The organism is Phormidium tenue FACHB-1050 (assembly GCF_014696925.1).
In the GTDB taxonomy this organism is placed as follows: Bacteria; Cyanobacteriota; Cyanobacteriia; order Pseudanabaenales; family Pseudanabaenaceae; genus Pseudanabaena.
On the sequence record NZ_JACJQY010000021.1, the window covers coordinates 1 to 57,671 of the forward strand.

Here is a 57,671-nt window from a genome sequence, read left to right on the forward strand (position 1 = left end):
TGTGTCGGGTTCGCTTCGCTTTCGCTCGTCTCTCCCTTCAGCGCTTTATTAAGTTAGCAAGCTTAATTAACTTTGTCAAGCGTTTTCTTGAATAAAGTTTTAATTTTTTGCTAGAAATCCTCTCAAAGCTATACGTAATAAGGCATTAAGAGAAGAAACTTTTTTATTATTTGGGCAAAGCAGCATCAATAGATTTGGTTACAAGAGCTTGAACTGCTTCTACACCTTCCCAGCCTCTGATTTCAGTGACTTTCTTTTCTAGGTTTTTATAGGAACGGAAAAACTCAGCAATTTCTTCAAGGCGATGGGGGGCAATATCAGCCAATGTTTTAACATCAGCATAGCGGGGATCTTTAGCGGGGACGCAGAGGATTTTTTCGTCGCGATCGCCGCCATCAATCATGATCAGCATCCCGATGGGGCGTGCAGGAATAACGCAACCAGGAAATGTGGGTTGATCCATGATCACCATGCCATCAAGAGGGTCTCCATCATCAGCAAGGGTGTTGGGGACAAAACCATAGTCATAGGGATATTGGACTGAGGAGTAAAGGACACGATCAAGGGCAAAAGCATTGAGGTCTTTGTCGAATTCGTATTTATTTTTGCTGCCTGCGGGGATTTCAATCAGGACGTTGAGGATGCCTGCTTTAGGTTGGGGGGGGATGCGCGATAAGTCCATTGGGTACTCCTTGATTTAGTTTTTGAGTTGTTATTTTTTTTATGCTATGACAGATGCTAGTCGCATAGGAGATCGTAGGCTGCCTAGAAAAAGTATAGCGATCGCAAGTACCGTTAAGACATAAAACCTAGAAAGAGATGACAGCATTTAACATCACCATCCTTGTTACAGCACTTTGCGCTGACTGAAAGCCCTGAGTAATTTCTGGAAGACTTGCAGAGCAAGTCTTCCAGAAATTACTCAGGGCTACTCAAAGCCTTAAAAGACTTTAAACTTAGATGGTGACAACAATAATTCACAAAGGTGTAAGGACACTTTTATGAATTGGCGCTCAAATCGAGTGAAGTTTTTAAAAGAAAAAGCATACTTTTTTTCTTTTGGTATAAGTGCGTAAGGAAAATGTATTTGAGGTTAATTAGTTACGCTGATATTCACGTTAAGAAAAGTATGCTTTACTGTGATGCATGTGAAGTGTGAGGATGTGCATGTTTTTGCAGCAAGAAGCTCGGTTCCCTATTGGTGTTTTTGATAGTGGGGTTGGGGGACTTACGGTTTTACAAGAAGTTCATCGCCAATTGCCTAATGAGTCTGTGGTTTATTTCGGTGATACAGCAAGATTGCCCTACGGGAAGCGATCGCCTGCTGAAATCATTGAGTATGTATATGAGATTTTGCACTGGATGCAGTCTGAGCAAGTCAAGATGGCAATCATGGCTTGTAATACCAGTTCGGCTTTAGCATTAGATATAGTGCGAAAAGATTTTGATCTGCCGATTTTAGGATTGATTTTGCCAGGAGCGAGAGCAGCTGTTGGTAAAGGCAAGAGAATTGGGGTAATTGCCACGACCGCAACTGTTAAAAGTGAAGCTTATGTAAGGGCTATTTGTGAAAGCGATCCTCAAGCACAGGTTTTTCAGGTAGATTGTCCTGAATTTGTACCTTTGATTGAGTCTGATCGGATTAACGATCCATACACATTGCAAGTAGCCAAGGATTATTTACAACCACTGGTTGAGGCAAATATTGATACTTTAGTTTTGGGTTGTACTCATTACCCACATTTATCAGGGGTTTTACGCCAAATTTTGCCGTCTCATGTGGCTCTAGTGAATCCTGCGTCTTATGTGGTGAGAGCAGCAAGTCAAGAGTTAGATTTGATGGGACTAAGATGCTTAGATAATCGTAGCGATCGCGCTGAGACTCGATTTTTTGTAAGCGGCGATCCAGATCGTTTTGCTCAAGTATCACGACGCTGGCTAGGAAAGTCGCCATTGGTGGAAAAAGTTTACCTATCTCCTGTAGAATTGCTGTCTTAAAGTTTTGATTGGCAAGCTCTAGTCAAATGGGAGTAATTTTTTTGAACCCATATTACCGACGATCGCTATGGCTAGTAATGTTAATGGCTGGGACATGCTTAGGTACACCAGCAGTTAATGCTCAAGTGCCTCTTAGCTTATCAGTACAGGACAATAATCTCCAAGCACAACTACCATCGTCAAGTCAGCAGTTACAGTTACGCAGCGTCCAAGTTAATGCGAATGGATTTGCCCTACAAATTAATGGCATTCCTCAAATGCGGGCATCACGAGTAGCTAACCCTGATCGCATTATTTTAGATTTACAAGCAACCGAAGTTTCACCCTATATCCATAACTCCATAGTACCGATCAATCGCTTCGGGGTAAGGCAAATTAGAGTGGCTCAGTTTCAAAAATCCCCTGCGATCGCTCGGTTAGTTTTTGATCTGGATAGTAGTAGCCCTGTCAATTGGCAGAGTTCTTTCGATCAAGCACGTGGTCTATTGGTACTACGCCCCATAGGGGCAGAAAACCTCAATACAAGTTTGCCAGTAACAACTTCGTCTATAGCGAACAAGGGTTTAGCTACGACAATTGAGGGTTTGTCTTTTAATGGTTATGGTCAGCTGGTAATTCAGGCTAGTCGAGCGATTTCCTACCGTAGCAGTGTAGATTTAGCTAGTAATACCTACAGTGTCACAATTCCTGCGACTCGGATTTCATCGCAGTTACGCCGACCAATCTTAGGAGCAAATAGTCCTATAGAGCAAATTCGCCTCAATCAGGTGGGTGATGCAGTAGTCGTTAGTGTGAAAACAGTCGCAGGTTGGCAGATTAACGAGACTAGCCGCACGAATCCGCTAGCGATCGCTTTACAGTTAACAAGTGTTGGACAAGTTACCGCAGGTCTTCCCCAAAATACGCGATCGCAAGTTCAGCCCAACTATGGCAATGTCACTTCTGGTCGCCAACTAGTTGTGATTGACCCAGGGCATGGGGGACCAGATGTAGGTGCTACCAGAAATGGAGTCTACGAAAAAGATATTGTGCTAGCAATGAGTAAACAGCTCGGCAGGATATTGCAGCAAATGGGATATTCTGTGATGTATACACGCACTGAGGATATAGACCTCGATCTAGAACCAAGAGTGCAGATGGCGGAGAATGCTAGAGCGAGTGCATTTGTCAGCGTTCATGTTAACTCCCTTGATGCAAGTTCATCACAGGTTAATGGGGTTGAAACTTATCATGCACCTAATGCGTCTTTGGGTAAGAATCTTGCAGAATTGGTACATCAGCAAATTATTGCGAGTACAGGTGCAAATGACCGTGGTGTGAGGTCAGCTAGATTTTATGTGATTACGAAAACTTCAATGCCTGCAATTTTGGTAGAAACTGGATTTATTACAAATCCATCAGAGGCTTCAAGGTTGCTTAATAATAACTATCAAGAGCGAATGGCCGCAGCGATCGCTCAAGGAATCGATCAATTCTTGAAATCTTACCGAAGATAGATAATCTGGGAATTGCTCCAGATTAAAAAATCTATTAAGAATCTAGCTGCTCGATCTTCTCAACTTTTAGATCTTTATGCCCACGGGAGAACTACTTTGCGATATCGACAACTAGCAGTTGGAATTTTGATGACTGTAGTTACTGACTATATCAGCCCTGTCTTAGGGCAGTTACAAGCACAGTCGATCAACAACACATCTAACTTATCTAGTAAAGTTCAAATAAACAGCATTCGAGCAACTAACAATGGCTTAATGCTGACTGTTAATGCTAATCCTCAAATTCGCATCCAAAGAGAGAATAATCCCGATCGCTTAATTGTCGATCTGCAAAACGCGAATTTGGCGCAACAATTACATCAATCAACTCTGCCAATGAACCGACTCGGCATTAAGCAAGTCAGAGTAGCTCAGTTTCAGAATAATCCTGCGATAGCCAGACTAGTTTTTGATCTCGATAGTAGTGATCCAAGCAGCAAATTTGCATGGCAAAGTCAGTACATCCCTGCCACTAGAACCCTACTACTAACTCAATCAAATCAAACTGCTCAAGAATTCCCAATTAATCCCTCAATCAATCCCAATCTAAGTCTCCCTAGACCAATTAATACTCCCAGCAGCCCCACATCTTCTACGCCTGCGGCGATCGAAAGATTGAGTTTTAGTAGTACTGGTCAACTCATTGTTTCAGCAAGCCAGCCCGTGAGCTATCGGATTGGTTTTGATGCTAACTCTGGTACTTATAACTTAACGGTTGCTAATGCAAAAATCTCACCAAATTTACAGCGTCCCAATCTTGCGGCAAACAGCCCTATTGAAAGAATTAGGCTCTCGCAAGTGGGAACCTCTGTGGAAATTGGGATCAAAACGATCGCTGGTTGGCAAGTACGTGAAACTCAACGTCTCAATAATCAACAAATTCAATTACAAGTTTCACTCAATAGTATTGTTCCAAACAACCAAACACCTTTACCTAATAACAATCCTGTTCCCCAATCTCCTCTAAATACAGGTGAGCGTCGCCGAGGAGTAATCCTAGTTGACGCAGGGCATGGCGGGCGTGACCCAGGTGCTATTGGTAACGGCATACAGGAAAAAGATGTTGTTTTAGACATCAGCATTAGCTTAGGAAAAGCCCTGCAAAATATGGGTTACACGGTTTATTACACTCGTACTAGTGATGTAGAAATTGATTTGGAGCCGCGTGTAGCTCTTGCCGAGAGAGTTAATGCTGATGTGTTTGTAAGTATTCATGCGAACTCTCTGGCTTCTCGCAACAATAGCGTTAATGGGGTAGAAACTTTTTTTGCCCGAGGCTCAACAATTGGGAGAACGCTAGCTAGCTACGTTCAGTCACAAATCATATCAGCGACTGGTGCAACTGATCGCAGTGCTAAAGCCGCAGGTTTTTACGTAATTGCTAGAACTTCGATGCCTGCTATTTTAGTGGAGACTGGTTTTGTGACAAACCCGACTGAAGCGAGAAATCTTAGCAATCCTAGCTATCAAAAACAGATGGCTGATGCGATCGCACGAGGTATCGATCAGTTCATGCGTGTTCGTGGTAGGTAAAAAACAGGGAACCGCTTCGCGATTCCCCTGTTTTTCTCAAGAAGGAGCATTAGAAAATTCTAATGGAGATTGAGATTGCTGTTGATGTCTAGCATCGGTAATTAACCAATCTAAAGCTGCTGCTTGCAAATCGATAGTTGCACCCGTTTTGTCAACACAATAACGACCAAACACCAATTTATCGACTAGCCGCACATCTGATAAGCGCGAATACTCAAAAATTACGCTGCGCTCAACCACAGCCCCACTGCAAACATGACAATTAGGGCCAATCATTGTTGGGCCAATGATGGTCGCACCATCCTCTATTTGAGTCATACCCCCAATATAGACAGGACCACGGATGTCTACCTTGTCCCAGTTCACCGAAACATTTAAACCTGTATAAACGCCTGGCTTAACTTCCTGCCCAGGAATATTAACGTTTTTAATTTTGTCTGAAAGGACATCTTGAATTGCTTGCCAATAATCGGGAACTTTACCAATATCGACCCATTGAAAATCCATAGAAATAGCATGGAAAGGAAGGTTATCTGATACCAACCTAGGAAACAAATCACTGCCAAGGTCAAATTCCATATCCGAAGGCACATAATCGAGGATTTCTGGCTCGAAAATATAGATACCTGTATTGATGGTATTGCTTAGAGCTGACTCAACACTTGGCTTTTCCTGAAACTGTTTGATTCGACCATCGGAGTCCGTAACTACAACTCCATAGCTCGACACCTGATCTCTAGGAACAGTTTTCGTAATAATCGTAGCTAGAGATTTTTTTTGACGATGCCAGTTAACGGCATAGGTGAGATCGAGATCGATCAATGCATCACCACAAAGAACAACAAAAGTATCGTCAAAAAAAGGAGAGAAATCTTGAATTTTTTTGAGCCCACCAGCCGATCCAAGCGCACTACCTTGGAGCTTGCCATCAATAATGGTTCCTTCAAAGGAATAAGCCATCTGCACGCCAAACTTTTGACCATCTCGAAAATAATTTTCGATCTCTTCTGACAAGTGGCTAACGTTAACCATAATCTGATCAAAGCCGTGCTGTCTGAGTAACTCAACTAGAAACTCCATTACAGGTTTTTGCATGATCGGGATCATGGGCTTAGGCATGATATTCGTGATCGGGCGGATTCTAGTACCTTTACCCGCAGCCAAAATCATGGCTTTCATAAATTACGTTCTCCTCTCACTACGATTAAATGGCACTTGCATATCTTAGTAATTTGGTTACTACGTTATGTTCAAGAACCCTAAAAACCCGTCTTATCATACCCTGTAAGCCGTCTAAAAAAACTTAGGAAAGACTAGCTAGTTAGCCTCTAACTTAGAGCGGCAATGCTTTAACATAGCCACTCGATTTTTTAAACATATTTAGAATATTTAGACATCAATACTACGACTGTTGTATAGACTCATTGCTTTTTCTAGTCCATCCGCTAAAATACTGGTAACTGTGGACTCAGCCAGATCAAGAATTTCAGGCAAGATTTTAGTTTCAGCGGACGAAAACCCGCCTAAAACATGGTTAGTGACGTTTTGATTAGCTTTAGAAGCGATCGCACTATTATCACCATCAACTTTACTGCCACGACCAATTCCAAGACGAAGCCGAGGAAAATTTTGCGTACCAAGATGCGAAATTATGGACTTCATGCCATTGTGTCCCCCTGCGGAGCCTGAAGGACGCAATCGCAATTTACCAAGGGGTAAATCCATATCGTCATAGATCACTAGAATATTGGCAGGATTCGCCTTAAACCAATCAGCACAGGCTCGTACCGATTGTCCTGAGACATTCATATAGGTAGTTGGTTTGAGCAAACGGATCTTACCGCTACTAGCTAATCGAGTCGATAATCGACCTTCGCCAAAAATGCCATAAAAGCGCTTTTCTTTACCAAGAGAGATACCCCAAGATGTCGCTAAGCGATCAATCGCCATAAAACCAATATTGTGACGGGTACGCTCATATTCGGTACCGGGGTTACCCAGTCCCACAATCAGAGAAATAGATTGAGTCTCAAGCATCCGAGGCAGTTGTTACTTCCTTAGTTTCTTCTGAAGATGTGGCAACAGCAGCAGCGACGGGTGTGGCCACATCAGGATTTGGTTGTGCCGTCGGTTTATCGACAATGGTTGCAGTTTGCTCAAGGCGATCGGCTTCGCGCTTAAACTCTGATTCAAATTCACGGGAGGCATCTTGAAACCCTTTAATCGCTTTGCCCATACTGCGCCCAATTTCTGGCAGTTTTTTTGGACCAAAGATCAAAAGTGCTACCAACATGATCAGAATCATTTCAGGCAAGCCAATACCAAAAATATTCATGGGGAGTGACCTTAAAATTTATATACAACGAAAACTATTGATACGTTAAAGGCACGCAGAGCGTGCCTTTAATCTTTGCTAAGGATAGCTAGAACCTAGCCGCCCCAGTTGAGGTTAACACCATCAAGGATCAAGGAAGAGTTGTACAACTGGAGAATAATTACCAGAAATACAAGAAACAACGCCATGAATACAGCCATGAGAGGGGTAGTTCCCCAGCCACGAGAGACCTTACCGTATTCTGCGTTCAAAGGTCTGAGGATATCGCCAAGGCGGGTACGTTGTGACATAACTTTGTCTTCTTAAAAGGATTGTTACAAAATAGTATAATTGTAATTAAGAATAACTCAAATCATTGGTTCAATTCATGGAAAACGCAACTTCGATCGCGGTGACTATTGCCGTATGTGTGATCGTTTTAACAGCTTATGCGATATACGTGGCGTTTGGTCCACCCAATAAAGAATTAGTCGATCAGTTTGAAGAACACGAAGATTAATTTAACTAAACCGTGCCTTGCGCGGTTTAGGCGAATAGTTTAGGCGAATAGATGATTAAAAACTTACGACTAACTCATGAAGTTTTGGATGTATCAGAGGTCTATACGATAGCTGATAATGCCCGTAATGGAGCCGTGGTGCTGATGAGCGGCATGGTACGCAATCAGACGGGGGGAAGAGCCGTTGATTATTTGGACTATCAAGCCTATGAATCGATGGCTTTACAAGTTTTTCAGGAAATTAGCGATCGCTGCCATCAGAAATTTCCAGACGTTACCGAAGTTGTCATTCATCATCGTCTAGGAAAGTTAAAAATTGGCGAAATTAGCGTTTTAGTCGCAGTGGGTTCTCCACACCGTGCTGAAGCTTTTGAAGCTTGTCGTTATGCGATCGACACTTTGAAAATTGATGCCCCGATCTGGAAAAAAGAATTTTGGCTGGACGGCATCAGCAGTTGGGTAAATTGTCCCATATAAGTAAAAAGACGCTTTGCGTCCTTTTATTTGGAGTTTTTGATGCTGCTAGAAAAATCTTTTTTTGCTCGACCTGCATACGAAGTTGCGCCAGATTTATTGGGATGTACTCTAGTTAGAAGGATTGACAAGATTGAATATCGGGGAATTATTGTCGAAACTGAAGCCTATGACGCAACTGATCCTGCCTGTCATGGCTATCGCCGCAAAACTCAGCGCAATGCCGCTATTTTTGGTGAACCCTGTACTGCCTATGTTTATTTAATTTATGGAATTTATCATTGCGTTAATATCGTCACCGATCGCGAAGATTTTTGCAGTGCAGTATTAATTCGGGCGATCGAATGCGATCGCTTACCAAGTTGGCACAATCCCAAAGAAAAGGCGCATCGAGCAGGGGCAGGACCTGGCAAACTTTGCCGCCTATTAAAAATTGATCGACAACTTGATGGGGTAACGCTGCATCCAGATACGGATCTATGGCTCGAAGTACGATCACCTGATTTCGCTGAGCCAATTTACCAAACCACAAGAATCGGAATTACGCAGGGAGTAGATATTCCTTGGCGTTGGTATTTAGGCGATCGCACCTCAGTATCTCGAAAAGTGACCTAAATAAGTACCCAGAATAAGTACTCAGCATTTAGTGGTGCAGCACGAAGTGCTGCACCACTAAATGCTGGGCTGGAAAACATTGTCAGATCTTTAGACGGCGCTCTCTCAATATTAATAACTTTAGAAATAACCTTTTCATAACTTTTGGGTAAATAAATATTGAATTTAGGAAGTAGGATGTTCCTATGAAATAGAAAAGTACAGTTGCATAGCCCAAAAGCCTTATCTAAATTAAATAATTGTTTAGATAGCTAAAGCAGTTCTTCAACTTCATATTTTCTAAAAGTTATCCAGACATTTGAATTAACAATTAAATAATTTATTAAATCACTTTAGATATTTTTAGTACCTCAAAACTGGGGAAAGGAGAAAAAACATGCATATTGAAGTAATGCAGCCAACGGGACATCTTAACGCCACTAGTACTAACTATTTTCGTCAACAAGCTAGTCATGTTTTAGATCGGAAACCTGATGTATTACTTATTGACCTAAAACATCTCAAACAGATGGATAGCTCAGGTTTGGGGGCTTTAATTTTTGCTTTGAGGAGCGCAAAGGCGATCGGCTGTAAGTTTGCACTCTGCTCAATTAGCGAATATATCGAATTTTTGTTAGAAGCAACATCAATGAAAAACTTATTTGATGTATTTGAAAATCGCAGCCAGTTTGAACATTCTTTGAAAAAAGTTTAACTATATCAATCTTGCTTAAGATATAAAACCTAAATAAAGGCGGTGCGAAGCGCCGCCTTTATTTATTTTCTAAAAGAGGCGTGGTGCTAAGACATCATGCCTCTTTTAAGTTTTTATATTTGCGATCGCTATTATTGTTAAAACTTAAAAATCTTATATAGCCGTCCTATATCATTTGTGGATTTTTTTAGTTTGTGGAAGGACACCCCGATGGGGAGTCCTTCCACAAACCATGTAGGATTGCTACAGCCATGCAAGAGTTAAATAAGACGAAATAAGACAAATTAAAACCCAAAATCCAAGTAGCGGCGCTACTTGGATTTATTGCGTTCCAGCGATCCCCTAACAAAGCGCTGCAAATTATTGTTAAAATTTCTCCATCCTACTGACTGGTCAATAAGATCAAACAAATTATGGAACCTAAAGAAAACACTGACGAATCGATCGCAGAAGATCCAGCCGAAACTTTAAAAGCTACTAGTCCAGACAAAAAGTCTCCAGAAGCACCAGAAATAACAAAGTCAGTAACATCCGTTTCTGTAGCAACATCTGAAGCCAAAACAGTTGCTACTCCACCCATAGACGACTCACTCAACGTGAGTTTCGATATTTTGAAGCAAATCAAGGAACTTTGGGAGGAGTACTTTGGTGAAGGCAAAAAAACCAATCGCACCCTAGCGATCGCCATAATTGCTACCATCCCTGTATTTATTGTCACATCAGAAATTTTAGGCTTTTTGAATAAATTACCAGTATTGCCTAGCTTCTTTGAATTAGTGGGCTTTGTCTATTCGGTATGGTTTATCTATCGATACCTATTACTTGCTAATACTCGCAAGGAGCTAATCGATGGGATCACAGCTTGGAAAAGCAAAGTTTTCGGCTAAATAACCAATCTCACGACAAGGGGAATCAGAACAGCTATTCTGATTATGAAACCGATTTTGGTGTTTCCAGCGCCTTCGGCGCTGGAAACACCAAAATTGGTTTTTTGAAAGCCTGCCAACGGCGGGCTTTCAAAAAATCGATTTTTATAATGAGAATTACTGGGCTTAGAAGCCCTTTGTCTATAAGCGTGATATTTAGAGATAGGATATTAGCAAAGTAAAGCAACATCAAAAATTGTTAAGCTGTTTAATAGACAGTCTTGGGAAGTGAAGAGGTATATACGTCAAGCATGGGCAAAATTGTAGGTATTGACTTGGGTACGACAAACTCTGTGGTAGCCGTTATGGAAGGTGGCAAACCCATAGTGATTGCAAACTCAGAAGGTAGCCGCACCACTCCCTCCGTTGTTAGCTTTACTAAAGATGGCGAACGTCTTGTCGGGCAAATGGCACGTCGGCAAGCAGTGCTAAATCCTGACAATACCTTTTATTCTGTCAAACGGTTTATCGGACGCAAGCATAGTGAACTCTCGGCGGAAACTAAGCGTGTCCCTTATACAGTACGTCGTGATGATCAGGGCAATATCAAGTTACGCAGCTCTAGACTTGAGAAAGATTTTGCACCTGAAGAAATTTCAGCAATGGTAATTCGTAAACTCGTCGATGAGGCGAGTCGGTATCTAGGCGAACCTGTAACAGGTGCAGTAATTACAGTTCCTGCTTATTTTAATGACTCGCAGAGACAGGCTACAAAAGATGCTGGTCGTATAGCGGGGATTGAAGTTAAGCGGATTTTAAATGAGCCAACGGCTGCCTCGCTAGCCTATGGATTAGATAAAAAATCCAACAAGAAAATTTTAGTATTTGACCTTGGTGGTGGCACATTTGATGTGTCTGTGCTAGAGGTGAGCGACGGTTTATTTGAAGTCAAGGCAACGACGGGCGATACCCAGTTAGGCGGTGATGATTTCGATCGCCAAATTGTGAATTACCTCGCTGAAGAATTTCTAAAATCCGATGGTGTGGATCTGCGTAAAGAGCGCCAAGCATTACAACGTTTGACCGAGGCAGCCGAAAAAGCCAAGATTGAGCTTTCGACGGTGGGCGTAACCGAAATTAATTTACCGTTCATCACAGCCACGGCTGAGGGACCTTTACATTTAGAAACTAGTTTAAAGCGATCGCAGTTTGAGCGTTTAAGTGCTGATTTATTAGAGCGTTTACAAATTCCCCTCGATCGCGTGTTACGTGATGCTCAAATTAGTCCGCGCCAAATCGATGAAGTGGTTTTAGTTGGTGGCTCGACAAGGATTCCTGCGGTACAGGAAATGGTGGGAAGAGCGATCGGTAAACCACCTAGCCAAAGCGTTAATCCCGATGAAGTGGTGGCGATCGGCGCGGTGATCCAAGCTGCGATTTTGTCGGGCGAAATTAAGGATGTGTTGCTGCTAGATGTCACACCTTTGTCTCTTGGTGTTGAAACTTCGGGCGGGGTAGTCAAACGTTTGATTCCTCGCAATACGACGATCCCCTGTCGCAAGATGGAATTATTTACGACTGCCGAAGATAACCAAACCTCTGTGGAAATCCATGTGATCCAAGGCGAACGAGATCTCGCTGAATATAACAAGTCTTTGGGGCGCTTTAAATTAAGTGGACTTGATCCCCAGCCTCGCGGCGTGGCTCAGGTGGATGTCACCTTTGATCTAAATACTGATGGGATTTTGGCGGTAACTGCTAGCGATCGCCGCACGGGTGTCGAACGCCGCGTCACAATTAAGGGTGCTTCGACTTTAGACGAGAAAGAAGTGCAGCGCATGGTCACTGAGGCTGAGCAATTTGCCGATCGCGATCGTGCTAAACGGGAACGCATCGAGAAACTTAATCGAGCCGATAACTTGGCAGTGGGAGCCGAGCGTCAACTCAAAGATTTGGCCCTTAATTACGGCTACAAACTCAGTTACGAACGCCGCAAACAAATTGAGGGATCGATTAAAAAGCTAAGAGATGCGATCGTCAAGGAGGATGATGCCCTAATTGATCGCGCTCAGTCCGAGTTGCAGGAAGCGCTCTATGCCCTATCAACGGAACTCTATGCCGAAGATGACGAGGATTACGATGATGAGGATGATGATTTATTTGGTGGCATCCTCGAAAGTATCGGTAGTTTTGCCAGCCGCAACAAACGGGGCAGGGACGAAGATGATCGCCGCCGTCCAAATACGCGAGTGTCTTACGATGACGACGATGATTGGATGTAGATAAAAAAGGCGGCGCAAAGCGCCGCCTTTTTTATCTTTTGGAGGTAAGCCAATAGGTTTGCATGAGTCCTTTGCCCTTGACTTCAATCGCACCCCGCTCGACCAAATCAAATTTAGGCTTGAGCAATTCATAGGTGGCGGCAGTCACCTGAATTTTGCCAACCTCACTGTGAGACTCCATCCGACTTGCCACATTCACCGTGTCACCCCAGAGATCGTAAATAAACTTTTGCGTGCCGATCACCCCTGCAATTACCGCACCCGTATGGATACCAACGCGAATTTGTAATGGTCTACCTGTCAAATCACGGAGTTCAGCCACTTTATCAACCATATCTAAAGCCATACAGGCGATCGCCTCTGCATGTTTTTCCGTAGGAATCGGAATACCACCTGCCACCATATAGGCATCACCAATGGTTTTAATTTTCTCTAAGCCATAGGTTTCACAAAGTGTATCGAACGTAGAAAAAATGAGATTGAGCAGATCCACCAAATCTTGGGGCGAAAGTTCGGAAGACATTCGCGTAAAGCTCACCAGATCGGCAAAGAGAACTGTAACCGACTCAAAACTATCCGCAATGACACCGTGAAACTGCTTAAGGCGATCGGCGATCGGCTTAGGCAGAATATTTAATAATAATCTCTCTGATTTCTCCTGCTCAGCATTGAGAGCTTCTTCAGCCATTTTTCTTTCAGTAATATCATCAAGTACACCCAAAATCCCGATCGTTTTGCCATCCGCATCAATAATTGGGAGCTTGCTAATATCCAGCCATATTGATTGTCCAGACTTATCTGGATTGAGTTTGCGCTGAATCACATGCATTTCAGGAATGTTAGATTCCATAATTTGCTGATCGTGAGTCCGAAACATAGTTGCCAATTCAGGATTATTAATTAGATCGTAGTCAGTCTTACCCACTACACTTTCTGGAGTCTCCAGTTGAGCATACATCGCCCAATTTTTATTACATCCTCTAAACACCAGATTTGTATCTTTCCAGAAAATTTGTTGGGGAATGCTATCAATAATTAATCGTAAATAGGTTTTTTGCTCTTCAAGAGCTTGCTCCGCTATCACCCGCGCCGTGATATCTTGAAAACTCCATACACGACCAATAATCTGATCGCTAAGCCTTTGGGGACGGGAATAGCGTTCCAAAACTCGACCATCAATCAGCTCTAACAAATCATAACTTTCACGTTCAGGATGGCTATAAAACTCCTGCGATCGCTGCATAAAGTCTTGAGGATCGAGCATCTTTTCCGATAGAAACTCTAATCTCAGGTCATAATCAGGTATAGATAAAACCTCCAAAGATAGCCCAAACATATCGATAAAACGCTGGTTGTAGCTATTGATATGCCCAACTCGATCAACGGCGACCACACCATCTGCGATCGACTCAAAGGTAGCTCTTTGTAAACTCACAAACTCTTCAAGGGTAGACTCAATTCTCTTTCGTTCCGTAATATCAACCCCAATTGAGAGAATTTCCACCAATTTTCCTGAATCATCTAAAATTGGGCGATTTGACCAAGATATCCACACCTGCTCTCCATCGCTACGGATATTTTGACTTTCTTGAAACATTGATATCTGATGAGAATTGTGGCGATCCTTCATCCAACTGAGTAAATCAGAAATAGTTGTGTCATCACTACCTTTGACAATCGTGCCACTAATATTTCTCCCCACCATTTCGTCTTCCTTACTAAACCCAAAAAAAGCTAGTCCATATTCATTAATAAATTTAATTGTGCCGACAGTATTGATACGTAAAATGATGCAGTTGGCAGCTTCCACAAGGGTGCGATATTTGATTTCACTGGTTTTTAAATCAGCAGTACGCTGTTCTACCCGAATTTCTAACTCCTCTTTACTTTGAGCAAGCGCCATAAAAGAAATCTGTAACTGTTGCGCCATTTGATTAAAGGAGTCAGCCAGAATTGATAGCTCTCGCACATTTGCAGTTTCGATGGGACGATAGGGTTGACCAGTAGCGAGATCGGCTGAAGCAGACAGATTTGCAAGCAAGTGAGAAGCATCAATAAGCTTCTCAACGGGTTTGGCAATCCATTTTGATGTATAAAAACCTGTCAAGCTAGCAAAAACTAGGGCTAAAACACATAAGACAATCGTGTTGCGTGTGTTGATATTAATGCGATCGCGAAAGTCTTCTTCAGATACTGCGACGATCATCAGCCAGTCTAATCCCTGAGCATTACGTAATCTCGTAATCTGAATATATTGGGTTGCACCCTCCCATTCCATCTGGATTTGCTGATGCTTGGGAATATCAGCAGAATTAAGATATTTTTGTTGAAGATTTTGAAAGACTAAGCGCAGTAGAGGATTTTGGCTTTTAAGGGCATGAATACGATGTTGTTTTTGATCTATGGAAATATAGGATGCTTCTGAAGTTGATGTAGCAACGATCTCCCCCGATGGTTCCAAAATAAAGGCTTGTCCTGTTTTAGCGATTTTTAGCTGTCTTAGAAAATCCCCTATTTGAGAGAGCGTTAAGTCGATCGCCATGACTCCCCGCAAGTTACCAGATTCGCTATAAATCGGCAAAGAAGCCGTAATCCCTAAAATCGGACGTGCTACAAATGGATAAATAGGACTCCAGACTGTTTGGCGAGCCTTAACTGCTGCCTTGTACCAAGGGCGATCTCGAGGATCGTAAATATTTACTTCAATTTGGTTAAGGACTTTACCAGTGTTATCTAAGCGAAAGATGGCTTTTTGCAGTGGTGCTACTAAATTTGGCGAAGAAGATCGATGCAACACCAAAGCATTACCTTCTCGCCTTTCCACACCAAGGAATTGACCTTGAGGATTTGCTGCGTAGAAAAAATATAAACTTTGAGCTTGGCGCATCTGCTGCCAAAATAATTTGTCTAAACCATTTAAATTCTCAAAATTTAGATAGCCTGCCTTTGCCAAGGATCCATGGGCTTGCAGAATCTCTAAAGGGGCTTCAAAGTAACCCCGCACATGCGCCTCAATCGTATTGGTTACTTCCTGTCCAATTTGAGGAGCTAGCTCCTGAGTTGCTTCCCGCCCATTTTGTACCGATAGCCATCCCGTAATTCCTACCGCCGCAATCACTTGAGTCACAAAAGGAACTATCAGCAATATCTTGAGAGAAAGCTGGCGATCGCGTTGAGATTTGGCATCTTTACTGGCGGGGGCAGTCATACAAAAAGCTAAAAATGCTAGACCATCCCCATAATAAAGTGATCCTCATGTAAAAGTACGAGTCTGCGCGTATTTGCTCACTTCTTGCCTGAGGTTTGCTCTAATAAGTAAGTAGACAAAACCTAAAACCTCTAGCCCACGCTGCGCGTGGGCTAGAGGTTTTAGATCTGGATTTTTATTACCATCAAAGTTATGTCTGAAGTTACTTCTGAAGCGATCGCCCAAAAGATCGGCGATCGCCTAAATCACATTCGGGTCAATATTCCACCGCAGGTAAAACTAGTTGCTGTCAGCAAATACACGACGACAGAGGCAATCCGCGCGGCTTACTATGCAGGTGTGCGTGACTTTGCCGAATCGCGTGTACAGGAGGCAAAAATCAAGCAAACAGAGTTAGCAGATTTAACTGATATCACATGGCACATGATCGGCTCTCTGCAAAGTAACAAAGCAAAACAAGCCCTCAGCCAATTTGATTGGATACATTCTATTGATCGCCTGAGTCTTGCCGAACAATGCGATCGCCTTATATCTGAACTTGGGAAATCACCGAAGCTGTTATTGCAGGTCAATCTAGCCGAAGACCCCAACAAGTCAGGCTGGTCAGAATCAGAACTATTAGCAGATTTACCAAAACTAGCAAAATTACAAAATCTCAATATCGTTGGTCTAATGACAATTCTGCCCCTTGGTCTAGATGAAGCTAAAGCCTATGCCGTTTTTAGCCACGCTACTGAACTAGCCGCAAAAATGAGATCTCTCGGTTGGGCAAATATTCAAGAACTATCAATGGGCATGTCCGCCGACTATGCGATCGCCATCAAAGCAGGCGCTACGATCATTCGGATTGGTAGCCAGATTTTTGCTCTGTAATATATTTGGAATGAGGCGCTTCACACAGCAATTCCCAGTATGAAAACGATTTTGGTGTTTCCAGCACCTTCGGTGCTGGAAACACCAAAATCGTTTTTTTGCAAGCTCTCCATTGGCGGGCTTGCAAAAAAACGATTTTTATAATTAGAATTGCAGCGCTACCGCCTTACAAACATTAATTTTTTTTTTGCTTGCCAGACATGCCCAAACCTGTTATAAGTTTAGCGTTCTAAAGCAAATAGTTTTTCTCAGTTAAGTTGAGAATCTAGCTAATCCTCATGGTGAGAGTTTGAAATTACTGCTAGCAATACAATAAATTAATACATTTTTTGTATTCTAGAATACTTTAATTTCAAATAAAAATACTGATGCCCCCAAATCAGAAATCACCCATGAGTATTACTAACTATTTTGATGTTATGGCTTTTATCTTTTCTAATGGCTAATACGAAAAGCTTTAAGAAAGACTATGTATAACTAAGTTTTTATGCTGATATCACATTGTCCAATTATCATCATTTAGACTCACATAGACGCTCTTAGCAAGCACAAATTTGTTTTGCAAAGTCCTTGGTAGCAAGCAAGTTTACCCAATTATTAAAAACTTGTTAAATATCAAAAAGATTTCTTCGTAGGTAACTAGTTAACTTAAGTAGTTAAGTCCTATGTACTACAAGGCTTTGTCAAATAAAAGTCGTGTTTTGTCGTATAACAAAAAGTTAATAACTGTATCTAGCTTTTTTGCCTGTTATCGGTTACAGTCTGCGAGTAAATATTTTGTCAATACTGTTTTGGACAGTAAAGGCAATTTAACACAACTAGACAAAGCAACTCTTTGCCTTATTTTATAAGACTGCTTTATTAGATCGCACTCCTCATCTAGTCTAGAAGTATGATGTTGCGGTTTTAAACCAAAACTGAGGAGCACACACTAGGAGTTAATTACGATGGGAATTTTTACAAAGCTCAAGGATTTTGTTGGTTTGAATGAAGCCCAAGAGTACGAATATGAGTACGATGAAGCCTCAAGCCGTGAATACCAAGACATTTATCAAGAAGATAATGGCGCGATCGCTCCAGAACCTGAGGAGCCACAAACTCGCCGCACCCGTGAACGTCCCACTGCTTTAAGAGCAACTTCTGAAAACATGAGCAATGTAATTGGTATGCCTGGTGCTGCAAATGGTCTGTCCCAAGTAATGGTGATGGAGCCCCGCACTTTTGAAGAAATGCCTCAAGCCATCCAAGCATTACGTGAACGCAAATCAGTTGTGCTTAACTTGACGATGATGGACCCCGATCAAGCTCAGCGAGCAGTTGACTTTGTTGCTGGTGGTACTTATGCCCTTGATGGTCATCAAGAACGTATTGGCGATAGCATCTTCCTATTTGCACCTTCTTGTGTTCAAGTCACATCACAGTCTTCAGTATTGAACGAAGCACCTATGCCTCAGCCTCGCGTGGTACGTCCTACCGCAGCACCTGCTCCAGCATGGGCTGCCGAAGCACCCGTTAGCCGTTTCGCTCAATAATATCTAGGTTATTGGTGAATCTTTGAAAGCTCAACTCAGTATTATCGGTGGCGGTGTAATGGGTGAGGCAATTTTGTCTCGCCTGATCGCTAGTAACCTTTACCTGCCATCCGATGTCTGCGTCAGCGATCCGATGCCAGAGCGTCGCGCTCTTTTAGAAAAAAAGTATGGGGTACAAGTTACACCAAATAATTTGGTAGCTGCGGAAGCAGAGATCATGCTTCTGGCCGTTAAGCCACAATCACTAAATGCAGCTGCAATCGGTTTAGCAAATGCGCCTGCTAATTGCATTGTGTCAATTTTAGCTGGTGTAACTTTGGCTCAACTAGAGGTGATGTTTCCCTCTAAACCAATTATCCGAGCCATGCCCAATACACCAGCGCAAGTGGGTGCAGGTGTAACTGCGATCGCTGCAAATGCCTTAGTAACCGCAGCACAGTTAAATGCTGTGCAGAAAATTTTTGGGGCAGTTGGTACTGTTGTCGAAGTTGCCGAATCACTGATGAATGCAGTCACAGGTTTATCAGGCTCTGGCCCCGCTTACGTTGCTCTCATGGTAGAAGCAATGGCAGATGGTGGCGTGGCGGCAGGGCTACCACGAGCGATCGCCATGCAATTAGCCACGCAAACGGTTTTAGGAACCGCGCAATTATTAACTGAAACGAAGTTACATCCTGCTCAATTAAAAGATCAAGTCACCAGTCCTGCGGGCACAACTATTGCGGCGATCGCTCAGTTAGAAAAAGCGGGCTTGCGTTCCGCTATGATAGAAGCCGTGCTTGCGGCAACCCATCGGGCTGACCAATTAGGCAAGCAATAAGTTTTTTTAGCTTCCTGCAAAGCAGGAAACTAAAAGTTTAATTGAGCAGATTGGGAGTTAGAGGTTTTGGATTATCGTCAAGCGGGTGTAGACATCGAAGCAGGTCGCACTTTCGTGGAAAAAATTCGCGATTCTGTTGCGAGAACCCATCGTCTAGGTGTACTGGGAGATCTAGGTGGTTTTGGTGGATGTTTTGAACTGCCCACAGGTTATCGACAACCCGTTCTCGTTTCAGGTACAGACGGCGTTGGCACAAAGCTAAAAATTGCTCAAGCAGCCAATAAACACGACACCATCGGCATTGACTTAGTAGCAATGTGCGTAAATGATGTGTTGACCTCTGGCGCAGAGCCTTTATTTTTCTTAGATTATTTAGCTACAGGCAAGCTGGAACCCGATCAACTTGCTGAAGTAGTTAAGGGCATTGCCGATGGTTGTCAGATGGCAGGTTGTGCCTTGCTTGGTGGCGAAACGGCGGAGATGCCAGGATTTTATGGTGTGGGCGAATATGATGCGGCGGGTTTTTGTGTAGCGATCGCCGAAAAGTCAGAAATGCTCAATGGCACACAAGTCAACATTGGCGATGTGGTCATTGGTTTGGCGAGTTCGGGCATCCATAGCAATGGCTATAGCCTTGTTCGCAAAATCATCGAAACTAAAGGCTATAACTGGGACGATAAGGTAGAAATTTCCATCGATACTCAGGATTTGACCTTGGCTGAAGTATTTCTCACGCCCACGCAAATCTATGTCAAGCCAGTTTTAGCAGCACTTAAGGCAAATTTTGGTATTCATGGACTTGCTCATATCACAGGCGGCGGCTTGCCTGAAAACTTGCCCCGTTGCCTCGGCGAAGGTCAAGCCGTGCAGATTTTCCGTGATAGTTGGCAGATTCCAGCTCTGTTCCAATGGCTCCAGTCTGAGGGTGAAGTGCCAGAACTAGATATGTTCAATACTTTTAATATGGGTATTGGCATGGCAGTAGTCGTTGATCCCACCAAAGCTGATGAAGCGATCGCCTATTTCCAGTCCCAAGGCTTTGTCACTAATCACATTGGTGAAGTCATCGCCGCCGAGCGATCGCTAATCTTCGTATAAACATAAAAAAAGGAGCGCAATGCGCTCCTTTTTTTATGCTAATCACCGTTCAATTGCAATATCGCCATAAATGCGGCTTGTGGCACTTCCACCGTACCAATCGACTTCATCCGTTTTTTACCCTTTTTCTGTTTCTCTAAAAGTTTCTTCTTCCGAGAAATATCACCGCCGTAGCACTTACTCAGCACATTCTTGCGTAAAGCCGAAATATTCTCCCGCGCCAAAATCTTGGAACCGATCGCCGCTTGGATCGGAATCTGGAACTGTTGCTTAGGAATTAATTCTCTGAGCTTCGATACCAAGGCTCGACCGACGTTATAGGATTTGTCACGATGGACAATGCAAGCCAAGGCATCCACAGGTTCTTCGTTAACGAGAATATCCACTAGCACCAGATCGTTAGGACGATAACCAATAATTTGATATTCCATACTGGCGTATCCCTTAGTGCGTGACTTCATCTGATCAAAGAAATCGGTCACCATTTCGGCTAATGGCAACTCATAAATTAAAGTAGCCCGTTCCGTAGTGATGTACTTTGTATCGACAAATACGCCACGTCTAGCTACACACAACTCCATCAATGTACCAATGTAAATTTGCGGAGTCATGATCTCCAACTTCACATATGGCTCCTCGATCTGTTTCCTTGAATTGGGTGGCGGTAACTCACTCGGATTATCAATCATTAAGATCTCATCGTTATTAGTCGTCACCCGATAAATTACCGATGGCGCAGTCACGATCAAATCGAGATTGTATTCACGTTCCAGACGCTCCTGCACGATTTCCATATGCAGCATCCCCAAAAATCCGCATCGAAACCCGAAGCCCATAGCATTCGAGGTTTCTGGCTCATAGTTTAAAGACGCATCATTGAGCTTGAGCTTCGTTAAAGCTTCACGCAACTCTTCAAACTGATCGGCATCGGTGGGAAACATGCCGCAGAAAACCATCGGCTTAGCTTCTTCGTACCCCGGAAATGGTTCTGGTGCTGAGTCGATCGCCGAAGTAATCGTATCCCCAACCCGCGCATGGGCAACCATCTTGATCGCCGCCGCCAGATAACCCACTTCACCCGCATGTAATTCATCAACTTGGATTTGCCCTGGGGCTAATACTCCCAACTCATCAATCACATATTCCTGACCCGATGCCATGAATTTGACACGATCACCTTTTTTGACCGTGCCATCCATCACCCGAAAGTAAACAATTACCCCCCGATAGGCATCGTAATAACTATCAAAAATCAAAGCGCGTAAAGGCTGATCGACTGTATCCTTCGGTGGCGGTACTCTTAAAACGATCGCCTCAAGAATCTCGCGAATCCCAATCCCCTGCTTTGCCGAGGCATGAATTGCGTCCGCGCAGTCTAAGCCAATTAATTCCTCAATTTCATGGGCAATGCGATCGGGATCGGCTCCTGGTAAATCAATCTTATTTAGTACAGGCACAATTTCTAAATCGTTAGCTAAAGCCAAATAAACATTAGCCAAAGTTTGCGCCTCTACTCCCTGCGAGGCATCTACCACTAATAAAGCACCTTCACAAGCTGCCAAACTGCGCGATACCTCATAGGAAAAGTCCACATGTCCAGGAGTATCGATCAAGTTAATCGTATATTCATCACCATTGAGAGCCTGATAATTCATCCGCGCTGCTTGCAGCTTAATGGTGATCCCTCGCTCTCGTTCCAGATCCATATTGTCTAGAAATTGCGCCTTCATATCTCGATCTGCCACCGTGCCTGTAAATTGCAACAAGCGATCGGCAAGTGTAGACTTGCCATGATCAATATGGGCAATAATCGAAAAGTTACGAATGCGAGAGACGGGTACGTTGGTCATAGATATCAAAACAATGGGGGGCAGAACACTGCGAGACAATCAGATCCTACATTAAAGTAAACTAATGTAAACAACTGTAAAAACGCTAATAAATTTACAGAGCTGTAAAAGTCTTACTTAGTCAGTTAAATTCAGCTAAATATATTGAGGAATTCCTACAAAGCACAACTTTATTAATATACGCCTCTGTAATTAACACAAGGCAATGCATACATAAAAAATCTCTTCTCAAAAACTGTGTTTAGGGGTAATGTACAAGAGCTAGTAAACTGGGTGAGATTTTGCCAAGGATTTGTGAGCCAAATTATCTGACTTCTCATATTACTAGATTGTATGAGTAATAATAGCTATAGTAGTTTCATCTAAAAATTGAAACATACTCGCTAGCCTGTTCAACAGGAATAGCTAGGCGCTTCTAAGATTAACTATGGTCAATGTAATTCAGCCAATGTAATTCAACCTAGCAGAAGACAGGAAGCAACTTCTATGTAAATTCAATTTCATCGTGTACAACAGTTACGCAGGGCAGAGTGAGCAATGAGTATAAGCAATCGAGTTCGACTATATGAACTCTCGCGAGAGCTAGATCTCGACACCAAAGATGTCATCGCGGTGTGTGAGAAATTAAATATAGTTGTCAAAAGTCATAGTAGTACAATTACAGAATCAGAGGCGGAATTGGTACGGATCAAAGCGCCTCAACATTATCCCAAAACAAACGATCCCAAAACTTCTGAAAAGAAAACAATTGCTGTGGCAAAGACCAAAGAATCCGATGCTCGTATTGCCAAGCAACAAATTCTTGCTGTTACCAAGCCCACAATTCGTCTGAATACTCCGCCTGCCTCTGGTAATGTAGGAGGAGCTACCCCTCCTCTGCATCCGCCTCTCAACTCATCTAATGCGATCGCTGAGCCTAGCTCAGAATCTCCTGCTAAAACTGCTGTTATTAACCCTCCCTTGCCCATGCCCTCTGCTTCTTCACTAGTTAAGCCTCCTAGTCGTCCTTCTGTCTCAGAAGGTAACCAGTCCGAAACTACACCTGCGCCCAAAATTGAATTGACCTCAGAAACTGAATTGACCTCACCAGTAAATCCCCAAGCGATCAAAGACTCTCAGCCAGCATCGCCATCAGAATCAAAGACAGAATTAATTGCGCCGCCCACTGCCCCCAAATCACCAGAAAAGGCGGCTGCATCGATTCCTGCCAAAATCTCAGTTGAGGAGCCAGCGATCGCAGCAAGGGTCAACCCATCCAAACAAGTACCCAAAGAACACCCACGCAAAGACAGTCCAAGGTCTGAGCGTCCACAAGCAGAAAAGGCTGAACGTCCACTTGTGCCGAAACAAGCTCTAGTAAGTGTGTCACCACCTCAAGTCAAATTGAATAAGCCTGTAGCACCAGAGCGTCCCAAACCTCCAGTATCTGTTACACCTAAGGCAGTTATTGCGCCTAAGCCGCCAGCCGCCAAGCCTTCAGATGAGTCAAGAATTTCGGCAAAAGCTAATCAGAGTAGGTCTGAGCAAGACAGATCTGAGCAGGTCAAAAACGAAACCAATCCAGAAACAGTTAGGGTCAACAAACCTGAAAAACCAAAACTGAACAAGCCTGTTGAACAACCTGTAGCTTCTGCTAACGGTAGACCTCAAGGTCGTGGACCAAAATTAGTCAAGGATTCGGTACTAATTGAACGGGGAATCACCGCACCAACAGAGCCACCCCACAACTTGCGTCCTCCGATGCCCACATTAATGCGTGCGCCTGAGAAGCCAGTAATTGCTGACAAAACTGGTAAAAAACCTGAGGCTGTGGGTGGCTTTAATCCTGTATTGCCTGAACTTTTGGAAAAGCCAACTTTGCCTAACAAGGCTAGTAAACGTAAGGGGAAATCCAAGGAAGAAGAAGAGAAGGATCTACTAGAACTTAAAGAAAAGAATCGCCTGAATAAGCCAAAGCGCTATTTGCGTGATTTTGCGGATGATGACGATGATGCCGCCGATCTTGAAGCTGCTGCTGAGCTAGCTCAGATCAGTTTGTCTCTAGCTCGTCCTGCGGCTCGTCCTAAGGCTGTAGCAGTGCCATCGAAGCCAACTATGGCAGCTGACATTAAGCCAACCCAAAAAGGTAAAAGATCTGCACCTAGCCGCGATCGCCGTCATCAACAAGTCGAAATTATTCCTGAAAAGCCTACTTCGGTGGAAATTGAAGAGGGTATGACCGTCGCCGTACTGGCCAAACGCCTAGTACTTTCTGAGACAGAAGTGATTCGCACCCTGTTTATGAAGGGGATCATGGCGAATATCAACCAAACCCTTGATGTCGGTACTGCCAAAATGGTGGCAGCGGAGTTGGGCTATGAAGTCCACGATCCTGAAGTTGTTGAACTAGCACTCAAGACCGAAATGATTGAGGTCGGTGACCTTGATAAACTCCAACGTCGTCCTCCCGTAGTTACGATCATGGGACATGTTGACCACGGTAAAACCACATTACTTGATGCAATTCGTAAGAGTAAGGTCGCTCAAGGAGAAGCAGGTGGTATTACTCAACATATCGGTGCGTATCACGTTGATGTTGAGCATAATGGTCAGAAACAGCAGATCGTCTTCCTTGATACTCCTGGACACGAAGCCTTTACCGCCATGCGTGCTCGTGGTACGAAGGTTACTGACATTGCCGTACTGGTTGTTGCTGCCGATGATGGTGTACAACCACAAACCATTGAAGCGATTAGCCATGCTCGTGCTGCTAAAGTTCCAATCGTCGTTGCCATTAACAAGGTTGACAAGGTTGAAGCTCAGCCCGATCGCATTCGCCAAGAATTAACCGAATATGCTCTCGTCGCGGAAGAATGGGGTGGCGACACAATCATGGTTCCTGTAAGTGCGATCCGTCGCGAGAATCTTGATACCTTGCTAGAAATGATCTTGCTGGTCGCCGAAGTTGAAGATTTACAGGCGAACCCTAACCGTACTGCTAAGGGTACGGTCATTGAAGCTCACCTCGATAAGGCAAAGGGCCCCGTAGCAACATTGCTAGTTCAAAACGGTACATTGCATGTTGGCGATATCTTCGTTGCAGGTGCTGCCTTTGGTAAGGTACGTGCCATGGTGGACGATCGCGGTGTACGTGTCGATAAGGCTTCGCCATCCTTCGCAGTGGAAGTCCTTGGATTAGGCGATGTCCCTGCGGCGGGTGATGAGTTTGAAGTCTATCTTGATGAAAAACAAGCCCGTGCGATCGCCGATCAACGCACCATGGATCAACGTCAAGCCCGCTTGGTACAAGCTATGGCTTCACGTCGGGTCACCCTTGGTACTTTGTCCGAAAAAGTCAAAGAAGGCGATCTCAAGGAACTCAATATTATTCTCAAGGCCGATGTTCAAGGTTCCCTCGAAGCTATTCTTGGTTCCTTGGCACAGCTACCTCAGCGTGAAGTCCAACTCCGCATCCTACTATCAGCTCCTGGGGAAATCACCGAAAACGACATCAGTTTAGCGGCAGCTAGCTCGGCAGTTGTACTTGGTTTCAATACTACGATGGCTCCTGGGGCAAGACAGGCTGCGGATGACCTTGGGGTTGACTTCCGTGATTACAACGTCATCTATAAGCTCTTGGAAGATATCCAAGATGCGATGGAAGGTTTACTCGATCCTGAAATGGTCGAAGAATACCTTGGTCAGGCTGAAGTCCGCGCCATCTTTACGATTGGTAAGGGTGCTGTGGCTGGTTGCTATGTCCAGAATGGCAAGCTGATCCGCAACTGCAATGTCCGTGTCAAACGTGGCAATGAGGTTGTACATTCAGCGGTACTTGACTCGCTGCGTCGGGTTAAGGATGATGCGAAGGAGGTTGCCTCTGGATTTGAGTGCGGTATCTCCCTTGCGAAGTTCTCGACATGGAAAGAGGGCGATATCATCGAAGCTTTCCGCATGGTCACCAAGCGTCGCACGCTAGCTACTTCTTAATAAAAAAGCGTCCCTAGGGACGCTTTTTTATTAAGCTTTTATGGCTTAGTGTGAGGCGGCGCTTTGCGCCGCCTCACACTATTGGTTAGATAAATTTCTATTGCTCAAACAAAAAGCACCCATCGGGTGCTTTTTGTTTACTCGCTTTGTTCTCTTCTTCTTTCTGATAGGCGCATCAAAATCTCTGTATGCACCTCGCGAGTAATCGGATAAAAATATGCCAAACCTAAACCAATCACAAGGGCGATCGTCGGTAGAGGACCAATCGCTAAGCGAATTGCAAATAGGGCGGAATCAGGTTGAGTTGGTAAGGGCTTGCAAGGCACACTCTCTTGAAATTTAGCCCATGACAAACCTAGACCAAGCAGAAACAAACCAGCCGCTAGCCCAAACTTTTGTAATAGCACCATAAAGGCATAGAAAATTCCTTCACGGCGTTGTCCAGTCTCTAGCTCATCAAGATCCGTGACATCAGGAATCATTGACCAAGGAATCAGATAAGCGGTGGAAACACCAGCACCTGCCATAATCGCCAGTATATAGAGCAGCACCACTTGTCCTTCTTGCAAGAAAAATAATCCTGCTTGGGCAATAATCCAAATACCTGAACCCATGAAGTAAGCTGCTTTTTTACCAAATCTTTTACTGATCTCACTCCATACCGATAGCATGACTAGCGCCGTACCTTGGACAGCGATGGTTACAAGAATAAAATCACTTTCCTGCATCTTCATCCAATTCACCACAAAATAGGGAATGATCGAGGCAGTGATTTGTAAGGCTAGCCATGAGCAGAAATAGATACCAATCACGAACAGAAATGGGCGATTGCTAAAAACAACTTTTAACTGCTCAAAAAAGCTCATCTCCTCTGTAGTCGCATCAATGGATTCATTATGAAGTCGATGCCGATCGCTAGCGATCGCTCTTCTTTTAATGCCCCAGACACACCAATAAATCGAGACACTGGAAATAATTGCACAGACTGCACCCAGCACAATATATTGCATTCCACCTGTATTACAGCTATCAGTCTGCCGCGCAGGATCTTTAAAGAAGGCAAAAATTAATTGGGCGATAAATAACGAGACAATACTGCCACCGATGGAGAAGGTAAAACGGAAGGTATTAAGGCTAGTACGTTCGTTATAATCTTGGGTAATTTCGGGTGTAAGCGCGGTATAAGGAAGATTAACGGCTGTGAAAAAGAGATTAAACACAATGCCCACAATCACGTAATACCAGAAAAGAACCATCTTATCAGTGCTAGGCACTAGCCATTGCGCGAAAAATGACAGCCCAAACGGAATCGCCGCATAGATCATCCAAGGTAGTCGCCTTCCCATTTTGGATTTAGTGCGATCGCTAAGTACACCAACAATCGGGTCATTGATGGCATCAAAGATTTTGCCAATTAATAAAACCACTCCTGCAAGGGCAGGTTCGAGTCCTGCGACGTTAGTAAAAAAGAATAATAGAAAAAATGAGAGCAGATTTGTGGTGATCGAAGTACCAAGATCACCTGCACCATAGGCAATTTTTTCACTAAGAGTTAATTTAGCTTGGGTAAGATCATATGGGGATGGATCAAAGGAACTTTCGGAATTACTCATGATTGGTTGCGTAATTTCAGTTTTAAATTATGAGAGGCTTACCCGTAGATAAGCCTCTCATAACTCATTTAGAATTTCTTTAGCATAGGGCAAACCTTGCTCGGCATAATGGGAATAGTAATTTTCGTAAGTTATTGTCATGAATTCAGAGCATTCAACCAGTCCCACACCAGCCACTTCTAATCAGTTGCGAAATTTATTAGTGGCGATCGCTGCCATTCTGTTAACAACAGCCCTATTTTTCGGGTTTCAGGCGCAACAAAGTAGCACATCACTGGATGCAGTTTCGGCGGCGGCGCTGCCTATCGATGAAGCTTTAGCCAATGAGAAACCAACTACGATTGAGTTTTATGCGGATTGGTGTACCAGTTGTCAGTCGATGGCGGCAGATAATTTATCACTGGAAAAGGAATATAGCGATCGCATGAATTTTGTGATGCTAAATGTAGACAATACTAAGTGGTTGCCAGAGGTGACTAAATATCGGGTTGATGGGATTCCTCGGTTTATTTTTTTAGATCGTGCTAATCAAGCGATCGGTGATACGACAGGAGTAGTCCCTCGCGAAATTATGGCAGCAAATATCGAAGCAGCGATCGCCGAACAGCCTTTACCCCACAACAGCATTAGTAGCGATCGCACGTCACGTTTCTCTGAGCCAAAAGCCGCCGACATCTCCCAACCAAGGGATCACTCATAAATTTTGTGAAAGCGCTTTGCGCTTTCACAAAATTTATAAACAAAAAAGCCACGCAAAGCGTGGCTTTTTTGTTTATGGATTTTGACGAGTTACTTCGGATGGATTGCTAAAACTAGGAGATGAGTTGGGGCTTGTTGATGGAGACATATTCGGAGTCGCATTTGGCAAGGGCAAAGTAATGTTTTCAATAATGCTAGTCCCGCTACCACCATTATTTGGAGTTGGAGAATTTGTCGAATCATTGGACTCTTGAGAAGCTGGGGCAGTTGGATTAGCAGGGCTAGAATTGCTAGCAGGTAAACTACCGCCATTGAGAAAATAGTCGTAAGTTGTCCGTGAGATTTGGCGGATTAACTCATTGGCGCGTTGATCATTATCAGGGCGCTTAACCATTACCGCGATCGCGTAGCGTTTACCGTTGGGCATATCAACAATGCCAGCGTCGCCAACTGCTAAGCCAATATCTCCCGTTTTATGGATAATTCTTGCCTCTTCACCAAGCCCCTTAGGTAAAAGCGTGTTGGTCACTGGGCGGCGCATGATATCCATAAAGCGATCGCGACTACGTGGCTCGATCAACTTACCTTTATCGAGCATGGCTAATAATGTCACCATATCTTGAGTACTAATTGTGTTTGTACCTTCAAGATCGGGCAGTTGATTCTTGATGACTATATTATTTAGCCCCCAAGATTTGAAACGTTGATTCAGCGCTGTCAAACCACCTAGACGCTTAATGATCATATTCGTGGCTGTGTTATCACTGATCACAATCATTTGGGTTGCTGTTTCTAGCGCCGAGATTTTTGTACCCGTTGGTAAAAGTTGAAAATCACCCGCTTCTCCCACCTTAACGTCAGCAGTCATCTCTAGCTGCTCATCAAGCTTAATTTTGCCTGCATCCACATCCTGAAAAAAGGCAACCAAAATCGGGGTTTTAATCGTACTAGCCGCTGCGATCGGCTGATTTGCCCCCACTTGCACATAGGCTCCAGAGTCAAGATCAACCACCATCATTTGCATGGTGAGATCTTTTTCTTTAGCGGCTAATTCCTTGACCTTGCTGAGCAAAGAAACTGCCTCAGTTTTGAGTTCAAGGGGAGCAATATCTGGAGATTTATTAGCCTCTTCCTTGGCTGCTAACTCTGTAGCATTAGTTTTTGCAGAAATAGATTGCTGATTTTGCCAGAAAGAAATGGCTGTGCCAGCAATCACACTCAGCCCAATACCCGCGATCGCTAAACGTAGTACATGCCAACCAAACAACTTAATAGGTGACTTGATGGGGATTGTCCTATTGTTGCCATTGGATTTTTTGCGTGGTCTTAACTCAGTCCTATTGTCAGAGCGTTGCTCAGGACGAGCCTCTACAAAACCTTGACGATTGGGTAATGGCTTGACCTTATTCTCCTGTATCCGTCCTTCCGAACGGCGGTCTGAGCGATTGCTAAATCGATTGTCGAGGATCGGTTCTGGGGATCGATTTGATTCAGGCGATCGCCCCAAACGCGGTGGAACTTCAGCACTAATTGGGCGGAGAACAGAGTCACTATTGCTTGTCACAGCCTTGGCGCGACGCTCGCGCAACTTATTTAAACGCGCTTCTCGACTTTTTTCGGTAGCGTCAGGCGATGAAAAGTTTCTGGGTTCCACTGCTATTTATAACTCCGATACAAAAATGTCTCTACTAACCGATTAACTACTCACGTTATACCAAATCACAAAATGGCATAGCCATTTTGTGATATTAAAACCCTTACTGGGTTTGGTTTTAATTACCGAAAGTGTTGCCACACTTTCGGTAATTGGTATCATACGCGAGTAGTTATGAATCAAGATGAGCCGTAGCCCAATTAACTTGGCGCAAAATCCCCCGCAGCATGGCAACTTCCGACGGACTCAGATTGGCGCGATCAAAGATATGCCGAAACTTTCGCAATCGATGAGCGGCGGTATGTGGATAAACATAGCCGATCTTGAGCAATACTGCTTCAAGTTGCTGGTAGCAAGCTTCTAGGTCTGCGCGGGTAGCAAGGTCTATGGGTGCTGACTGTATCAAATCTTGGGCAATTTGGCTAGTCAAATTTTCGTGACATTGAGGGTTTTCTCTAAAATTTGCTTTCAACAGTTGCAATTGATAGCAGCAAATACCAACCGATTGCGCCAAATTGAGCGAGGGATAGTCTGGATGGACGGGAATTCGGATCACTTGTTGACAATGTTGAATCTCAGCATTACTTAAGCCCCGATCCTCTGCACCAAAGACGATCGCACTGGTTTCCGCTTGCATTAACCAACTCAAGCCTTTTTGGGGATCAGTAACTTTCATCTCGCCCTGATCAATGCGTCCTGCGGTGGCGATCGCCCGATGGCAGCCCACTAATGCATCTGGGAGATTATCCACAATCCTTGCATTTTCTAAAATTTCCGATGCATGGACTGCCATATGCCTCGCTTCATCACCAAGGCGATCGCATTGCGGATTTACTAACCACAATTCCGCTATCCCAAAATTTTTCATTACCCTTGCCACCGAGCCAAGGTTTCTCGCCCCCGCCGTCTCGACTAACACAATTCTGATATTTGATGTGGTGTTTGGCATAGTAGCGATCGTAAATCAGGTTTTGCGCTTCGAGTACTTGAAAATAAACAATTCTCGTTATAAAACCGATTTTAGTGTTTTCAGCGCCAAAGGCGCTGAAAACACTAAAATCGGTTTTTTGAAAGCCCGCCGTTGGCAGGCTTTCAAAAAACCGATTTTTATAATGAGAATTGCTACTTGAAAATATTCTTGGCTGTTATTTTGATCATATTAATAAGTGGCGGCGCTTCGCGCCGCCACTTATCTTTGGGTCAACGATTAAAAGATCAGGCTGTTGCGAACAGAAGCAATACCAGTATTGTTAACGGTCACCAAATCCATAAAATTATTGGTATTACCTAAACCATCGGCAACAACTTGAACAACGGTATTGGCTCCAAGTTGTTGGAATTGGAGGATTCCATCAGCGATCGCATTAGTACCTCTGTAATTAATTGAGCTAAATACACCTCTCAAGTTGATTGTATCGCCAGTCGCGAAATCGAGAATTGTGTCCCCAGCCTCATTGACATTATTAAACTGGAAGGTGTCGTTACCTGATCCACCGACAAGAATATCATTACCTCTGCCACCAATCAGAATGTCATTACCCGCACCACCAGAAATAAATTCACTGGCATTAGTTCCTTGCAATGTATCGCTCCAGCTAAATCCGAAAATTGATTGGGTGGTTGTGGCAGCGGTGGGATTACTGGCATAGCCGATGAGGGATTTACCCATGTCGGTAGATCGCCAATCTTTACTCGAAGCCATCACCCGATCCAAGGTATCAGCAGTAATGGCAATGTCACCCTTAACACGGAAGATAATATCGTTGTAGTCGCGATCGCTAGCTCCATCAAGGCGTTGATCTTCGAGGGCGATGACATAGGAGCCATTACCGACATCGATTTTACCCATTTGGAAACTGCGGCTAGGATTGTTATCAAGCATGGAGAATAGAGGACGCTTAGTGCCGTCGATCGCAGGATTGGCAACAACTTCGCTAATTCGACCATTGGGAACTTGGATCACTCCATAGGCACTGTTGGGATTAAGATTGAGGCTTCTTGTACCTCTGAATGTACCAGCGTTAAAGTTAGATTCCCAATCTAAACCACTGGTAAACTTAGCAGCATCGGCAGTGTCACTGAGCAATACATAGCCTTGGGTCGAGTTACTGGCTGCACGACGAGCTGCTTCCGCAATAAAAGCCGCCGATCCCGCAGCATAGGCTTCCATGCCATCGAGATTAAAAATACCAACATCGCCTCTATATGCACCTCCATCGTAGAGAAATTCTACTTCGAGGCTGCCAGATTGTCCTGAGGAAATTACGCCTTTGTCATATTCAGAACGATTGGCATAATTGAGTAGCTGTTGTCCAGCGGTAGAACTGCGCCAGTCGCGATCGCTATTGACCAAGCTATTCATCAGAGGTACATCACTAGTTGCGCCCTTGACTTGAATCACGATGTCGTTGTAGTCGCGATCGGAAATGTTGGGCAAGTCTAGACGATTATCTTCAAAGGCATAGGTGTTTTTGCCATCGACATTTACCATTTGCCCGATCGCCGAGCCAAAGGGATTAGCTTCAGGAATTGAGAAGATGGGCAGGTTGCCAGTTTTATTAATAATGCTGATATCGTTAGCGATCGCTGCTACGGTATTGTTTTGCACCAACATGAAGGCAAAATGTCCACGAGGAGACATGTTAAAGGTTTGAGCACCTTTATATGCACCACCGTTAAAGTCCGCTTCCCATGCAACCTTGTCTGAGAACTTAGCCGCGTCGGTACGATCTTTAGTTACCACGTAACCAAGATTAGACTCACTAAGAGCGCGGCGGGATGCTTCTTGAATGAATTCTGTCGAGCCAGCCTTAAAATTTTCCATCCCATCAAGACTGAAAATTGCTAACTCACTCTGAAACCAACCACCATCATAGAGAAAGTCAACGCGAACCATGCCCGATTCGCCTGTGTCAAAAATACCGCCGCTATAATCAGGACGGGTGGCATACTGCACCAACTCTTGACCAACGGAAGAATTACGCCAATCGCGATCGCGGTTCACATTGGTATCCATCAAAGGAGCCACACCTTTAGCACCTGTGAAACGGAAAACCATATCGTTGTAATCGCGATCGGAAGTAGTTCCCCAGTCAGTCCGCACATCTTCCATGCCAAAGGTATCGCCGCGACCCGTGACATCAACGATTTGGCGAACGCTACTAGGTGCGCCGATATTAGCTTGAGGGATTGAGAAAATCGGTAAGCGATTGCCTGACCACATTCTGGTGACATCATTGGCAAGATCTTGAACGGTGCTGTTTTGGATGAGCATTACCGCAAAGTCTTCACCTGCATTCATGGCATAGGTTTTGACACCTTGATAAGCTCCACCATTAAAACCATCTTCCCATGCAAACTTAGCAGTATATTTTGCGCCCTCGTTGCGATCCTTAATGACAACATGACCTTGAGTAGAGTTGCTCAGAGCGCGGCGGGTTGCTTCTTGCACAAACTCATTAGAGTCAACCTTTAATCCTTCCATTCCCTTGAGGCTAAAGATTGCCATTTCCCCTTGATACCAACCACCATCATAGAGATAGTCCACACCGACCTGACCTGATGCATCCACACGAAATACCCCAGACTCAAAGGTAGAACGGCTAGCATAATCGATGATTTGTTTGCCGATCGCTGTATCTACCCAATCCTTAGTCGATGCACCGACATCCTCAAGGGCAGGAATTCCATTACCTTCGGCTCCTGTTAATTGGAATATCACATCGTTATAGTCATAGTCAGAACCACCCTTGAGGCGGACATCTTCCATTGCAAAGAGATTCCCTTTGCCAGCAACATCAGTAACTTGAGAAAACTGATTGCTAAGATCAGGGTTAGCGGCACTAATCGAGAATAAGGGTTGTCTTAGTCCTAGATCTAATCCACTGGCTAGAGTATTAAAGGTTTGGCTAACAGTTCCATTAGAAATCAACATGAAGGCAACCTGATCGCCTGCTTGCATGGAGAAATTTCTAATTCCTTTGTAAGCGCCGCTATTATAATTTGCTTCCCAATCTAGTTCAGCGCTAAACTTTGCACCTTCAGAACTATCAGCAACCAGAATGCGACCTTGGGTGGAATTGGTCAGGGCGCGGCGAGCAGCTTCTTGATTGAAGGCAACCGAACCGACTTCGAGACTTTCCATTCCCTTCAAGCTGAATATGGCAAGTTCGCCTTGAAATTGACCACCATCAAATAGAAAATCAAAACTTAGTTTGCCTGTTGCCCCAACCGTGAATGTTCCCTGTGATGTTGCTTGTAGTGACATGGTTATCTATCCTTAATTTATTACTTACGTCTTTAGTTGATTCCCTTGGGCTGATTTCTATTGCTTTTAGCTCTTTCCCATCCCATGCACCTACGTTAGAGCTTGCAGCTAGCTGCAAGGTCAAGATCCCTAAAATCAAATAACCTATTAAAAAAACTTATCAATCCTTTTATGGAATCCAGCATGGAATCTAGCGAACCCGTTCAAAATAGCGCCCGTGGTTGGCTGATCGGCGAACTAAGCCGCTTAGTCGAGATTCCATCCCCAACGATTCGCTATTACGAACGTTTGGGATTGCTGCTCGCGCCCCTGCGATCGCCACAGGGTTATCGGCTCTATGCCACCGATGCCCTAGAGCGTCTGTTATTTATTCAAAGTGCCAAAGCCTTTGGGTTATCCCTTGAGGAAATCAAACAGTTATTGGATTTACAAGCCGCCCAAACTATTCCCTACGCCACTTTTAAACAAATGGTGCAGCAACATCTCCGCAAACTCGATCTGCAAATCCAAGAACTGATGACCCAGCGCCAAAATGTTGCCCAGCGACTCGATCGCATTGTGGAGTCACTTCCCGATCGCGATTTTAGCAGTGCGGAGTTAACCCAAAATCCTCTGCTTAACCTGATCAGCGAAGCTACCGATGCGATGGCTCTGGAAGAATTAGCGGATCAAGGCGATCGCCCCAATTTCGGCAATCTCTTTAGTAATCGCAGTCAGGAAGTTTTGTATCTATATTCAGTGGGTAAGCGCAACTTTAGGCTGATGAATTTGGTGAGCGCGAAACTCAATGGCGCAAATTTGAGTGGTGCGGACTTTACCAATGCCAAATTAATGCTGGCGGATTTATGTGAGTTGTCGGCGATCGAGACCAAGTTTGTCGGTGCGAATTTAGCTGGGGCGATCATTAGTGAGGCTTGTTTGCAAAAGGCAAATTTTACGGATGCATTGTTGCTGGGAGCGGATCTGAGTGGTGCGAATCTCGAAGGTGCTAATTTCACCGCCGCGAATTTAGGTGGGGTAAATTTTACGGGGGCAAATTTACGGGGCGTGAATTTTAATGAGGCGGTTCTAGCGGATGCCGACTTTACGAATACTAATATGGAGATTGTGAATTGAAAACCAAACCCAGTATGGGTTTTTAAATAAAGAAAGGACTCCGCTATTTCTTTATTTGGTATTACTGTAATATAGCTACAGTAAAATACTGTAGCTATATTACAACAAGCAATATCAGAGTTATTATTTATGGCAGTAGCGTCAAAAGTGGAAACCTTGGGAAAACGCCAATCAGACATGGTGACGGCTTATTTGCCCACCGAAACAAAGCAAATATTGGAGATGTGGGCTGCTGCTGAAAGTAGATCGGTTAGTAGCCTGTGTACTTATTTACTGACTCAAGCAGTCAACACTGCTAAGCAGGAGGGCAAATTGGGCGATCTCACTAATGGCAGAAAGTTATGAGTGAATCTCTCAAAGCAACCCGCGCTACTGTGGCGATCGGCGGTTTAACCGTTGATGCTTTTATGTTGCCAGATGGTAGTTATCGGATGTCTCAGACTCAAGCATCTGAAGCAGTCGGATTATCACGTCAAAACGTGTCCGATTTTTTACGCTCAAATGCCATCAAAACATTACTGGGAGAAGGTTATACGAGTCCGATTTCTGGTAATGAACAAATTGAGATTGAGTCTGAAGGTGATAAACGAGGTCAAAGTCGCTTTAACTCAGTGTCTTTAGAGGTTGTTGGGGCTTATTGGCTTTGGCAGTCCTATCGTGGCAACAAAAAAGCCTTATCCCTTTGCATGGCTCTTATTATAGAAAGCCTAGAGCGTAGATTTGATGATGCTTTTGGGGTTGTTATCAGTGAGCAAGAGCGTAATAGGCGACTATCTCAACGAAATAGCCAATTAGAAAAAGATTTAGCTAAGTTAGGTGAGGGCTTTGCGATCGATGCTGATAAGGATCGAGAAATTGCTTATTTGACCTCACTGCTTAAAGACAATGGTATTGAGCCTTATAGTTTGCCTAGTGGCGATCGCACTGAGGATGATAGAGGATGATAAATAACCAACCAACTTAACGTAATGAATGCAGTCGAAATTGAAGAAGCGGTTTCTCGGTTGGCGGAAGCACCTTTTGAGGCGGCGGAATTTCCTTTTGCGTTTCTAGAGGCTTTTGGCAATAAGGCGACTACGCTCAAGCGGCTCAGGAGTGAGCAGGGTAGCTCGAATCAGTCGGATGTGGGCGGCGTGCTGCAACGGAATAATATTCATTTGAAGGTTTGCGGGTTGGGGGATGTATCGGCAACTTTGACGGCTTTGCGGGAGAGTTCTGCTACGACTAAGCACAAGGCGAAGTTTATTCTGGCAACAGATGGGGTGGACTTTGAGGCGGAAAATTTGGTGGATGGGGAGACGATCGCCTGTTTATATCCAGCGTTTGCGGATCATTTTGGCTTTTTCTTGCCGTTGGCAGGGATTACGACGGTTAAGCAAATTCGGGAAAATGCCTTTGACATTAAGGCGACGGGGCGGCTAAATCGGCTTTATGTGGAGTTGTTGAAGGATAATCCTGATTGGGACAAGGGCGATCGCCGTGAAGATTTTAATCATTTTATGGCGCGGTTGATTTTCTGCTTTTTTGCGGAGGATACGAATATTTTTCATGGGGATGGGTTGTTTACGCAGACGATCGCACGGATGAGTGATGGTGAAAATACCCATGAGGTTTTGGCGGAGTTGTTTCGGGCGATGGCGACTCCGCTACAGGAACGAGAGGCGTTAGGGATTCGCAACTGGGCGAATGTGTTTCCCTATGTGAATGGGGGACTGTTTAGCCCTCATCCCGTGGATCGCCCTCACCCCCTAGCCCCCTCTCCCAAGGAGGGAGAAGGGGGACAAGAATCTCCTCTTACTCCCCTCTCCCGTTCTGGGAGAGGGGCTGGGGGTGAGGGAGTTCCCCGTTTTAGCAAGATTGCGCGATCGTATTTGCTGCATATTGGCAATCTGGACTGGAAGCGGATCAATCCTGATATTTTTGGGTCGATGATTCAGGCGATCGCTGATGATGAGGAGCGCGGCACTTTGGGGATGCACTATACGAGTGTGCCGAATATCCTGAAGGTGCTGAATCCGTTGTTTTTGGATGATTTACGCGCTCAGTTGGAGGCGGCGGGAGACAATGCTCGTAAGTTGTTAAATTTGCGGCAACGGATGGCGAAGATTCGGGTGTTTGATCCTGCCTGTGGGTCGGGGAATTTTTTGGTGATTGCTTATAAGGAGATGCGATCGCTTGAGGCGGATATCAATCGGCGGCGGGGTGAGGGCGATCGCGGGTCTGAGATTCCGTTAACTAATTTTCGAGGGATTGAGATTCGGCATTTTGCGGTGGAGGTGGCGCGGTTGGCGTTGATTATTGCGGAGTATCAGTGTGATGTGTTGTATCGGGGGCAAATGTTGGCGCTGGCGGAGTTTTTGCCGTTAAAGAGTGACAATTGGATTACTTGTGGTAATGCGTTGCGGTTGGATTGGTTGAGTTTGTGTCCGCCGACGGGTAAGGGTGTGACGGTGCAGCGTGAGGATTTGGATTTGTGGCAAGAGACGCGGGATGAGGCTGAGATTGATTTTAAAAATGAGGGCGGTGAAACTTATATTTGTGGGAATCCGCCTTATTTGGGTTCTACTTGGCAATCGAAGGAACAGAAGGATGATTTAAAACAAATTTTTGATGGACGCACTAAGTTATGGAAGTCACTGGATTATGTGGCGGGTTGGTTTATGAAGGCTGCTGATTATGGCACTCAAACCCAAGCGGCGGCGGCGTTTGTTTCCACTAATTCCATTTGTCAGGGGCAACAAGTACCGATTTTATGGTCACTAATTTTTGCAACTGGGCATGAAATTGCTTTTGCTCATACTTCTTTTAAATGGGCAAATTTGGCGAGTCATAATGCTGGGGTGACGGTGGTTATTGTAGGGATTTCTAATCAACCTCGAAAGTTGAAGTATCTATTTTCTAATGATGAGAAAAATCAGACAATTTTAAGAGAGACTGAGAATATAAATGCTTATTTGGTTTCGGGTGCTAATGTTGTCATTGATAAAATAGCTAAACCCTTAAATAACTGCCCTGAAATGGTAAAAGGTAGTAGTCCAACCGATGGTGGAAGTCTTCTACTATCATCAAGAGAAGTACAAAATTTAAATCTTTCAGTTGATCAGAAATTGCTTTTCATTCGCCCTTTTTTGGGATCTGCGGAATTTATTCGTGGACAACAGAGATTTTGTTTATGGATATCCGATGAAGATGTTGCAAAAGCAAGGGCAATACCAGAAATTAGTAAACGTATTGATGCTGTTCGTTTGATGCGTTTATCTAGCTCAAAAGTTGGAACCCGTGAAGGTGCTAAATATCCGCATAGATTTGACGAGAAGCGACAGGAAGGCGATGAAACTGTAATTGCAATACCAAGGGTTTCATCGGAAAGTCGAGATTTTTTACCGTGTGGATTATTACCGCCTGATTCTATTGTTTCTGATAGTGCCTTCGCTCTCTACGATGCCCCTCTTTGGAACATGGCACTAATCGCCTCACGATTACATCTAGTCTGGATCGCCACCGTCTGCGGCAAACTAGAAACCCGATATCGCTACTCCAACACCCTCGGCTGGAACACCTTCCCCGTCCCCACCCTCACCGAACAAAACAAAACCGACCTCACCCGTTGCGCCGAAGACATACTGTTAGCCAGAGAGCATTATTTTCCTGCCGCGATCGCCGATATGTACGATCGCGACAGAATGGACAGCGAATTTCCATTAGTCAGACAAGCCCACGAGAGAAACGATGAAATAATTGAACGGATTTACATCGGGCGGCGGTTTAAAAATGACACCGAGCGATTAGAGAAGTTGTTTGAGATGTACAGCAAAATGACCAGTAAACAAGCCCCAGCAAAACCATCTAGCAAACGAAAAACCAAGTCATAACATCAATTAATGATCCCCCTCAATCCCCCTTAAAAAGCTACCGTGTACACACAAGTCATAAAACCCAGTCAAGTCAACAATTAATCGCCCCCTAGCCCCCAATTCTGGGGGAACAAGAAAATAAAATTCTTTCAAAGTCCCCCAGAATTGGGGGATTTAGGGGGCTTAGATCCATTGAAACTAGGACAAAGAGACTTGTGTGTACAAGGTAGCTTAAAAAGGGGAAAGAAGAAAATTCGATAGTGTCATGAATTATTCGCGCATCAGACGATCCACCTGTAGGGGCAAAGCATTCCCACAGAAATCTATAAGTTTTTAGATGATTTTGATTTGGGAATGCTTTGCCCAAACCTCGCAACGCAGGGACAAATTATCGATCAAAGCCCAAAGGGTTGAGCATTTGCGTTTCAAGATGATCGTGGGGATTATTACCCTTTCCGCAGTTGAGAATTAACCTGCGATCGCGCTAAGTTTAGGGCAGAGCATTCCTGTATATAAAACCTAGCGATCCAAATAAATAGTTGCAGGAATGCTCTGCCCCTACATAATTAATTATGTTTATCCTGTATTTAGGTCGTCAATACAACTTGCGTCAAAATAGGCGATCGCTCTAGCGGAAGAGTAACAAGCCATAATAAAAATAAAATTCTTATTCACCTAAAGATCATGACAGCAACCGAAAAGCTCTATCAACTCATCCAAACCCTTCCAGAAGACCAAATCAACCAAATTTTTTACTTCGCCGAATCTCTCCACCAAAAACAGCACAATCCATCCCAATCGCTTCCCCTTGGTACACTCACTGGACTTCTAGGTATTGCCAAACGCTCTGACTCAACACCTAGCGATCAAGAACTGCAATCCGAGTATACAGACTATCTCATTCAAAAATACCTGTAAACCAGATCTAGTCAAAAACATCCATGAGTAAACCCAAAGCCATCCCCTCCGTATCTGTCACCTACGCCCACAACGGCACATCCAGCCGCCCCAATGCCCTCGGTATGCGCCCCATGCAAGAACAAGCCTACCAAAAACGCGGCGAACAATATTTATTAATCAAATCACCCCCCGCCTCTGGCAAAAGTCGCGCCCTGATGTTTATCGCCCTCGACAAGCTCGAAAATCAAGGACTCAAACAAGCGATCGTCGTCGTTCCCGAAAAAGCGATCGGCGCTAGTTTTCACAATGAGACACTTACTCAGTATGGCTTTTGGGCGGATTGGCAAGTAGAACCAAAATGGAACCTGTGCGATGCTGCTGGCAACGATGGCGGCAAAGTGGAATCGGTGCAGAAATTTCTCGATAGTGAAGCCAAGATTTTGATCTGTACCCATGCCACCTTCCGTTTTGCAGTGGATAAATTTGGCATTGAGGCGTTTGATCAGCGCTTGATCGCCATCGATGAATTTCACCATGTTTCCGCAAATCCCAACAACAAACTCGGTGAATATGTCGGTCAACTGATGGCAAGGGATAAAACCCATATTGTCGCCATGACTGGCTCTTATTTTCGTGGTGATGCGATCGCGGTGCTGCACCCCGAAGACGAAGCCAAATTTGAACCCGTTAAATACACCTACTACGAACAACTCAACGGCTACCAATATCTAAAGCAACTCGACATCGGTTATTACTTTTATGCAGGTAGTTATGCCGATGAAATTATGCAAGTTCTCAATCCCAAAGAAAAAACGATTCTGCATATTCCCAATGTCAACTCCCGCGAAAGCACCAAGGACAAAATTCGCGAAGTAGAACATATTATTGAAGAGTTAGGAGAATGGCAAGGAGCCGATCCAGAGACAGGCTTTCAACTGGTCAAAACTGCCGATGGGACAATCTTAAAAATTGCCGATTTAGTCGATGACGATCCCGCTAAACGCGACAAAGTGACATCGGCTCTCAAAGATCCCACCCAAAAGCATAACCGCGATCATGTCGATATCATCATCGCCCTCGGCATGGCAAAGGAAGGCTTCGATTGGATTTGGTGTGAACACGCCCTCACCATCGGCTATCGTTCCAGCCTCACCGAAATTATCCAAATCATCGGTCGCGCCACCCGTGATGCACCCAATAAATATCGCGCCCGTTTCACCAACCTCATCGCCGAACCCGATGCTTCCGAAGAAGCCGTCACCGAAGCCGTAAATGACACCTTGAAAGCGATCGCCGCCAGCCTGTTAATGGAACAGGTTCTTGCGCCGCGCTTCGAGTTCAAACCCAAACGCCCTGAGAATCAACCAACAGAAGGCTTTGACTATGGCGCAGAGGGCTACGATCCCAATAAATGTAATGTGGGGATTAACCCAGAGACTGGTCAGATTCAATTAGAAATTAAGGGATTAGCCGAACCCAAAAGTAAAGAAGCAAAAAGGATTTGTCGCGAAGATTTAACGGAACTGGTGACGGCTTTTGTGCAAGATAAACAGGCGATCGAGCGTGGTCTATTCGATGAGGAGTTAGTTCCTGAAGAATTAACCCAAGTCCGCATGGGCAAAATCGTCAAAGAGAAGTTTCCCATCCTCGAAGAACAGGATCAAGAAGCAGTACGTCAACATGCGATCGCAGCGCTAAACGTAATCCAACAAGCCAAAAAATCCCTAAATGAATTAGGTAATAGCTATACGCTTAATCCCAATGCGATCGCTTTTCCTGAATCCACCGATTCTCCCGATCAATCAGATCGTCAACAACTAGAGCAAGAGCCATCTCCAAACACAGCCTTGATTGACGGTGTGCGTCAGTTCGCCTTCTCCGTCACCGAATTAGACATTGATCTAATCGATCGCATCAATCCCTTCGGTGAAGCCTACGCCATCCTCGCCAAGTCCATGACCGAAGAGCGACTCAAACAGATCGCCGAAGTAATTGCCGCCAAAGATATAAAACTCACCATAGAAGAAGCAAGGGAATTAACCAAACGAGCGCTACGGTTTAAACAGGAGAGAGGCAGACCACCATCTATCAATGCCATCGATCCTTGGGAAAAAAAGATGGCAGAAGGAGTAATCTTTTTCCAACGCAAAGCGAAGGAGGCACAAAATGCCTAAATCCCAAAACCCTCAACAGATTACCGATGAAGATTTTGCCTTGTTAGCAGAATTTGGAGATGATATCGCTCCCGATCAAGTTGGGCAACTCTCCGCTAAACAAGAACGAATTATTGCTGGCTTTGAAGAAATTGAGCGCTTTGTTGCTGAGCATGACAGATTACCCCAACATGGTAGCGATCGCGATATTTTTGAACGGCTTTATGCAGTACGTCTCGATCGCCTCCGTGAATCACCAGAATGTCGCGAAGTTCTTAAATCTCTGGACAATCGAGGTTTACTAGATGCAGATAATCAAGATCCTAATATTAATCAATCTTCCGATATTGACGATATCTCAGATGCAGAACTGTTGGCGGCTCTTGGGATAGAAGCTAATCCAGCACAAGATATTACCCGTCTCACCTATGTGCGATCGCGCCAAGAAATCAAAGCCGCCGAAGAAATTGCCCAACGTAATCCCTGCCAAGACTTCGAGCAGTTCAAACCAATCTTTGACCAAGTACAGCACCAATTAAAAACAGGCGAACGTCAAACCATCAAATATCAGGACAATGCCACCATCAACCTCAACGATTTATTTATCCTTGACGGGCAGAAAGTCATCGTTGCCGAAATGGGAGAATGGTTTACCAGCGATTATGGTCTGCCTAACTCTCGCTTACGAGTTGTTTATGACAATGGCACAGAGAGTGATTTATTATTGCGATCGCTGCAACGCGCTTTAAATAAAGACAAAACCAGCCGCCGCATCACCACTCCCGATCTCGGACCACTTTTTCTCAGTACTGAAGCTGAAGACGACTTACCAACTGGTTACATTTATGTGCTGCAAAGCCAATCCGATCATCCCTTCATTGTCGAAAATCGTTCGGTCATTCACAAGATCGGCGTGACTAGCGGCGACGTAAAAAAGCGGATTGCCAACGCTAAAAAAGATCCCACCTACCTACTCGCCGACGTGGACATTGCCCGCACATTCAAATTAGTAAATATTAATCCAAAAAAACTTGAGGCGCTGCTGCACAGGTTTTTCGACAACGCCCGATTAGAATTAGCCCTACCCGATCGCTTTGGCATACCAGTACAACCAAGGGAATGGTTTTTCGTTCCATTAGAAACCATTGAAGCCGTAATTGAAAAAATTAAAGAAGGAACCCTTGACCAATTTCAATATGATCCAGAAACACTCAGTCTCAAGCGATCATAAATGAGATAAAAAGTTGTCTCAGTCTTCAGAATAAGGCGATCGCCTTGTTCTTGGTAAATTTTACTAATCGCCCTTACTTTGCAAGAACTTGCAAAAATTCAAATTGCTGTACCGAGTAAATATAACAAACTCATCCTGATCGCTACACCGTTAGTCACCTGTTTATCAATCAAGCTCAAACGAGGATCATCCATTAAGTCAGAGCTAATCTCCACACCACGGTTAACGGGGCCAGGATGCAAGACTTGGACATTCGGCGCACATTTGGCTAGGCGATCGCGAGTTATCCCATACCGCGCATGATATTCCCGCAAACTCGGAATCAGGAATTGCCCCATACGTTCCATTTGCAAACGCAAAGTCATCACAAAATCCGCATCCTCAAGGGCTGGCTCAAGGGTGTAATGGATTTTCGCGCCATATTCCGCAAATTCTGGTGGTAATAATGTTGGCGGAGCCGCTAGATGTACATCTGCACCGTTAGTAAGCAAACTCCAAAGATTCGATCTCGCTACCCGTGAATGCAAAATATCACCAACGATCGCTATTTTTTTGCCCTTTAGATCCTTAGCCGTCGGCGCTTTGGGATTGAGATACATGCAAAGGGTCAATAAATCCAATAAAGCTTGGGATGGGTGTTCATGCTTGCCATCACCAGCATTGAGGATCGCCACTTTGCCGCTGAGGGCATCCATATCGCGGGCGATCGCCAAAGGCACACCTGCCGATTGATGGCGAATCACCATAATGTCTGTACCCATCGCCAGAAAAGTTCTTGCCGTGTCAAGAATCGTTTCGCCCTTGGTAAGTGCAGATGTCCCAGGAGCAAAATTTAAGGTGTCGGCTGAGAGTCGCTTGGCGGCAAGCTCAAAACTATTACGGGTACGGGTCGAAGATTCAAAAAACAAATTAGCGACAACTTTGCTCTGCAAGGTTGGTACTTTTTTATTGCGACGCGACAGCACTTCTAAAAAGCTAACGGCTGTCTGCAAGACCGTTTCATAATCATTCGGCGTAAAATCAGCCAGCGAGATTACATGTCTTCGCTGCCAAGTAAGTTCAGTCATGTTGCTTTAAAGCTAAGAGATAAGAGATATACCCGAAATCATGCCGATGGGGGCAGGGGCAACCATGTCGTCTGGCAAGAAAGCGCGAGAGCTAACTAGTACTAACGTAAATAAAAAGATGGCAAAAATGATGAACGGTGCAATGTACTGACGAAAAAATGGCACGGTTTTAAATCGTTGATTAACGATTACATTATCTACGATTTAAAACGCGATGCGCAACTAAAAGTCAGAAAGCATTGGTTCCTCGTATTGTACTTATGATAAATTTGAATTTTCGGGAGCTCAAATAACCACAAGTTGGTAGCTCAAAAATAAAAGCATTGGTTCCTCGTATTGTACTTATGATAAATTTGAATTTTCGGGAGCTCAAATAACCACAAGTTGGTAGCTCAAAAATAGTTGCACATCGCTTGCTTAAAGGGCTTACTTAAAGGAAAAGTGAGACAGTCTGCCGAATAAACCTTTAAAATCAAGCGCAAGTCGTCAATAAAATATCGAGTTGCGCTGATTCTAAACGACCAGCTTCGTATAACGTTTTGGCAATTTCAGAAAATTTCAACACCGTATGGGCTTGATAACCCTGACGCGCTAGTTTATGGGTTACATCCCTTTCGTGATCGATCAATACAACCACATCCTTCACCATTAAACCCACCGATTGCAGTTTTTCGATGCCTTCTAGCACACTCTTACCTGTGATCAGAACGTCATCAATCAACACAACCATTTCACCTTCCTGAAATTGCCCTTCAATTAAACGACGAGTTCCGTGGGCTTTGACCTCTTTGCGAGGAAAAATCATGGGGTAGTTGAGGCGCAACCCCAAACCAGTTGCCGTGGGCAATGAGCCGTAGGGAATGCCTGCAATGCGATCGAACGTCAAAGTTTTAAGAATATTGGCATAGGCATTGAGGACTTGCTCAAATACTTGAGGATGTGAAATTATGGTGCGTAGGTCAATATGATAGGGAAACGTCGCACCAGATGCTTGGACAAATTTTCCAAACTGGATGCAGCCAATGTCATAAAGCTGCAAAATCAAATCCTTATGGAGATGTTCTTGCAGAATGCACACATTTGAAAACCAAACCGAACAGGTTGGATTTCCCTGATTCATGTCTGCTCTCATCTGGTTGATGTCATTCCGTAGCGATTTGATGGCATTTCTGGGAGATTCAAGGCTTAACAGATCATCGGGAGTAGAAATAATAAGCCCATCAGCATTAGAGGTCAGTCCTGCTTTCAGCAATGCTTTTAATTCTGTTGGCTCTAGCGAAATGTCATCCGCTAAGATCAACCGCTCAGGCGAAATCGCACGGATGCGGGCAAAGACATCAGCACTGCCAGCCACTTCTAACCCCAACTGCTCTGCAATCCCCCAAGTTTTAGCTTGCTCTACTAAATTCAGATAGAACGGCGATTGACGGGTCGGATATTCTTGCAACATAGCTGTTGAAGAATTGTCCGTAGCACACAAGATAAATACAGCTTTATCTGGATAGATGAGAAAGGGAGTCACGCCATCTTGCCCAATGTATGGATTGAGGGTAACTGCATCTACCTGCCAGACTTTAAAGATCATCTGGGAAAAAATTCTGCTGGTATGACTGTCACTATGCTGAGCATCTAGAATAACTGGAATGTGATGTGGGATGGTCGCCAGGATCTGCCGCAATAATCCTAGCCCCGAAGCCCCCAATGCGCGATAGAACTCAAAAGTTAGCGTGTAAGCGCAAACTAAATCAGCCGTTTCAACAATCAACCATTGCAACCATTCCTGTAATTCCCAAATATGAGCATGAGCTCCTTCCCAACCACCTAGGTGTTGAGGCCATATTTGAGGATTTGGAGAGAGTTCAACAGAGAGCAAACTCTGATTGCGGGTCATAGCTTTGCTCAACTTATCACAAAAATTCATAAACAATTTTGGGAGAGAAGGATCTAATCGTCATAAATACGACATTCCAAGGCATTGGGATTATCCTCGCAGTACGACAGGAGTGAATTCTGTTCCTTTTTTTCGACCTGTTGATGGGCGGCTTCCGCTTCCTTCTTTTTGACCCGTTGATGGGCGAATTCCGACTGGAGTTCCTCAAGCGCATCCCAAGCCGCAGCACACTCTGGAGAGGTGCTCCCCCTTGCTATACAAATAGTTCGCGCGTCTTCACGGGCAATTTCGATTTCATCTTCAATAAATAGTCGTTTCGGATTTTCTACAAAGTCACTCTTAAAGAGAATGTCACTGACGGAAACAATACCTAGCAAGGTTTTGCCATGAATCACAGGTGCTCGACGAATGTGGGTTTGAGCAAATAACCGAGCCACATATTCCACACCCAGTTCGGGATTGATGACCACACAGGGCTTAACCATAATTTCGTAAACCCGCACTGTCTTGGGATCGAGACCAAAGGCTGCCACTTTGTAGATAATGTCGGTTTCAGTCACCATCCCATAGGGGTCTTGTTCATGGCGTGGTTCGACTATCAGTCCCCGTAGGTGTTTGTCTTTCATCAACTTCACAGCATCTGCAACCGTTGCCGAACCAAGAATGGTGACAACGTTTGGGGTCATAATTTCTTCAGCTTGCATCATAGGAATTTAAATTTTTATTGAATGGGATAACTGGAATATGTTAAAAATTGGCTAGTATTGCCCAGAAAGTAATATAGGAATTTAAATTTTTATTGAATGGGATAACTGGAATATGTTAAAAATTGGCTAGTATTGCCCAGAAAGTAATGTGCTGGGTGCTAATTTCATCACAGATAGCAGAGAGGTAAGAGGGCGATCGCTGAATCTGGTCGGGAGGCAGCTTTCTCCTGAATGCCAGGTGCATAGGCTTCAAGTACTGCACCGTTTTGTGAACATGTCGTCATGAAATAGTCGCAGGTTGGACATTCGGTCTGAGTCACTTGTAGTCTTGGGCACTTACACCCAATGGTTAAGCGAGTGCTAAAGAGCCGTTGAGCCTCGCTGCCGCAGTTGGGACATCGAATTTTCATAATTTTGTTCATCGTTGCATTTCAAAATTGAATGATCGCGTGAGAAGGAAATGTTCAGAAACAAGGGGGAACACACATTGGAATACTATCGCTGTCGTTCTACCGCAGCCATAAATTCTTCATAGGGCTTGACCCCAATTAACGTTTCCATCAATTCGCCCTGTTTAAATACCATGACGGCTGGAATACTTCTAATTCCAAAGCGTTTGGCTACGGCTTTGTTCTCGGTCACGTCCAGCTTGAGGACTTTTGCGCGATCGCTATAATCTTCAGCCAGTCGATCAATTAATGGCGCAACCATTTTGCAAGGTCCACACCAAGTTGCCGTGCAATCCACAACCATAAGTGATTCATTGCTCAATAGGGAATCAAATTCAGTTTCATCTTGAATAAATGTAGCCGTAACCATGTCTATATCTCCAAATTGATGATGTGTGAGTTAGTACTGTGTGACTTAGTACAAATTTTCTTCTTGGTGCGTTTTAATCGTGCAATTGGATCGGGGATAAGTAACACAGGTCAGCACAAACCCAGCATTCACTTGGTCTTCATCTAAAAATGATTGATCCGACTGATCCACTTCACCAGAAATCAGTTTGCCAGCACAGCTAGAACAAGACCCTGCCTGACAAGAAATTGGTAAGTCAATGTCCGCTTCGCATGCGGCTTCGTAAACGGTTTGATCGTCTTGGACATCGATGGTGACATCTAATCCCTCGTCATTCACGAGTTTTACTTTGTAAGTTGCCATGCGGTACTCCTAATCAAAACAAATTTAAGGCGTTAAGTTGGGATATAGTGTTCTTGCAAGTCATTGAAATAGACACCACCATGACAGCAGTTCCTTCCAACAATTTATCTGCCTGGGAGCGCCTAGAGCAAGGCAGGCAAACAAAAGCAAGCAACGGTGGTTATGCGGGCTACGGATCGCCTGCGTTTGGGCAACGATCAGTAGATGGTGAATTAGTGAATGACCCAGAAGAGTCTCAGGTAATTGAACTAATTCGCCGCCATCACAAATCTGGGAAATCGTTACAGAAGATCGCCGATTGGCTCAATGAAAATGGGTACACCACCAAACGAGGTCAACTGTGGCATCGTATTTCCGTAAAACGAGTGCTCGATCGACTCTACGGAAAGCTGTCCAGAATCTCAGGAGTAGCATCTCAGGATGAACAAAACCCTGAAGCGTCTCCCCTAGCGCTTGATGACATCGCAACCGACAACCATATAGAGAATCTAATACTTCTAGGTAAAGGGTTTTAACACTTAGTCTGTAACATCCCTCTATCATGCACCTATGTCTGTGCAAAACTGGTATAGATTTGAAACTAATAGCAATAAAACTTTACATTTCTCTTGAAGATGTCAGATGACACTACATTCTGGGATAGTTTTTGGGACGGTTTTAGCTGCTATGAAGGGCTGGGTTATTTCCTGTAGTGAGGCTCAATCTCCTATCTTGACTTTTCGGTTTACAGGAAGGTGCTGATGCCACTCGATACATTTCAGAGTTGGGCTCCTAATCTAGAAGATGCCATCGATCGACATCCGTTGACGCTGCCACCAAACACTCCATTGGTGGAGGCGATCGCTTTGCTCAGTCAGACGCATGACATTATTTGTGTGCTGACAGATGACCAAGCGTTGTCAACCCCTTCCGCCAAAGAGGTTCATACTAGCTGTGTGTTGGTAATGCAAGGGCAAGAACTATTGGGGATTTTGACAGAACGTGATGTGGTTAGACTTACCGCAAAAGGGCTTAACTTGACTGAGATAACCGTCGCTGATGTGATGGTGCATCCGATGATCACGTTGCCGCAGCAATCCATGCAAGACATTTTTGCCCCACTGTTTTTGTTTCGCCGCTACAAGATTCGTCATTTGCCGATTGTGGATGACCAAGGACATTTGGTCGGGGTTATTTCCCAAGAAAGTATTCGCAAAATTATGCGCCCAGCCAATCTCTTGCAGTTTCGTCGCGTATCGGATGTGATGACCACTAAGGTGGTGCATGCCCCACTCTCCGCTACGGTCTTGCAATTGGCGCAGTTAATGACCGAGCATTGCGTGGGCTGTGTGGTGATCGTGCAAAGAAATTCAGAAGATAATGACTGCCCCGTTGGCATTGTGACGGAGCGCGATATTGTGCAGTTTCAATCGCTTCAAATCGATCTGCAAAAAACTCTGGCTCAAACGGTGATGAGTACGCCGCTATTTCTCCTCAGTCCTGAGGATTCGTTGTGGACGGCACATCAGCAAATGCAGAAAAGGCGAGTGGGGCGCTTGGTGGTGTCTTGGAACTGGGGGCAGGGGTTAGGAATTGTGACACAAACAAGTCTATTACGGGTTTTTGACCCAATGGAAATGTATGGAGTGATTGAAAATTTACAACAAACTATTCAACATTTAGAGGCAGAGCGATCGCCTTCTAATCCCCCCCGTCAACCTGATCCTTTGCTTGTTCAGTCGAGTTCTGTAGACTCATTATTGCAACGGACTAGATCCCCATCTTGCAAAGAGATTGCGGGTGACAGTAAATTCCTACTTGCCCTGCTAGACAATGCTTACAAACACGTAAAGTACATGTTTGACAACTTAGATCTTTTAGTCGAGCAGCGGCAAACTCAGCTCCAGTCTGTTCTAGAGACGCTTGAGCAACTCGGTCATAAAATTAGATCTTAAACGCGATTATAAAAGCGTTATAGCAATATGCATGAAAACTAAGTTATGTAAAGGATTGTATTCAAATTTCTCAATAGAGTTTAACAATTGAAAATATTTTTTGGATTAGAGCCCTATAATGACAGATTTTCGTAAAAAGACTTTTGCCTATGTTTAAGAAGCTTGCAAGTATGTTAAGAAGTGATGAATGTCGGTAATAAGCACATTGGATTTCAAATAGCTCAAACAACCACAGGTCATTATCTCAAAAATAGTTGTACATCGCTTATTTAAAGCCTGAAATAATGCTATATTAATAAGCCTGCTAAAATATCCAAATAGTATTGAACTAGATCACCCCCAGAAACTAGAGCCATAAACCCATGATGAAGTTGAGATTAAAGCGATTTGGCAAAAAATTTGAAGCCAGCTATCGCATCGTTGCCGTAAACAGTACTAGCCGTCGCGATGGTCGTCCCCTTGCTGAACTCGGTTTCTACAACCCACGTACCAAAGAAACCCAACTCGATGTACCAGCGATCGTGCTTCGCATCAAGCAAGGCGCTCAACCTACTGACACCGTACGTCGCATTCTCGAAAAAGCGAAGGTATTTGATCTCGTTACTGCCTAATTCTCTGAATTAATTTCTAATTTGTGCCGATCTAAACTTGTGCCAGACTATAACGCCTTAATTAGTTTTTTGCTGAAGCCATTATTAGCTCATCCAGAGGCGCTTCGGGTAGATTTTGAGTCAAATAGCAAAAGCGATCGCGTCTGGATCAGAGTTGCTTTCGATCCAGAAGATCGGGGGCGAATTTTTGGTAAAGGGGGACGGACAATCCAAGCGGTTCGGACAGTGGTTATGACCGCAGCCGAAGAAGCTGGGCATAGTGCTAGATTTGAAGTCTTTGACCCAAACCCCAACGCAAATTCTGACGATTATCAATCTCGAAATGCAGAGCATTCTGAGCCAGAACGGCAAAAAATTCAAGTTGAGCGTCCTCGGATTAACGTTGAAAAGCCGAAGCGACGAGAAATTTAAAATAAAAGGGGTGCAAAAGCACCCCTTTTATTTTGAGAAACTAGTGAGATTAAGTAAGTAGCTAGGCATAATTAATTACAAAGCAAAACCCGTAAAGTTGAGTCCCGCAGGGGCGCAACTTTACGGGTTTTGGTAATTTATTTTGCACAGGTACTCATATGAAGGTTGGCGCGGAAATTCTTTGCATTGGTACTGAGCTATTGCTGGGCGAAATTCTTAACAGCAATGCTCAGTATCTAGCACAACAACTTGCCCTATTGGGAGTCCCACATTTTTATCAAACCGTTGTTGGGGATAATCCCGATCGCATTCATCAGGCTTTAGAAATTGCTGCTAGCCGCTCTAACTTGATTATCACTACGGGAGGACTGGGACCCACACCCGATGATCTCACCACTGAGGCGATCGCTAATTTTTTCAACACACCTCTCGAAGAACGTCCCGAAATTTGGGAGCGCATCCAGCAGATGGCAGCGCAGACAGGTAGGACACTTACCGCCAACAACCGCAAGCAAGCCCTACTACCAAAGGGTGCAGAGATTTTACATAATCCCGTTGGCACTGCTCCAGGCATGATCTGGGAGCCTAAGCCAAATTTATTGATTCTTACCTTCCCTGGTGTACCCAGTGAGCTTTACCCGATGTGGGAGCAAACTGCTGCACCTTTGCTGCAAGCGAGAAACTATGGACAGGGGACATTTCACTCTAAAGTTTTGCTGTATTGGGGCATTGCCGAGTCAGCACTAGCGACTAAAGTTAATCATTTATTCGATCTCAAAAATCCTACGGTTGCGCCCTATGCTAATTTCGGACAGGCAAGATTGAGAATCACGGCAAGAGCTAACACGCAAGAAGAGGCGATCGCTTTAATCGCTCCCGTCGAAGCGAAGATTCGGGAACTAACAGGTGAGTTTTGCTATGGCACTGATGAAGATACACTAGCGACTGTGGCAAGTAAGCTGTTACTGGAAAGTAGTCAAACTCTAGCAGTTGCTGAATCCTGTACAGGTGGATGGTTGGGTGAGACTTTAACTGAGGTATCAGGAAGTTCTAGTTATTTCCTCGGTGGCGTGATCAGTTATAGCAATGAGGTAAAAGTTGATTTACTTAATGTCGATCGCCAAGTTCTCGATCAGCATGGTGCAGTCAGTGAGATCGTTGCCGAACAAATGGCGATCGGGGTCAAGTCAAAGCTCAAATCGGATTGGGGGATCAGCATAACAGGGATCGCGGGACCAACTGGTGGCACGGAGACCAAGCCTGTGGGCTTGATTTACGTGGGGATCGCCTACCCCGATGGTAAGGTCGAGGCGATCGAGTTGCGTTTTAGTCCCTCTAGAGGAAGAAATTGGATTAGAAAGGCAACTGTAATGTCAGCTTTAGATTTGTTTAGGAAAAGATTTGTTATGATTGGGTAAATAAACCTAGACGATGATAGGGAGCCAAGCATAGTGAAAGCGATCAAGAAAGCACTGAAAGAGATCGGCGAAATTCTAAATCGCGTTCTGGAAGCCCTTTTGGGTCAAAATCAGCCCCAGCCTGAGTTGATTCCTATACCAGTAAGAAGTAACTCACGACGCGATCGTCGCCATTAAGGTTATAAGACTCGCTTAGCGGGTCTTATATTTTGTTAGGGGGATTATTAAAAATAATAGGTGGTACAAAGTACCACCTATTATTTTTTAGAGGGTTGCATATTCAGATTCGAGGCGATCGCTGTCTCGCTCCATTTCCATTTCTAAGACTGAAGTAGATTGCTGAGCTTCTTGGAAATAAATAATATCTTTGCGGGGATCGACTTCACCAGTTTTAATGCGTAAATTATCGCCCACTTGAATCTGACGATTAATTCGCATCGGTAACTTCAAGCCTAAGTCCTCGATCAACACTAGCGCCAGTTTTTCATTTTCGCGCAACCAGTCCAGCATCAGCGCTTCCCACACCACATCTTTGTTACGACGCAGATATTCTAGACTCCAATAACGTACCGACTGCTTCTCGACCTGATTGGCATCCCAAATCGCAGGATCGATCGCTTGCAAAATGGCTGTCAGCATTTCTGCCGTAAATGGCAAAGGCTCCTCGCGCAAAAAAGCTTTGATTTGCCAATGCGCTAATAGATCGCTATATCGACGAATTGGCGAAGTTACCTGTGCATATGCATCAAGCCCTAAACCTGAATGGCGCGATGCATATAAACCTAATGAACCTTTAGTCATACAACGACAAATCGCAAATTCACGCACAGGGCCTGATGGCAATTGCATCAAGGTATCGAGGGGCGGCAATTCGGGCTGTTCTTGATAGCGATAGGGGATGGGAATATTGTTGGTCTGGGCGAATTTAGCGGCGACTTCACCTGCGAGGATCATCATCTCGGCGACCAGTTGACGCGAGAAGGTATCTTCCATCAGTTCTAAGGTGAGGCGATCGCCATTTTTAGAGTCAACCTTAACGCTGGTATCAGGTAAATGAATTTCGATCGCACCCTGATCAACACGCCATTTTTTGCGGAGGCGGGCAAAGTCAGCCAGGCGATCAAGATCGTCCTCCACCCCAAGTTGCAACATTTCCTCAACATCTTCATAGGTGAGGCGATAGTTGGGCTTCACTAAACTTGCCACGATCTCATAATGAGCAACTGCGCCAACTTCATCAAGATCGACGGCAAAAGACATCGCATGACAAACTTTATTTTCGATCAAACTCATGGGGCCAGCCGCTAGCTCAATCGGAAACATGGGGATCACGCCTGTGGGCAAGTAGACACTTGTACCCCGCTTACGAGCATCCTTATCCAGAGGACTTTCAGGATCGAGCCATCTTGTCGGATCAGCAATATGAATCCAAATGCGTTTGCGTCCATCCGCTAGCGTCTCAATACTCAGACCATCATCAATTTCCGTGGTACTAATATCGTCAATCGTATAAACATGTAGATGGGTGAGATCGCGCCGCAAGTCTCCCATGTTGTCAGGAATTGGGGAAGTGAAACACTCTTGGGCGGCAGCAATCAATTCATTGGCAAAGCGAATCGGAATCTGGCTACGCAGTAAATTCAGATTTTCATGTTCACTCCAAATACCGAGATCGACTAGCATTTGGAAAGCAGCTTGTTCATTTTTAGAGCGTTTGGCAAAACTTAAAAGCTCTTGAGCCGCAGCTTTGTCTGAAGCTTCATCACCATAAAGAGCATAACGCTCTAGACAATCTAACCGACTGCGATCGCTAGTTGTCCATGCTACGTCACCACCTGAAAGCTTAGTAGTTAGCTTTTGCTGAAATTCTTCGATTAATTTAGCTCTTTGAGCCGCAGCATCAGCTTGATGCTTTAACTCGGAGACTTGTGAGCTTGAGCGTGGCTCATAGAGATCGCCTTTTTGCTTAAAGTAAATTTTGTCATTACTTAATAAGCAATAGGATGCGTAGGAAGTAACCGCAGATGATTCTGAAAATAGAAGATTAGCAAGATCATTGGGATTTGTGGCTTGATTATCTTCAATCAAAATTTCCCATGCGACTTCTAGGCTAGAAGGATCGAGAAATTTTTCAACTTTTTGCAAAAATGAGGGGATTTGCAAATGGGTAAAACTAGAATTTTCACCACTAGCTTTGATGGTGTAGTTTATTTCGCGGGGATGGATGGTGTGGGTATTGCCGTTTTCATCGATCGCTTGAAAGTGTTTTTTGCCTTCAGGACGATCAATCACGACAAGGCGGCGATCGCCATGCAATTTCACTTCGACTAGCGTACCTTTTTCCAAAATTGCCCCTTGTCCACCAAAGCCAAAAATTTTCTTTAATATTCTACCGTTTTATATAGCGGTCGCTATACAAAACCAAAAACTAGAGGCGGTGCAAAGCACCGCCTCTAGTTTTTGTATAAAGCAAAAAAGTACTTTGCGCTGTCTTTACTTTATTAGACTAAACAATTGCATATTGCATCGTGCTGGCGATCGCACCAACCGCAGAGGCGGCGATCGCAGGTTGGTAAGCGCTAAGTGCAAATAATGTTGATGTTACGGGTTGTTTGGGGGCTGCAAGCATAGCAGTTCCCAAAACTAGCAAGGCAATACTAGATTTAAGGCTAAAAGTGCTATTCATCTTCATATTCCTCCAACAATCTTTTCCCAACGAACCCAATGACTAAACTTTGATTCTTTTTGTTTCTAGAGCTCTGGTTAAAGTGCGTTTACAGACTCTTGTGATAATAATTTTTAGGTTCATCGACTAAAAATCACTTTAATTACATTCATGATAATTGATACATAAAAGTAAAAATGTAATTTAGATATCATGTTCTGAGTGATTTTAGTCACATACAGGCAACACAGTTGATATTAATGAGGATTAATACCTATACATAGCCATCCTCAACATTTTATGGAATAACGCCCTGAAACTTACTCTTTTCCGTAAAACCTAAACTCTAAAGACTGAATTAATCAAGCTTAAGTGATTTGAAGTATTAATATGATCTGGGGCAACATCCGTAAAAATATAGTGAATTGTAATGTGTTTCTAATGTATAGGTTTGACTAAAAATCGGAAAGCGCTAACTGGGTGATTTAATTCGATATAGCCATTTGCGGCGTGCGAAGCACGCTGCAAATGGCTATATCGAACTGACGTTAATTTAGTTTTGTGGGTAAAGCCTTTTGATGAAGCGATTAATTTGAGATTGAGCGTGGGCTTTAGCTTGTGCAGAATTCGCAGTTACCATAGTCGAGATATCAGTTTCCAAAGGATTTACGGCTGGATTAGCTTGCTCATTAACCAAAACATCAGCAGTTTCTAATGCCTGATTCGCGATCGCTTCCGTGGGAATTTCTAACTTTGTTTCCGTGACTGTACGTTCTACCGAATTAGCAATAACACTCTCTGGTGTTGCAGTTAAACTCGTATGCACATAGGTTTCGGTCGTTGATCGTTCAACTATATTGTCATTGTCAGCAACACTATCAGCACCATTTAAGGTTGCTTGACTAAAGCCGATCGCCTGCCCTAGATTATTGGCTAAAGGTTTTGCTGATGAATAGGTATGTGTAAACGAGTGGTTTGTGGGTGACGTATAAGTCTTACTAATTTCTAATTCTTGGGCGATCGCAGGACTCACCTCTTTTTCCACAGCACTTTGCTCTAAACCACTGATCAAAGAACAAGGTGGCACGATCGCACCTTTGCCAATTACCGCACGCACAATTGAACTCGACGCACCAATACAAGCCCCTTCCCCAATTTTGCAAGTTCCATAAATCAGAACTCCAGCCCCCAAATTTGCCCCAGCCCCAATTTCTAAAAGTCCATCTTGGGCATGAAGGACAGCACCCATACCAATACATGCACCTGCCGCGATCGTAATTCGCCCACCCTGATCAGCTTGGATTAATACGCCCGATGCGATCGCCGCCGTCTCATCGATCACTACATCCCCACAAACGTAGGAGCGAAAATCTCCGATCGGTTCTAAAGGTGGTAAGTAGTTCGATTGCATGATTTTTATATTCTCTAATACCAATTCACGAAAGTGTGACAACACTTTTGCGAATTAAAAACTAAACCTAGTAAGGGTTTTCAAGTTAATAAATGACTACATCATTTATTAACTTGGTATAAATTCATCAAGGACTTCGCTAAGTTCTTGACAACAATTACTCGCTAATTACTTTCTAAATAGAGAACCTCGCAAAGCGAGGTTCTCTAGAAACATTACTTTGCAGGACGTTGAATGATACCTTCAAACACACGACGTTTTGCCTTGGTGTCAATACCTAGCAAACGCACATACTCATCACCATGCTCAGCAAGACAAGCTTCTAAAGCCCGAATTACTTCAGACTCATTTGAAGCGGCGATCGGTGAACAGCTATGCCAAGAACTAGTACGGAAATGGCGCTCATCAGCATGTTCAGTGCCAATTCGATATCCCTGAGACAATAGTTGACGAATGCGTGACAGCATATCTGCACTGAGATTACCAACACTACCGCCGCCATAGGAACTATTGCTAGAGTTGCTTACCTTAACCGCAGTCCGAGTTGCAACTACAGGCTGTCCCCCTGGGCGATGTACTAGCAGTTCGACAACGCGGCGTTTTGCTTTAGTGTCAACTCCGACAAGGCGCACATATTCATCGCTATATTCAGCAATGTAATTTTCTAAAGCAGCGATCGCTGCCGCAGGACTGCTAGCTGTAATAGCGGGCAGAGTTTGCCAAGAAG

At 44.2% G+C, this 57,671-nt stretch carries 48 protein-coding genes (1 of these 48 running past the window's edge); 28 read left to right on the forward strand and 20 right to left on the reverse strand.

Annotated features, from left to right (window positions below):
• Window positions 1-166: 166 nt before the first annotated feature.
• The gene (locus tag H6G05_RS13630) at window positions 167-682 is read right to left on the reverse strand and encodes an inorganic diphosphatase (RefSeq protein ID WP_190578694.1); all 516 of its coding nucleotides are present in this window, start codon (window positions 680-682) and stop codon (window positions 167-169) included.
• Window positions 683-1,167: 485 nt separating this feature from the next.
• On the opposite strand from H6G05_RS13630, the gene murI reads away from it, so the two are divergent.
• The 3 genes from murI to H6G05_RS13645 all read left to right on the forward strand — a co-directional run bounded on the left by murI (window position 1,168) and on the right by H6G05_RS13645 (window position 5,066).
• On the forward strand, window positions 1,168-1,998 hold the full coding sequence (gene murI / locus H6G05_RS13635) for a glutamate racemase (RefSeq protein WP_190578695.1): 831 nt from the start codon (window positions 1,168-1,170) through the stop codon (window positions 1,996-1,998).
• Between the two features lie 41 nt (window positions 1,999-2,039).
• Window positions 2,040-3,494, forward strand: a complete 1,455-nt coding sequence (locus tag H6G05_RS13640) for an N-acetylmuramoyl-L-alanine amidase (RefSeq protein ID WP_190578696.1) — start codon at window positions 2,040-2,042, stop codon at window positions 3,492-3,494.
• 96 nt (window positions 3,495-3,590) lie between these two features.
• Window positions 3,591-5,066, forward strand: coding sequence for an N-acetylmuramoyl-L-alanine amidase (locus H6G05_RS13645; RefSeq protein ID WP_190578697.1), 1,476 nt, complete (start codon window positions 3,591-3,593; stop codon window positions 5,064-5,066).
• Window positions 5,067-5,102: 36 nt separating this feature from the next.
• Here H6G05_RS13645 and H6G05_RS13650 read toward each other — a convergent pair whose 3' ends face one another.
• The 4 genes from H6G05_RS13650 to psbH all read right to left on the reverse strand — a co-directional run bounded on the left by H6G05_RS13650 (window position 5,103) and on the right by psbH (window position 7,691).
• Complete coding sequence (locus H6G05_RS13650) at window positions 5,103-6,245, reverse strand: sugar phosphate nucleotidyltransferase (RefSeq protein WP_190578698.1); 1,143 nt, start codon at window positions 6,243-6,245, stop codon at window positions 5,103-5,105.
• 210 nt (window positions 6,246-6,455) lie between these two features.
• Window positions 6,456-7,103: an aminoacyl-tRNA hydrolase gene (gene pth / locus H6G05_RS13655; RefSeq protein WP_199310529.1), complete on the reverse strand. Its 648-nt coding sequence runs from the start codon at window positions 7,101-7,103 to the stop codon at window positions 6,456-6,458.
• Entirely contained in the window at window positions 7,096-7,401 is a 306-nt protein-coding gene (locus H6G05_RS13660) for a TatA/E family twin arginine-targeting protein translocase (protein WP_190578699.1), read from the reverse strand. Before H6G05_RS13660 ends, pth begins: the two co-directional genes overlap by 8 nt.
• Before the next feature lie 95 nt (window positions 7,402-7,496).
• On the reverse strand, window positions 7,497-7,691 hold the full coding sequence (gene psbH, locus H6G05_RS13665) for a photosystem II reaction center phosphoprotein PsbH (RefSeq protein ID WP_190578700.1): 195 nt from the start codon (window positions 7,689-7,691) through the stop codon (window positions 7,497-7,499).
• Between the two features lie 77 nt (window positions 7,692-7,768).
• Between psbH and psbN the strand changes: the two genes are divergently transcribed.
• The 6 genes from psbN to dnaK all read left to right on the forward strand — a co-directional run bounded on the left by psbN (window position 7,769) and on the right by dnaK (window position 12,831).
• Window positions 7,769-7,900 (forward strand): photosystem II reaction center protein PsbN, encoded by a 132-nt coding sequence (gene psbN / locus H6G05_RS13670; protein WP_094532123.1) that lies wholly within the window; start codon window positions 7,769-7,771, stop codon window positions 7,898-7,900.
• 51 nt (window positions 7,901-7,951) lie between these two features.
• Window positions 7,952-8,377, forward strand: coding sequence for a molybdenum cofactor biosynthesis protein MoaE (locus tag H6G05_RS13675; RefSeq protein WP_190578701.1), 426 nt, complete (start codon window positions 7,952-7,954; stop codon window positions 8,375-8,377).
• Window positions 8,378-8,416: 39 nt separating this feature from the next.
• On the forward strand, window positions 8,417-8,989 hold the full coding sequence (locus tag H6G05_RS13680) for a DNA-3-methyladenine glycosylase (RefSeq protein WP_190578702.1): 573 nt from the start codon (window positions 8,417-8,419) through the stop codon (window positions 8,987-8,989).
• 376 nt (window positions 8,990-9,365) lie between these two features.
• Entirely contained in the window at window positions 9,366-9,683 is a 318-nt protein-coding gene (locus H6G05_RS13685) for an STAS domain-containing protein (protein WP_190578703.1), read from the forward strand.
• Between the two features lie 413 nt (window positions 9,684-10,096).
• Window positions 10,097-10,570, forward strand: coding sequence for a CAAD domain-containing protein (locus H6G05_RS13690; RefSeq protein ID WP_190578704.1), 474 nt, complete (start codon window positions 10,097-10,099; stop codon window positions 10,568-10,570).
• Window positions 10,571-10,860: 290 nt separating this feature from the next.
• Entirely contained in the window at window positions 10,861-12,831 is a 1,971-nt protein-coding gene (dnaK, locus tag H6G05_RS13695; RefSeq protein WP_190578705.1) for a molecular chaperone DnaK, read from the forward strand.
• A 31-nt stretch (window positions 12,832-12,862) separates the two neighbouring features.
• Here the strand turns inward: dnaK and H6G05_RS13700 are convergent, their stop codons facing one another.
• Complete coding sequence (locus H6G05_RS13700) at window positions 12,863-16,039, reverse strand: adenylate/guanylate cyclase domain-containing protein (RefSeq protein ID WP_190578706.1); 3,177 nt, start codon at window positions 16,037-16,039, stop codon at window positions 12,863-12,865.
• Between the two features lie 192 nt (window positions 16,040-16,231).
• Between H6G05_RS13700 and H6G05_RS13705 the strand changes: the two genes are divergently transcribed.
• From H6G05_RS13705 to purM, 4 genes are all read left to right on the forward strand, one after another.
• Window positions 16,232-16,912 carry a YggS family pyridoxal phosphate-dependent enzyme gene (locus tag H6G05_RS13705; RefSeq protein ID WP_199310531.1) on the forward strand — a complete coding sequence of 227 codons (681 nt, stop codon included), beginning with the start codon at window positions 16,232-16,234 and terminating at the stop codon, window positions 16,910-16,912.
• A gap of 947 nt (window positions 16,913-17,859) precedes the next feature.
• Window positions 17,860-18,444: a cell division protein SepF gene (locus tag H6G05_RS13710; protein ID WP_190578707.1), complete on the forward strand. Its 585-nt coding sequence runs from the start codon at window positions 17,860-17,862 to the stop codon at window positions 18,442-18,444.
• 22 nt (window positions 18,445-18,466) lie between these two features.
• The gene (proC, locus tag H6G05_RS13715) at window positions 18,467-19,264 is read left to right on the forward strand and encodes a pyrroline-5-carboxylate reductase (protein WP_190578708.1); all 798 of its coding nucleotides are present in this window, start codon (window positions 18,467-18,469) and stop codon (window positions 19,262-19,264) included.
• Window positions 19,265-19,330: 66 nt separating this feature from the next.
• Complete coding sequence (gene purM, locus H6G05_RS13720) at window positions 19,331-20,362, forward strand: phosphoribosylformylglycinamidine cyclo-ligase (RefSeq protein WP_190578709.1); 1,032 nt, start codon at window positions 19,331-19,333, stop codon at window positions 20,360-20,362.
• Between the two features lie 38 nt (window positions 20,363-20,400).
• Here the strand turns inward: purM and lepA are convergent, their stop codons facing one another.
• Window positions 20,401-22,212, reverse strand: a complete 1,812-nt coding sequence (lepA, locus tag H6G05_RS13725; RefSeq protein WP_190578710.1) for a translation elongation factor 4 — start codon at window positions 22,210-22,212, stop codon at window positions 20,401-20,403.
• 537 nt (window positions 22,213-22,749) lie between these two features.
• Here lepA and infB point away from each other — a divergent pair.
• On the forward strand, window positions 22,750-26,181 hold the full coding sequence (infB, locus tag H6G05_RS13730) for a translation initiation factor IF-2 (protein WP_190578711.1): 3,432 nt from the start codon (window positions 22,750-22,752) through the stop codon (window positions 26,179-26,181).
• Window positions 26,182-26,318: 137 nt separating this feature from the next.
• Here infB and H6G05_RS13735 read toward each other — a convergent pair whose 3' ends face one another.
• Window positions 26,319-27,794 (reverse strand): MFS transporter, encoded by a 1,476-nt coding sequence (locus tag H6G05_RS13735; RefSeq protein ID WP_190578712.1) that lies wholly within the window; start codon window positions 27,792-27,794, stop codon window positions 26,319-26,321.
• Between the two features lie 139 nt (window positions 27,795-27,933).
• On the opposite strand from H6G05_RS13735, the gene H6G05_RS13740 reads away from it, so the two are divergent.
• On the forward strand, window positions 27,934-28,494 hold the full coding sequence (locus H6G05_RS13740; protein WP_190578713.1) for a thioredoxin domain-containing protein: 561 nt from the start codon (window positions 27,934-27,936) through the stop codon (window positions 28,492-28,494).
• Window positions 28,495-28,566: 72 nt separating this feature from the next.
• On the opposite strand, the gene H6G05_RS13745 is transcribed toward H6G05_RS13740, so the two are convergent.
• The 3 genes from H6G05_RS13745 to H6G05_RS13755 all read right to left on the reverse strand — a co-directional run bounded on the left by H6G05_RS13745 (window position 28,567) and on the right by H6G05_RS13755 (window position 34,414).
• Entirely contained in the window at window positions 28,567-30,147 is a 1,581-nt protein-coding gene (locus H6G05_RS13745) for a serine hydrolase (protein WP_190578714.1), read from the reverse strand.
• A gap of 172 nt (window positions 30,148-30,319) precedes the next feature.
• Window positions 30,320-31,096 (reverse strand): RNA methyltransferase, encoded by a 777-nt coding sequence (locus H6G05_RS13750; protein ID WP_190578715.1) that lies wholly within the window; start codon window positions 31,094-31,096, stop codon window positions 30,320-30,322.
• 258 nt (window positions 31,097-31,354) lie between these two features.
• Entirely contained in the window at window positions 31,355-34,414 is a 3,060-nt protein-coding gene (locus H6G05_RS13755; protein WP_190578716.1) for a DUF4114 domain-containing protein, read from the reverse strand.
• A gap of 183 nt (window positions 34,415-34,597) precedes the next feature.
• On the opposite strand from H6G05_RS13755, the gene H6G05_RS13760 reads away from it, so the two are divergent.
• From H6G05_RS13760 to H6G05_RS13795, 7 genes are all read left to right on the forward strand, one after another.
• The gene (locus H6G05_RS13760) at window positions 34,598-35,530 is read left to right on the forward strand and encodes a pentapeptide repeat-containing protein (RefSeq protein WP_190578717.1); all 933 of its coding nucleotides are present in this window, start codon (window positions 34,598-34,600) and stop codon (window positions 35,528-35,530) included.
• Window positions 35,531-35,659: 129 nt separating this feature from the next.
• Entirely contained in the window at window positions 35,660-35,875 is a 216-nt protein-coding gene (locus H6G05_RS13765; protein ID WP_242025493.1) for a ribbon-helix-helix domain-containing protein, read from the forward strand.
• The gene (locus tag H6G05_RS13770; protein WP_190578718.1) at window positions 35,872-36,474 is read left to right on the forward strand and encodes a hypothetical protein; all 603 of its coding nucleotides are present in this window, start codon (window positions 35,872-35,874) and stop codon (window positions 36,472-36,474) included. The genes H6G05_RS13765 and H6G05_RS13770 overlap by 4 nt, the downstream gene beginning before the upstream one ends.
• A 24-nt stretch (window positions 36,475-36,498) precedes the next feature.
• Window positions 36,499-39,402 (forward strand): class I SAM-dependent DNA methyltransferase, encoded by a 2,904-nt coding sequence (locus tag H6G05_RS13780; protein WP_199310533.1) that lies wholly within the window; start codon window positions 36,499-36,501, stop codon window positions 39,400-39,402.
• Between the two features lie 666 nt (window positions 39,403-40,068).
• Window positions 40,069-40,302: a DUF2281 domain-containing protein gene (locus H6G05_RS13785; protein WP_190578719.1), complete on the forward strand. Its 234-nt coding sequence runs from the start codon at window positions 40,069-40,071 to the stop codon at window positions 40,300-40,302.
• A gap of 23 nt (window positions 40,303-40,325) precedes the next feature.
• Complete coding sequence (locus H6G05_RS13790) at window positions 40,326-42,458, forward strand: DEAD/DEAH box helicase (RefSeq protein ID WP_190578720.1); 2,133 nt, start codon at window positions 40,326-40,328, stop codon at window positions 42,456-42,458.
• Window positions 42,451-43,668: a GIY-YIG nuclease family protein gene (locus H6G05_RS13795; protein ID WP_190578721.1), complete on the forward strand. Its 1,218-nt coding sequence runs from the start codon at window positions 42,451-42,453 to the stop codon at window positions 43,666-43,668. The genes H6G05_RS13790 and H6G05_RS13795 overlap by 8 nt, the downstream gene beginning before the upstream one ends.
• A 98-nt stretch (window positions 43,669-43,766) precedes the next feature.
• Here the strand turns inward: H6G05_RS13795 and H6G05_RS13800 are convergent, their stop codons facing one another.
• From H6G05_RS13800 to H6G05_RS13825, 5 genes are all read right to left on the reverse strand, one after another.
• Window positions 43,767-44,735 carry an aspartate carbamoyltransferase catalytic subunit gene (locus H6G05_RS13800; RefSeq protein ID WP_094532089.1) on the reverse strand — a complete coding sequence of 323 codons (969 nt, stop codon included), beginning with the start codon at window positions 44,733-44,735 and terminating at the stop codon, window positions 43,767-43,769.
• A gap of 472 nt (window positions 44,736-45,207) precedes the next feature.
• Entirely contained in the window at window positions 45,208-46,656 is a 1,449-nt protein-coding gene (locus tag H6G05_RS13805) for a bifunctional orotidine-5'-phosphate decarboxylase/orotate phosphoribosyltransferase (RefSeq protein ID WP_190578722.1), read from the reverse strand.
• A 23-nt stretch (window positions 46,657-46,679) separates the two neighbouring features.
• Window positions 46,680-47,333, reverse strand: a complete 654-nt coding sequence (locus H6G05_RS13810; RefSeq protein WP_190578723.1) for a CP12 domain-containing protein — start codon at window positions 47,331-47,333, stop codon at window positions 46,680-46,682.
• A gap of 495 nt (window positions 47,334-47,828) precedes the next feature.
• Window positions 47,829-48,152 carry a thioredoxin gene (gene trxA / locus H6G05_RS13820; protein WP_190578724.1) on the reverse strand — a complete coding sequence of 108 codons (324 nt, stop codon included), beginning with the start codon at window positions 48,150-48,152 and terminating at the stop codon, window positions 47,829-47,831.
• Between the two features lie 45 nt (window positions 48,153-48,197).
• Window positions 48,198-48,494 carry a 2Fe-2S iron-sulfur cluster-binding protein gene (locus H6G05_RS13825; RefSeq protein WP_190578725.1) on the reverse strand — a complete coding sequence of 99 codons (297 nt, stop codon included), beginning with the start codon at window positions 48,492-48,494 and terminating at the stop codon, window positions 48,198-48,200.
• A gap of 215 nt (window positions 48,495-48,709) precedes the next feature.
• Here H6G05_RS13825 and H6G05_RS13830 point away from each other — a divergent pair, with 215 nt between their 5' ends.
• The 6 genes from H6G05_RS13830 (at window position 48,710) to H6G05_RS13855 (ending at window position 53,045) form a co-directional block, all read left to right on the forward strand.
• The gene (locus H6G05_RS13830; RefSeq protein ID WP_322096367.1) at window positions 48,710-49,009 is read left to right on the forward strand and encodes a recombinase family protein; all 300 of its coding nucleotides are present in this window, start codon (window positions 48,710-48,712) and stop codon (window positions 49,007-49,009) included.
• Window positions 49,010-49,234: 225 nt separating this feature from the next.
• Window positions 49,235-50,428: a CBS domain-containing protein gene (locus H6G05_RS13835; RefSeq protein ID WP_190578727.1), complete on the forward strand. Its 1,194-nt coding sequence runs from the start codon at window positions 49,235-49,237 to the stop codon at window positions 50,426-50,428.
• A 362-nt stretch (window positions 50,429-50,790) separates the two neighbouring features.
• Entirely contained in the window at window positions 50,791-51,039 is a 249-nt protein-coding gene (gene rpsP / locus H6G05_RS13840; protein WP_094532087.1) for a 30S ribosomal protein S16, read from the forward strand.
• Between the two features lie 39 nt (window positions 51,040-51,078).
• A complete protein-coding gene (locus H6G05_RS13845; RefSeq protein WP_190578728.1) occupies window positions 51,079-51,450 on the forward strand; it encodes a KH domain-containing protein in 372 nt (123 codons plus the stop codon).
• Between the two features lie 158 nt (window positions 51,451-51,608).
• On the forward strand, window positions 51,609-52,868 hold the full coding sequence (locus H6G05_RS13850; protein WP_190578729.1) for a competence/damage-inducible protein A: 1,260 nt from the start codon (window positions 51,609-51,611) through the stop codon (window positions 52,866-52,868).
• 33 nt (window positions 52,869-52,901) lie between these two features.
• Window positions 52,902-53,045, forward strand: coding sequence for a hypothetical protein (locus H6G05_RS13855; protein ID WP_190578730.1), 144 nt, complete (start codon window positions 52,902-52,904; stop codon window positions 53,043-53,045).
• Between the two features lie 87 nt (window positions 53,046-53,132).
• Here H6G05_RS13855 and H6G05_RS13860 read toward each other — a convergent pair whose 3' ends face one another.
• From H6G05_RS13860 to H6G05_RS13875, 4 genes are all read right to left on the reverse strand, one after another.
• On the reverse strand, window positions 53,133-55,214 hold the full coding sequence (locus tag H6G05_RS13860; protein WP_190578731.1) for a ribonuclease catalytic domain-containing protein: 2,082 nt from the start codon (window positions 55,212-55,214) through the stop codon (window positions 53,133-53,135).
• A gap of 160 nt (window positions 55,215-55,374) precedes the next feature.
• Window positions 55,375-55,554, reverse strand: a complete 180-nt coding sequence (locus H6G05_RS13865; RefSeq protein ID WP_190578732.1) for a hypothetical protein — start codon at window positions 55,552-55,554, stop codon at window positions 55,375-55,377.
• Between the two features lie 532 nt (window positions 55,555-56,086).
• On the reverse strand, window positions 56,087-56,944 hold the full coding sequence (locus H6G05_RS13870) for an LbetaH domain-containing protein (protein ID WP_190578733.1): 858 nt from the start codon (window positions 56,942-56,944) through the stop codon (window positions 56,087-56,089).
• Window positions 56,945-57,159: 215 nt separating this feature from the next.
• Window positions 57,160-57,671, reverse strand: the final stretch of a protein-coding gene (locus H6G05_RS13875; protein WP_190578734.1) for a ribulose bisphosphate carboxylase small subunit. It continues 1,525 nt past the right edge of the window; only the last 512 of its 2,037 coding nucleotides appear in the window; its start codon lies beyond the right edge, outside the window — the gene reads right to left on this strand; it ends in the stop codon at window positions 57,160-57,162.

Bases quoted from the DNA above. Each gene is read 5' to 3' on its own strand.
- trxA (WP_190578724.1), bottom strand. From the start codon at position 48,152: ATGGTTACGGCTACATTTATTCAAGATGAAACTGAATTTGATTCCCTA.
- murI (WP_190578695.1), top strand. From the start codon at position 1,168: ATGTTTTTGCAGCAAGAAGCTCGGTTCCCTATTGGTGTTTTTGATAGT.
- H6G05_RS13735 (WP_190578712.1), bottom strand. From the start codon at position 27,794: ATGAGTAATTCCGAAAGTTCCTTTGATCCATCCCCATATGATCTTACC.
- infB (WP_190578711.1), top strand. From the start codon at position 22,750: ATGAGTATAAGCAATCGAGTTCGACTATATGAACTCTCGCGAGAGCTA.
- H6G05_RS13795 (WP_190578721.1), top strand. From the start codon at position 42,451: ATGCCTAAATCCCAAAACCCTCAACAGATTACCGATGAAGATTTTGCC.
- H6G05_RS13690 (WP_190578704.1), top strand. From the start codon at position 10,097: ATGGAACCTAAAGAAAACACTGACGAATCGATCGCAGAAGATCCAGCC.
- H6G05_RS13630 (WP_190578694.1), bottom strand. From the start codon at position 682: ATGGACTTATCGCGCATCCCCCCCCAACCTAAAGCAGGCATCCTCAAC.
- H6G05_RS13810 (WP_190578723.1), bottom strand. From the start codon at position 47,333: ATGATGCAAGCTGAAGAAATTATGACCCCAAACGTTGTCACCATTCTT.
- H6G05_RS13770 (WP_190578718.1), top strand. From the start codon at position 35,872: ATGAGTGAATCTCTCAAAGCAACCCGCGCTACTGTGGCGATCGGCGGT.
- H6G05_RS13850 (WP_190578729.1), top strand. From the start codon at position 51,609: ATGAAGGTTGGCGCGGAAATTCTTTGCATTGGTACTGAGCTATTGCTG.
- H6G05_RS13680 (WP_190578702.1), top strand. From the start codon at position 8,417: ATGCTGCTAGAAAAATCTTTTTTTGCTCGACCTGCATACGAAGTTGCG.
- rpsP (WP_094532087.1), top strand. From the start codon at position 50,791: ATGATGAAGTTGAGATTAAAGCGATTTGGCAAAAAATTTGAAGCCAGC.
- H6G05_RS13825 (WP_190578725.1), bottom strand. From the start codon at position 48,494: ATGGCAACTTACAAAGTAAAACTCGTGAATGACGAGGGATTAGATGTC.
- H6G05_RS13705 (WP_199310531.1), top strand. From the start codon at position 16,232: ATGTCTGAAGTTACTTCTGAAGCGATCGCCCAAAAGATCGGCGATCGC.
- psbH (WP_190578700.1), bottom strand. From the start codon at position 7,691: ATGTCACAACGTACCCGCCTTGGCGATATCCTCAGACCTTTGAACGCA.
- H6G05_RS13755 (WP_190578716.1), bottom strand. From the start codon at position 34,414: ATGTCACTACAAGCAACATCACAGGGAACATTCACGGTTGGGGCAACA.
- lepA (WP_190578710.1), bottom strand. From the start codon at position 22,212: ATGACCAACGTACCCGTCTCTCGCATTCGTAACTTTTCGATTATTGCC.
- H6G05_RS13800 (WP_094532089.1), bottom strand. From the start codon at position 44,735: ATGACTGAACTTACTTGGCAGCGAAGACATGTAATCTCGCTGGCTGAT.
- H6G05_RS13870 (WP_190578733.1), bottom strand. From the start codon at position 56,944: ATGCAATCGAACTACTTACCACCTTTAGAACCGATCGGAGATTTTCGC.
- H6G05_RS13835 (WP_190578727.1), top strand. From the start codon at position 49,235: ATGCCACTCGATACATTTCAGAGTTGGGCTCCTAATCTAGAAGATGCC.
- H6G05_RS13805 (WP_190578722.1), bottom strand. From the start codon at position 46,656: ATGAATTTTTGTGATAAGTTGAGCAAAGCTATGACCCGCAATCAGAGT.
- H6G05_RS13780 (WP_199310533.1), top strand. From the start codon at position 36,499: ATGAATGCAGTCGAAATTGAAGAAGCGGTTTCTCGGTTGGCGGAAGCA.
- H6G05_RS13675 (WP_190578701.1), top strand. From the start codon at position 7,952: ATGATTAAAAACTTACGACTAACTCATGAAGTTTTGGATGTATCAGAG.
- dnaK (WP_190578705.1), top strand. From the start codon at position 10,861: ATGGGCAAAATTGTAGGTATTGACTTGGGTACGACAAACTCTGTGGTA.
- H6G05_RS13750 (WP_190578715.1), bottom strand. From the start codon at position 31,096: ATGCCAAACACCACATCAAATATCAGAATTGTGTTAGTCGAGACGGCG.
- H6G05_RS13710 (WP_190578707.1), top strand. From the start codon at position 17,860: ATGGGAATTTTTACAAAGCTCAAGGATTTTGTTGGTTTGAATGAAGCC.
- H6G05_RS13685 (WP_190578703.1), top strand. From the start codon at position 9,366: ATGCATATTGAAGTAATGCAGCCAACGGGACATCTTAACGCCACTAGT.
- H6G05_RS13790 (WP_190578720.1), top strand. From the start codon at position 40,326: ATGAGTAAACCCAAAGCCATCCCCTCCGTATCTGTCACCTACGCCCAC.
- H6G05_RS13650 (WP_190578698.1), bottom strand. From the start codon at position 6,245: ATGAAAGCCATGATTTTGGCTGCGGGTAAAGGTACTAGAATCCGCCCG.
- H6G05_RS13865 (WP_190578732.1), bottom strand. From the start codon at position 55,554: ATGAATAGCACTTTTAGCCTTAAATCTAGTATTGCCTTGCTAGTTTTG.
- H6G05_RS13700 (WP_190578706.1), bottom strand. From the start codon at position 16,039: ATGACTGCCCCCGCCAGTAAAGATGCCAAATCTCAACGCGATCGCCAG.
- H6G05_RS13660 (WP_190578699.1), bottom strand. From the start codon at position 7,401: ATGAATATTTTTGGTATTGGCTTGCCTGAAATGATTCTGATCATGTTG.
- pth (WP_199310529.1), bottom strand. From the start codon at position 7,103: ATGCTTGAGACTCAATCTATTTCTCTGATTGTGGGACTGGGTAACCCC.
- H6G05_RS13740 (WP_190578713.1), top strand. From the start codon at position 27,934: ATGAATTCAGAGCATTCAACCAGTCCCACACCAGCCACTTCTAATCAG.
- H6G05_RS13785 (WP_190578719.1), top strand. From the start codon at position 40,069: ATGACAGCAACCGAAAAGCTCTATCAACTCATCCAAACCCTTCCAGAA.
- H6G05_RS13765 (WP_242025493.1), top strand. From the start codon at position 35,660: ATGGCAGTAGCGTCAAAAGTGGAAACCTTGGGAAAACGCCAATCAGAC.
- psbN (WP_094532123.1), top strand. From the start codon at position 7,769: ATGGAAAACGCAACTTCGATCGCGGTGACTATTGCCGTATGTGTGATC.
- H6G05_RS13760 (WP_190578717.1), top strand. From the start codon at position 34,598: ATGGAATCTAGCGAACCCGTTCAAAATAGCGCCCGTGGTTGGCTGATC.